Below are 56496 nucleotides of genomic sequence, written 5' to 3'. Positions count from 1 at the left end.
CGGAATACATGATCGCGGCGAGGATCACGGCATGGGTGAGCGCAGCGAGCCTGGTGCGTGCTCCGGATCTGACGTTGACGGCAGTGCGGGCGATGGCACCGGTGGCGGGGATACCGCCGAACAATGGCGCGGCGATGTTCGCCAGCCCTTGCCCGAACAGTTCACGGTCGGGATTGTGCCGCGCGCCGACGCCCATCGAGTCCGCCGCGGTCGCGGACAGCAACGATTCCAGGGCAGCCAGCGCAGCGACGGCGAACGCCGGTGCCAACAACGCCGTCACGTCACCGAGGTGGAAGAAGCTCAGGCTCGGAGCGGACAACGACGACGGAATCGTGCCGATCCGGGCGATGTCGAGATCGAACAGTTGGGTGACCACCGTTGCTCCCGCGACCGCAACCAGAGAGAACGGTACTTTCGGAGCCAGGCGGCCACCGACGAGCATGACGATCGCGACCGTGACGGCCACGGTGGGCGTCAGAATGCTCGCGTGCGAGACGAACGAGCGCACCGCGTCGAACGCGGACTGCCACACCTTGTCACCCTCGGCGTCGGTGATACCCAGGGCCGACGGAACCTGTTGCAGCGCAATGACGACGGCGATGCCGGCGGTGAACCCTTCGATGACGGGTGCCGGCATGTACCGGACGGCTCGACCGACTCCGGCGACGGCGAGCGCGAGCAGGATCACCCCGGCCATCAGGCCGACGGCGAGCACTCCGGTCGGCCCGTATTCGGCGACGATCGGCACGAGCACCACCGTCATGGCACCGGTCGGACCGGACACCTGGAACCGCGATCCGCCGAATACCGCGGCCACGACTCCCGCGATGATCGCCGTGGTCAATCCGGCCGCCGCACCCAGGCCGGTACTGACGCCGAAGCCGAGCGCCAGAGGCAACGCGACCAGGGCCACGATCAGGCCGGCCAGCAGATCCGCACCGGGCGCGCGGAGGGCGGGTTTCCACTCGCTCCACCTGGGCAGGAGCGCGGTCACAGCCCTCACGGCGTCGGTCTTGCGGGCGGGTTTCGTCGGTTCGGACATGTGACGCTTTCTGAGAACTCATCGATCCTGATCGAGCTACTTGCTAAGTTTAGCAAGTAATGAATCAGGTGAACAGCGACGTGAGCCAGACCATCCCGAACCGTCGAGTCAGGCGCGCGCTCCGGACTCGCCTTCGAGCTGCTCGGCCTGGTTGGCCACCACTCCCGTGAGTATTTCCCGCGCAACGACCAACAGGTCGGCCACCTTCGGCGACGTCAATGTGTAGGACACCGACAGGCCTTCCCGGGTGCCTTCGATGAGACCGGCGCGCCGCAGGATGGACAACTGCTGAGACAGATTGGCCGGCTCGATGCCGATTTCCGGCAGCATCTCGGACACGGCGTGCTCGCGCTCGCTCAGCAACTCCAGCACCCGAATACGGGCGGGATGCGCCAACGTCTTGAAGAAGTCGGCTTTCATTCTGTAGAGCGGCCGGCTCGAATCCGTGGCCATGAAGTCCTCCCGTGGCACCCACCACCGCGCAGCAGGCTACTTGCGAACACTAGCAATCAAAGGACGGAACGGGACGACCTCCCTGCACGTCCCGAAACTCGGCTACCTTCACTCCCATGCGCGGAGACCCGGAAGAATCGACCGACTTCAGGCTCACCGTGGCCACAGCGGCCCTCGACCTGTTCTCCGTCAAGGGATACGAGTCGACGACGGTGGACGACATCGCCGGTGCCGCCGGAATCTCGCGTCGGACGTTCTTTCGTCAGTTCCGCGCCAAGGAAGACGTCGTCTTCGCCGATCACGAAATACTGCTCGAGCAGGCAGGCGCCTTCCTCGAATCGAACGAGGGCGATCCCTGGCAGGCGGTGTGCGATGCCGCGCAGCAGGTGTACGAGCGATTCTCCGAGTGGATCGAGATGTCGCGCCTGCGCTATCAGGTGGTGCACCGCAACCCTGCGCTGCGCGATCGGGAGATCGTCACCGTGTTTCGCTACGACCGACTCTTCGTCGAATATCTGCAGCGCGTTCTGCCCGATCACCCTCACCTGGAGATTCTGCAGTTCTCGGCTTCGGTGACTGCGACGCACAACTACATCCTTCGTCGAATGATTCGCGACGGCCTGCCGACATCCGTCGAGGATCTGCGTTCGGCACTGGCGCAGGTCCGCGCGCAGTTCTTCGGTGAGATCGTCGTTGCGTCGTTCCCCCGGGGCACGTCCGTCGCCAAAGTCGTCGATGCGTTGGCCGATCACACAACCGCCTGATGTGTCCGGACCGAGTGGCACTGAGTGCCGGATGCCGAAGACCCGGTCTTGAATCGGTCCGAATCCGGACGTACACTGGGGCAATCCTTGGCACTGAGTGCCCCCTGTGGGCAGTGCCACCCCCGACACACCGAGGAGCGTGGCCGACATGGCCGGAAATCCCGACTTCGATCTGTATCAATCGCCCGAAGAGCACGACGAACTGCGCGCGGCCATTCGGGCTCTCTCGGAGAAGGAGATCGCTCCGTACGCCAAAGAGGTCGACGAGGACTCCCGTTTCCCCGAGGAGGCGCTCAAAGCGCTGAATGCCTCGGGCTTCAACGCCATCCACGTTCCCGAGGAGTACGACGGCCAGGGTGCCGATTCCGTCGCTGCCTGCATCGTCATCGAAGAGGTTGCACGCGTGTGCGGGTCGTCCTCGCTGATCCCCGCGGTCAACAAGCTCGGCACGATGGGCCTGATCCTCAAGGGCTCCGAGGAGCTCAAGAAGCAGGTTCTGCCGTCTCTCGCCGGTGGCGCGATGGCGTCGTACGCCCTGTCCGAGCGCGAAGCAGGATCCGACGCGGCGAGCATGCGCACCCGCGCCAAGGCCGATGGCGACGACTGGATCCTCAACGGCTCCAAGTGTTGGATCACCAACGGCGGCAAGTCCGAGTGGTACACCGTCATGGCCGTGACCGATCCCGACAAGGGCGCCAACGGCATCTCCTCGTTCATCGTGCACAAGGACGACGAGGGATTTGTCGTCGGCCCCAAGGAGAAGAAGCTCGGCATCAAGGGCTCACCCACCGCCGAGCTCTACTTCGAGAACTGCAAGATCCCCGGCGATCGCATCATCGGCGACCCGGGCACCGGTTTCAAGACCGCGCTGGAAACACTCGACCACACGCGCCCCACCATCGGCGCGCAGGCTGTCGGCCTGGCACAGGGCGCACTCGACGCAGCCATCGCATACACCAAGGACCGTAAGCAGTTCGGCACCGCGATCTCGAGCTTCCAGGCCGTGCAGTTCATGCTCGCCGACATGGCGATGAAGGTCGAAGCGGCTCGACTGATGGTCTACAGCTCCGCAGCCCGCGCCGAGCGCGGCGAGAAGAACCTCGGGTTCATCTCGGCAGCAGCGAAGTGCTTCGCCTCGGACGTGGCCATGGAGGTCACCACCGACGCGGTGCAGCTCTTCGGCGGTGCCGGCTACACCACCGACTTCCCGGTCGAGCGCATGATGCGCGACGCCAAGATCACCCAGATCTACGAGGGCACCAACCAGATTCAGCGTGTCGTCATGTCGCGGGCGCTGCTCAAATGAGCGACATCAACCTCGTAGGCGTCATCGGCGGCGGCACCATGGGAGCAGGCATCGCCGAGATGTGTGCTCGCTCCGGCAGTTCGGTGCTGATCCTCGAAACCAGTCAGGCCACAGCCGATGCTGCAGAGGCACGCCTCGACAAGTCGTTCGCCCGCGCCGTCAAGTCCGGCCGCATCGAAGCCGACGCGGCCGAGAAGGCCCGAGCAGCAATCACGTTGACGCTCGACATCGACGATTTCGCAGACCGCGATCTCGTGGTGGAGGCAGCACCGGAGATCGAATCGCTCAAGCTCGATCTGTTCGGAAAGCTCGATTCCATCGTCAAGCCCGACGGAATCCTGGCCACCAACACGTCGTCGATCCCCGTCATCAAGATGGCCAACGCGACGAAGCGTCCCGACAAGGTCGTCGGAGTGCACTTCTTCAACCCGGTGCCGGTGCTGCCGTTGGTCGAGATCGTCGTCAGCCTTCTCACCAGCGAAGAGACCGTTGCAGCGGTGACGGATTACGCCGGAAACACGCTGGGCAAGAAGACGATTCGCGCCGGGGATCGCGCCGGATTCATCGTCAACGCCTTGCTCATCCCGTACATGGTCTCGGCCATCCGCATGCTCGAGTCCGGCTTCGCCAGCGCTGAGGACATCGACGAGGGCATGGTCAACGGCTGCGCACACCCCATGGGCCCGTTGCGTCTGACCGACACCGTCGGCCTCGACGTCACCCTCGCGGTCGCCGAGTCCCTCTACGCGGAGTTCCGCGAACCGCACTACGCTCCGCCGCCACTGCTGCAGCGCATGGTGGACGCCGGAATGCTGGGCCGCAAAACCGGTAAGGGTTTCTACTCGTATTCGTAGCAGTCCCCCCCCGAGTCTGCGTGAATGGTCCATTCACCCCCGTCAGGGCCGGTGAATGGACCATTCACGTCTTCGAAAGGCGCACACTGGAGTCGTTCCACAACACTGGGAGGCTTCATGAACATCGATCTCGACGGCCGAACTGCATTGATCTCCGGCTCCAGTCAGGGCATCGGATTGGCCATCGCCACCGAATTGGCCCGCGCCGGTGCGCGCGTCGTACTCAACGGTCGGAGCGCATCCGCGCTGGATTCGGCCGAGGAACAACTGCTCACCGAAGTACCCGGCGCACGAGTGATCGTCGTGGCAGCCGATCTCGCGACGGCCGAAGGGGTCGAGACGCTGCTCGCCACGGTCCCGGTGGTCGATATTCTGGTGAACAATCTCGGAATCTTCGGAGCCAAAGCCGCCCTCGACATCGACGACGACGAATGGCGACGCTATTTCGAGGTGAACGTGCTCTCGGCAATCCGGCTGATCCGCACCTATCTGCCGGCGATGACCGAAGCGGGCTGGGGCCGAATCCAGAATATCTGCAGCGATTCCGCAGTCGTGATTCCCGAAGAGATGATCCACTACGGAATGACGAAGACAGCCCTACTCGCGGTGACCCGCGGGTTCGCGAAAGCCGCTGCAGGAACTGGCGTTACGGTCAATTCCGTGATTGTCGGACCTACCCACACCGAGGGCGTCGAGAAATTCGTGGCCGAGCTCGTCGGCGACGAACTGCCCTGGGACGAAGCTCAAGCCAAGTTCATGAAGGAGAACCGTCCGCAATCGTTGATCGGCCGGCTGATCGAGCCGAAGGAGATCGGCAACATGATCGTCTATCTGAGCTCCGAGCAAGCCTCTGCGACCACCGGTGGCGCTCTACGCGTCGACGGCGGCTACGTCGACTCGATACTGCCCTGAGTTGCTGTAAGGCCGGTCCGGTCGGTCACAGTTTGTGGCCGACCGGATCGGGGCATGCGTGAAATACACGGAATCAAGCAAAGGTTCTTCACGCATTTCACCGTATTCGGAGTCGATTCCACAGTGAGCGATCAGTACACCTTCACCAACCCCGTCACGCAGTACCGTCAGGACGGCTTCCCGGAGCAGCACCAGGATCCGCCCGGTCTGGCCGCAGATCTTCAGCCTCTCGCCGACCACGGCGAGAACAGCTATCGCGGTTCCGGTCGCCTGACCGGCCGCAAAGCGCTCGTCACCGGTGCCGACTCCGGAATCGGTCGCGCAGCAGCCATTGCCATCGCCCGCGAGGGTGCCGACGTGGTGCTCAACTACCTGCCGTCGGAAGAAAAAGACGCTCAGGAAGTTGCTCAGCTGGTACGCGACGCCGGACGCACCGCAGTCCTGGCACCGGCAGATATCACCGACGAGCAGGCCGCGCGCGGTATCGTGCGCACTGCCGTCGACGAACTCGGTGGCCTCGACCTGCTGATCAACGTTGCCGGTAAACAGCAGTTCGTCGAAGACCTGGCCGACCTGACGTCCGAGCAATTCGATCAGACGTTCAAAACCAACGTCTACGCATTGTTCTGGATCATCCAGGAAGCGGTGCCGCACATGCCCGCCGGTTCCACCATCGTGAACACCAGCTCGATCCAGGCATACACACCGTCACCCGGACTGGTGGATTACGCGACCACGAAGATGGCCATCAACACCATCAGCAAGGCCCTCGCCCAGCAGTTGGCACCCAAGGGTATTCGCGTCAATGTGGTTGCGCCGGGACCGTTCTGGACACCGCTGCAGGCAGCCGGCGGTCAGCCGACCTCGGCACTGCCGGAATTCGGCAAGGAAACACCGCTCGGACGCGCCGGGCAGCCTGCCGAGATCGCCGGTGCGTACGTCTATCTGTCGTCGGCCGAATCGGGTTACGTCAGCGGCGACACACTGAACGTCAACGGCGGAATGCCGACGCCGTAGTCCGTATCCGTTCGGCGTGAATGGACCATTGACACCCGTCTGGGCCTGTGAATGGTCCATTCACGCGTTCAGGAGAGGTCAGTCCTTCGGCCCACCAGCGGCGTAGACGACCTGACCCGAGATGAAGCCTGCACCCTCGCTGACGAAGAACGACGCCAGGTGCGCGATGTCGTCGGGGTGTCCGACGCGATTGACCGGAATCTGCGACGCCGCAGCAGCTTTGAAGTCCTCGAACGGCATGCCGACACGTTCTGCGGTGGCCGCCGTCATCTCCGTCTCGATGAACCCGGGGGCGATGGCGTTGGCGGTGACACCGAACTTGCCGAGTTCGATGGCAAGGGTCTTGGTGAAGCCCTGCATTCCGGCCTTGGCGGCGGAGTAGTTGGCCTGGCCACGGTTGCCGAGGGCGGACGTGCTCGACAGGTTGACGATGCGACCCCACTTGGCGTCGATCATGTGCTTCTGGACCGCGCGGGTCATCAGGAACGATCCGCGCAGGTGCACGCCGAGAACGGAATCCCAGTCCTGCACGGTCATCTTGAACAGCAGGTTGTCGCGAGTGATGCCTGCGTTGTTGATCAGTACGGTCGGCGCACCGAACTCGCCGGCGATGCGATCGACCGCGGTCTGGACGGATTCCTCGTCGGCGACGTTGGCACCGATGGCCACTGCCTGCCCACCTGCGGCCTGAATCGCACCGACGGTATCGCTGCACGCGGCCTCGTCGAGGTCGACCACCGCAACTCCGAAACCGTCCTTGGCCAGCCGCTTCGCTACCGCAGCGCCGATACCACGCGCACTACCGGTGACAATGGCCGTCTTGATCTGATCGCTCACGAATATCTCCTGACACAACGCCGAATCGAATTACCTGTCATCTGTTTCTACCAACCCCGGCGGCTCAGTCAGTACGCAGCCACCGCTCCGTCGAGCGCCTTCTGCATTCCCTCTGCCACTACTCGGGTGATGTCGATCGGCTTCTCGGGCAGTTCGGTGATGGGTGAGTCGATGTAGACGCTCGCCTGCTTCACCTTCGGCGTACCGGGGCCGTAGCTCAGACCGATGCAGACCAGCACCGGTTCGACCCCGAGCTTGCGCGCCCGCATCGCAATGTGGCCGATCCCGCTGCCGACGTGCTGCACCGTCGTCGGGTCTTCGAGATTGCAGGTGCCCTCGGGGAACACTGCGAGGTCGTCGCCCCGCTTCATTCGCTCGGCACTGACGTCCATCATGCGGCTGCCTGCTGCGCTGACGGCTCGCATGCCGTGATTCTTGCCGCGAAAGACAGGGATACCGCCCATCATGTCGATTCGCCTGCGCTGCTTGGGTTCCTGGAACAACTCGTCCTTGGCCAGCACCCGGGTGCGACCGATGACCGGACGCAGCGGCGACGCCCATGCCGCCGCTGCGAGCGTGTACGGATCGTTCTCGGTCAGATGATTGACCGCGATGAGCAGACGCGTGTTGTCGTAGACAAGACGACGCAGCTCCTCACGGGCACCGTCGGGGTACGACACCCGCGGGCGGAAGCGTCGGGCGAGGGCGGCATACGCCAGCCTCGCGACCTGACGATTCTGCTGATGACGCAGATAGAAGTCGTACACGGTCACATCGTTTTCGAGAATTACCGCAGGCCGATCCATGAGCCGAGCCTAATGGTTCGAGCTGCGCCGTCGGGGCCGAGCCCTCATTCGTATCGCCTACCCGATGATCGCCTTGTATTCGGTGAAGATCGGCGCGTACTCGGGGCCGCAGTTCGCGATCGACCAGTCGGTGAGCAGGGTGAGGTTCTCGAACACCCCATCCATCGCGCTGAAGTCGCCTGCCGCACCCTTGGCGTCGGCCTCTTCCATGGCTCGTAGCCACGCCAATGGCTCCGGTGGAGCGACGGCTTGCAGCTCCGACTGGGTCACCGGGGCCTTCGCAGCGAGATCGTCGGCAATGGATTCGGCTACTTCGACACCACCGGCCTCGGCTTCCCGCAGGTTGGCCAGACCCTGCGCCACCTGTGTGGCGTACAGCGTGCAGAAATCCGACCCACCCGAATCCTCTTCGACCGACTCCACGGATTCCACCGATTCTGCGGCCGACGGCTCAGCCGGAGTGGACGGGTTCTCTCCAGTGGACGAACACCCCGCGACAGCGAGGAGAATTACCGCACATCCCAAAGTCGATCGACTGTTCATCGGCGTTGCACTCCTCGTGAACCCTGTCCGGACGACCGCCAGTCTGCGCCTGTGGGCTCGGTTGTGCAGCGCTGTGAGCACCGCGAACGGTTCGAGCCGGCCTCACACCCGCGAGGAACCCATTGCCCGGATCCCGACGGCAAGTCCGACCGCCGCAGTGGCCGCGGCTGCGACGACACCTGCCATCACCGTCGAACTCGCGAAGTCGCCGGCGAACAGTGCACGCTCGGCGTCGACGAGATATCCGAGGGGGTTGATGTTCACCAGGAACTGCATCCACCCCGGGGCGGCCGTCAGCGGCAGCATCGTGCCGGAGAGGATGAGCAGCGGGAACATCAAGGTCTGCTGGATGGACCAGAACACCCAATCCTGTCCGCGCACAGCCAAAGCCAATGAGTAGGACAGTGCGCCGAGCCCGACGCCGAACACACCGAGCAGCACGATCCCCACGACCGCACCGATCGGATTCACGGACAGGCCGAGCGGCAACGCCACCAGGACGATCAGGACGGCCTGTGCGGCCAGCGGCACCATCTCCTTGAACGCGCGCCCGACGAGCAGCGCCGATCGCGGCAACGGGGTCACCAACATTCGTTCGTGCGAACCCTGCTGCAACTCGGCCAACAGATTCGAACCCGTCATGGACGTTCCGAAGATGGTGATCATGGCGAGCACGCCGGGAACGAACCAGTCCCACACACTTCCGTCCCCCAGACCGGGAACATCGGTGAGCAGTGGGCCGAACAGTGCGAGGAGAATGAGCGGTTGGACGAGACTGAAGATGACGGTGAACGGATCGCGGACCATCGGCCGCAGTTCGCGGCCCATCACCAAGGCGCTTCCCGAGAGTACGTTCATCGGAGTTCTCCCGCGGTTTCGAGGGAAGACGTGCCCGCCGCGGCGCTCTCACGAAGACTGCGCCCGGTGAGGCCGAGGAACACATCGTCGAGGGTAGGTCGCGTCATGTCCGCCGTGTGCACCGTGATTCCATGAGACTCGCTGAGCCGCAGTAGATCCGGGAGAACCACCTCGGCGCGCTCGACCCTGATGTTCACACGCGAGCCCGCCACCGTCACGTCCTTGATTCCGCCCACACCGTCGAGCAGCGGGACCAACGCCGCGGCGTCGGACACGGTGAGGACGATGAGATCGCCTGCCAGTTCCGACTTGAGTGCGCTGGCGGTGTCATCGGCGATGACGGTGCCGCGATCGACGACGATCACCCGCTCGGCCATGGAATCGGCCTCGTCGAGATAGTGGGTGGTGAGCACGATGGTGGTGCCCATCTCTCGCCTGAGCCGGAGAATGTGGTCCCACAGGTTCGCTCGGCTCTGCGGATCCATTCCGGTGGTCGGCTCGTCGAGAAACAACAGGGGCGGACGGTGCACCAGACCCAGTGCGATGTCGAGCCGTCGACGCTGCCCACCCGAGAGAGTCGAGACCGTACGGGCAGCGAGCTCGCCGAGCTCGAGTGCCTCGATCAATTCGTCTGCACGACTGCGTGATCGCTGACGCGTCATGCCGTAGCACCGGCCCTGCACGACGAGCTCGTCACGGACGCGTTGATTGTGTCCCGCACCGTTTCCCTGCCCCACGTAGCCCAGGCTCCGCCGGACTCGATCCCGGTCCTTGCCCACGTCGAACCCGGCGATGCGGGCCGAGCCCGACGTCGGTGTCAGCAGGGTGGTCAGCATCCGCAGAGTGGTCGACTTGCCTGCCCCGTTCGGACCGAGCAGAGCCACCAACTCTCCCTCACCGATCGCCAGGTCGATGCCGCGTACCGCATTCACGGTCTTCTTGCCTTGCCGGAAAGTCTTGGTCAATCCCGATGTTTCGATCATCTGTGACGCCCCTCGTCGTAGCGGTGAATCCCTACGACGGAGACGTTAGAAACGATCGCGGTCAGCTTCGGTCCGCGTTGCCGAGGCGGCGAACAATCAGCCGAAGACGGGGAACTTTCGCTTACTGGCGAGGGCGTCCATCCCGGACTGGATGCTCGCGCGCACCTCGTCGTATTTGGCGGCGACGTACGCCTCGTCCTCGCACCGGGCCGGATCGTGATCCAGTTCGACGGGCGGCATGAATCGAGTACGAATCTTGGCGGGCAAGGGAATCTGTGGCAGCGCGGCGGGCGCGATGATCCACGGAAGCGAGATCGCGATCGGGAACACCTTCAACCGTGCAATCTTGTCCAGCTTCAACGCTTTCGACAGCTTGTCACCGCGAATGAGTACCGGCATCGCGTCGGCGCCACCCACCGTCGCCACCGGCACGATGGGAACGCCCATCCGAATGGCGAGCTTGATGAAGCCGGTTCGACCGCCGAGAGTGGCCTCGTCTCGCTTGCTCCAGGGCCGCAACGAATCGACCTCACCGCCAGGCCACACGATGACGTCCCGCCCCTCGGCCAGTGCCGTCGACATCGAGTCCGGTGCCGCGGGCAGCACACCCATGGATCGAAAGACCTTGCCGATCAACGGGAACGCCATGAGTGCGTCGTGCGCGGTGCCGTGCAGAATCCGCTTCTCGCCGAAGTGTCGCCACCATTGGGCACCGACGGTCCACGCGTCCCACACGAACGGCGCACCCGAGTGCACGCCCACGACCAGCACCGGCGACTCGGGGATGGTCTCCCACCCGTCTATCTCCATTCGGAAGTAGCGGTCCATCACACCGTTCCACAGCCGCTGCTGCCGGTCCATCGCCACGGTGTTCTGATCGTCGAGGTCCCAGCCACCTGCGCGTTCGGCGACAACGGCTCCGAGACCACCGGACGCCTTCGCCCGACGCTCCTTCATCTTCAGTCGCGCTGCCGCGGCGTACCGCTGCGCTTGCTCGCGCAGCTGCTCCTTCGTCGGTTCTTCGGAGCCGTCCCCGCCCAATACGTGATCCCCATCACTCATACCCGAACGGTACTCCACTCGCCCGAAGCCGACTCACAACCAGCGCTCGTAACCCCGCGCGACGTCCCGTCTGTCCGTTATGGTCAAAATTCGAGCCGAGCGAACGAGGTACACCGATGGATCCGATCGAACCGGCATACGGAACGACAGCACTGCTGCTGATCGCCGCCGCAGCCGTTGCAATTCTGTTGTTCCTCATCATGAAGGTGAAGCTGCATGCCTTCGTCTCCCTGGTCCTGGTCAGCGCGGTCACCGCCGTCGCGGCTGGAATCCCACTGGCAGACGTGCCGTCGGCCCTGCTCTCGGGCTTCAGTTCCACACTCGGATCGGTCGCCCTACTCGTCGCGTTGGGCGTGATGGTCGGCAGACTGCTCGAAATCACCGGTGGTGCACAGGTATTGGCCGATACCCTGATCAACCGATTCGGTGCCAAGCGTGCACCGCTCGCCCTCGGTGTGGCCGCACTCATCTTCGGCTTTCCCATCTTCTTCGACGCCGGCCTCGTCGTCTTCCTGCCGATCATCTTCACCGTCGCCAAGCGATTCGGTGGATCGGTGCTGCTGTACGCCCTCCCGACGGCAGGCGCATTCGCCGCGATGCACGCGATCGTTCCCCCGCACCCCGGACCTGTCGCCGCCACCGAACTTCTCGGCGGCGATATCGGATCGGTACTGCTGGTCGGCGTTCCCGTCGCCGTCGTCTCCTGGTTCGTCGGCTCGTACCTCGTAGGCACGCAGCTCGGTAAGCGGTTCCACACCTTGCCCGCCGACCTCTTCGCCGACGGCGCAGCCAACTCCGAAGAACACGACAAAGAGATGGCCGGCCTCCGCGACCCTGCGCCGAAGTTCGGTGCGGTGCTGTTCATCCTGCTGACGCCGCTCGTACTGATCTCCCTCAACACCGTGGTCAACACTCTGACCACCTCGGGAGTGCTGACCGGAGACGAGACCTGGGCAGCAGCGCTGACACTCATCGGTCAGACGCCCATCGCGCTGCTCATCACCTTGCTGCTGGCTCTGTTCATTCTCGCGCCGGGACGCTTCCCCGTCGCCGACGGTGCCAAGTACATGGATCAGGCCCTCGGACCCATCTGTTCGATCATCCTGATCACCGGTGCCGGCGGCATGTTCGGTGGAGTGCTGCGGGCCAGCGGCATCGGGCAGTCGCTCACCTCCTCGCTGTCCGGCCTCGGACTGCCGATCCTGCTGCAGGCCTTCCTGATCGCCACCGCCCTTCGCGTCGCGCAGGGTTCGGCCACCGTGGCCCTGACCACCACCGCCGGGCTGATCTCGGTCCAGGTCGCCGAGCTCGATCTGAGCAATTTCAAGATCGCGCTGTTGGTGTTCGCACTGGCCGCCGGAGCCACCGTGCTCTCCCACGTCAACGACTCCGGCTTCTGGCTCGTCAGCCGCTTCTTCGGCATGGACGAGAAGACGACACTGAAAACCTGGACCGTCATGGAAACGACACTGGGACTGGCGATATTCGCCCTCGCGTCGCTGCTGTGGGTGGTGTTCTAGCGGGGTGGACTGTCTCGATTGATGAGTCCGAGCAGGATCGACGGGGCGAGCCGTGACCCGATGATGGACACTCGGCCCAGTCCGATGGCGATCTCGTCGCAGCCACGGTCGAGTCCGGCCATCGTCGCGTCGAGGAACTTCTCCAACGGCATCGCCATCGGCGGCGCGCTCTTCATACTGCGGTGCAACGGTGTGTCGACTACCGGCGGGACGAGTTCGACGACCTGAACGGTGGTTCGGCGCAGTTGATGCCGGAGACTGACGGTGAACGAATGTACGGCTGCTTTGGTCGCGGAATACACGGGAGCGCCGGCGAGTGGAACGAAGCCGAGACCGGAGCCGACGTGCACCACCCGTGCGCGAGGTGCCAGGCGCAGGAGGGGCAGCGCTGCCGAGGTGACGTCCACGAGTCCTGTGAAATTGGTGGCAATCTCGTCTGCGATGTCGGCAATCGCCGGCCGCTCCTGTGCCGAGAAGTCCAGTGGGCGTTGAACTCCGGCGTTGTTGATCAGGGTCGTCAGATGCGGAATCGATGCCGCAATGTCGGCCATCGCGCGGCGTACGGATTCCGGGTCGCTGACGTCCATGACGATCGGTGTCATGCCGGGGTGTTTCGTGGCCATCGCGCTCAGGCTCTCGAGGTCGCGACCGGTGATGACGACGTGGGCACCACGCGCGTGAAACCGGCTGGCGAGTCCGGCACCGATGCCCGACGTCGCGCCCGTGATCAGAACGACGTCGTCGTCGACGGACCTCAGGTGTGGGCTTCCACGTCCGATCATGAGAGCGACCCGGCAACGATCTGCCAGGCCAGAGCGGATTTCGCGGCGAGGCTCAGCACGAGGTAGACGAACTCGCCGAACGCGTAGTCCTTCCACGGCCCGATTCTTCGGTACTGCAGCCATTGGTTGGCCGCGAAGCTCATGAAGAAGACGAACAACGAGAAGAAGATTCCGTAGACGAACCCGGGAACCTCCGAAGCACCGACGAGGTTCACGATGATCGCTACCCAAGGTGCAGCACCGGCGACACAGCCGAACCAGAACGCGGTCAGGTCCGGTCGCTGTCCGGGTGGGTTGAAGCGCTCTTGGAGCCAACCGAACAGGATCATGGCGACGTTGGCACCCACGATCGCGATGAGCGCACTGATCTGCGTGATGCCGGCGTACAGGGCGATGAGGACCACCATGATCGTGGCGCTGACGCTGTACTCGAGCCATCGGAACGGGTTGACACCGCGAGAGAGGTTGCGTTCGTATGATGTTCGCAGCGGGGCCCCGGTGATGAAGTGATCCACTGCCGCCAGTGCGAGGAAGACTGCGACGGCGATGCCGATGGGAACCGCGAACGCTTCCTGCGCCTGCGGGACCACCGTTCCCGGCGGTCCTGCCGGGTACGCGGTGGTCACATCGATGGCGAAGTCGGATGCGATGACGAGCACGGCGATGGCCTGAACAGCATGCAGCGCGGACAGCGAGAGGTTCCAGATGCGTAGTCGCCTCAGCCTGTCCGGCGAGAGTGTGTGCTCGGTGGCCATGGCCGGGTGCGGTGTACGTGCCATGACCGATAGCCTTACAGGTTGTAAGGCTGCTGACAAGGACCGGGCAGGAGGACGCTGTGACGACGAACGAAGAGCTGTCCGCGCGCGAACGGATCATGCTCGCGGCGATCCAGTTGGCCGACGAGCAGGGGACCGGCCGCATGACGATGTCCGCGGTAGCCGCGCGCGCGAAGGTGTCGCGGCCGACGCTGTACAGCTACTTTCCCGACGTGTCTCGGATTCTGGAGGCCTGGGTCGAGCAGGAAGTGGTGCGCGTCGAGGCGCAGCTTCAGGACATACTGGACCAGGGTGCAGGGTCGGATCCGATGACGGTGCTGGGTGACTACATCGACCTGCAGTTGATCTATTTCGTCGAATCTCCGACGAGGGCCCTGCTCACGACGGCCGCACTGGGGTCGCCGCCGCAGTCCGTCGCCAGGCACATCGAACGGTTCCGCGCAGACGTACACGGGCTGCTGACGGTTCTGAGCAGGCAAGGACGTCTTCGGGCCGATGTGGACGTCGAGATGCTGGCCGGTCTTGTCATCGCGGGGATCACTTCGATGACACGTCACGTGCTGGAGGAACAGGTATCGCCGACCGAGGCGCGACGCCAATTGCTGGACATACTCTTTCGAGGATCGCTTCGCTCGTGACAGTCGTCGACCCCGGCTGCTATCGTCCGTCGCGCTTGGGTTGCCATCGAGCTGCGCGCTCGCCGATCGATGCGAGCCGAGCAGTCTCGTGCACACGAGCGGCTCGGGTCTCGGGCCGCTTGGCGGTCACGATCCACTCCAGAATCCCTCGACGCGCGGACGGCGGAAACTGGTTCCAATTGTCCTCCGCATCAACGTACTCGGCGAATGCAGCCGCAAGGTCGTCGGGAACGATCAGCTCCTCGACCTCGTCGAGTACGGTCCATGCTCCATTGGCGACGGCAGCCTCGACGGCGCGCTCCCCCGCCGGAAGCATCAGGCCCGCTTCACGAAGGGCCTCGATGCGGATCTTGTTCGGACGGGACCATGCACTCGCGGGTTTCCGGGGCGAGAAATACAACATGGTGCGCTCGTCGTCGAGCTTGCGCGGTCGGCTGTCGACCCACCCCACGGCGAGTGCTTCCGACACTGCGTCGTCGTAGCTGATCGCCGGTCTCCCGGTGGCCTTCTTCCACGACACCAGCCACGCGGATTCCGCAGTTCCGTGATGTGCGATCAGCCATGTCCGCCACTGGGCTCGTGTCTCGGCATGCACTCTCGGTGCGTCGTCCATGACGGCCATGCGTACCCCTTCGTTCGTCGGCACCAGTACAGCGCTCGTCTCACTCGTCGGCTTCGAACACGCATCCCCCGGGTGGAAGCTCCAGGACGATGACGTCGTGGTCCTCTCCGGTGACGATCGCGGTGAAGATGACCTCCGCGCCGTCCATCGACACCCACCAATTCATGTTGGCACCGCGCAGACGCGGCACCTGCCGATACACCGCTCGGGCGTCCTCGACCACGGCCTGCGGATGCAGCCTCCGAGCGGTCTCGATGACGGTACGACGGACATGGTCGAGATCGATCAGGTCGTCGTCATCCGACAGTTGCGACGGACGAAAGTCGATGAGTGCGAATGGCATTCGGATGACGGGGAGCGTCGCCGCATGTGCCATCGATCCGTCGGAAAACTCGGGGTCACGCCACTCGAGCACACCGTCCGCGAACGTGGGAGTCAGATCGTCGAGCGCTGATCCGGCCTCGACGCTGCGGTGGACCGCTGCGATGTATTCGGTCAGGGAGTCGAACCACGGTGCGCCCCCGTCCGCCGCCTGGGCCGAGAACATCCGTATGCAGCCGCGCCGTCGACCCGGGCGTGTGTCGGTGTAGGTCAGTCCGAAGAGGCCCTCGGCGAACGGGACATAGGCGGGGAGAAACATTTCGGCCGTCTCACCTGCATCCTGAGCGCGGACGACGGCCGGCCAATCATCGCCCAAGTAATCGATGCGGTGCCGGTTCGCGAGATTGTTCCTGTGCTGACGGACAACCTCGTCGAGCGAGAGAAGATTCGCGTCCGGCAACACCGAACCGATTGGGCCGTAGTCCTCACCCTGCGGAACGTGCTGCCCGTCGTGCAGTCCGTAGAACTCGCGCAGTTCCTCGGTCCACGGCGTTGTCGCACGTTCCGCAGACTCTCGCTCGCCCGCGGTCCGCGGCGGCCGAATCGACGCAGCAGTGATGGGCGCACGTTCACGAAGCGTCGCCATGTACGCGGTCCATACCGCGGTGAGGTTCACGACTCGAACCTAATGGGTCTCGATCGGCGAGGGGGTTCGATACGGGTCTCCTTTCCGCGGAGATCACTCGATATGCTGCAGTCTCAGGCGACATTTCCTTCAGCGGTGTATCGACGGTGCGAGGCAATCGTGAGTGACAGCATTCGATTCGACGGAGTGCTCGAGCCGATGACGTGGGGCAAGAACACGTACACGATCATCCGTGTTCCGACTCGATTGGTCGAGGCAGCGGAGCGGTGGCCGACTCGCCGGATCGACGGTTCGATCGACGGGCTGAGTCTCAATCTCGGTCTCAACAAAGCAGATTCGAATGTGATGCCCGGGTCGTTCGTCTACATCGGTGCAGGCCTTCAGCGCCGATTGGGCGTCCACCCCGGTGATCTGGTGTCGTGTGAATTCGAACCGGCCGACCCCGATCTGGTACCTGTCCCGCAGGATGTCGCGGAGGCAATGGAGACGGCGCACTGCACATCCGTGTGGGAGCGGAAGCGGCCGAGCGAGCGTCGTCAGTTGTTGATGCCCATCGACAACGCTGCGCGAGAGCAGACCCGCGCAGACCGCGTAGCGCGACTGGTCGGGATGTTGACGGAAAATCCATGACCGGACAGTCGAGGTGCCCAGGCCGCCCGCCGTCACTGCACCGGAACGAGAATTCTCCACGCCCCCAACGCCAATGAGCCGACGGTCACGAGCAGGAACAGGCCGACCCAGACGATGCCGGGAAGGAAGGTCAGCCGGGCCAGTTGATCGGCGTCGGAGTCCCGAGCCCGTCCTGCGCTGCGGGATTTCTGTAGTTCGAGAACGGGGCGCGGACCGGCGATCAGCAGGAAGAACGTGATGAAGTACGCCGCGGCGACCTGTTGCTCTCCGGTGCCCCACCAGGACACCACGAACAACAGTCCACCAACGGTGACGAGGGACAGCAGTCCGTAGATGTTGCGAATCATCAACAGCATCAACGCAATCGAGATGATGCCGATCCACAACACCGCCGACGCTCGCTGTGTGCCCAGCACCAGAGCGGCACCGAGGCCGAGAAGCGACGGCCCGACGTAGCCGGCGAACGTCATCGCGATGACGCCGAGGCCGGTGGGCTTGCCCTTGGAGATGGCGACGCCGGAGGTATCGGAGTGCAGTCGCAGCCCCATCAGCTGTCGGCCGGTGATCAGCGCGACGAACAGATGCGCGCCCTCGTGCGCGATGGTCACGACGTTGCGTGCGATCCGCCACGTCTGCGGCAACACGACGATGACGAGTGCAGCCAGGGCAGCGGCTTGGACGATCCACACCGGTGGATCAGGACTCACCGCGGAAATGCGGTCCCAGAATTCGTTCACACCACACCCTATGTGAGCGGTGAGGAGTGGAGCCTGCAGGAACGACCAGCCACACTTCGGAGCAGGCTACGAAGTTCCGCTCACATCGGTCACGTCAGGACGCGCGCGACTCGGCCTTCGCACGTTCGCGGGCGAGGGAGCGGTCGCGCATCTCCTCGAACTTGGTGGCCTGCCGCTCGAGGTCTTCGAGGAACGCGGCGAGTTCTTCGCGCTTGTTCTCACCGCGTGCGGTGAAGTCGTTGCGCTCGAACACGCTCCACTTGCGCAATACCGGCCAGACGACGTCCTCGAGGTGCTGACGCAGGTCGTAGATGCCGTGCTTGGCCATCAGCACACCGTTGCGGCGGAAGTTCGGCATCCCCGCGCCCGGCATGACGAAGTTCATCACGATGTCCGAGACAGCCTGCAACGTCTGGTCGGGTGCGATGTCCATCGCCGCGCCGGTGATGTTGCGGTAGAAGATCATGTGCAGGTTCTCGTCGGCGGCGATGCGCTGGAGCATGCGGTCGGCGATCGGATCGTCGCAGACCTTGCCGGTGTTGCGGTGCGAGACGCGCGTCGCGAGTTCCTGGAAGGTCACGTACGCGACCGAGTGCAGCAGACCGACCCCCGCACCGGCGGGCGAGACGTACCCGTTGGTCATGTGGATCATCCGGGCCTCTTCGAGAGCGACGGGATCGACGCCGCGGGTGACGACGAGGTAGTCGCGCATGACGATGCCGTGCCGGTTCTCCTCGGCGGTCCAGCGACCGACCCAGGTTCCCCAGGCACCGTCCTGGGAGAAGTTCTCGGCGATCTCACGGTGGTAGGACGGCAGGTTGTCCTCGGTGAGCAGGTTGGTGATCATCGCGGCCTGTGCGACGTCGGAGAGCTTGGACTGCTCCGGGTCGTAGTCCTGGCCGCCGAGTGCGGCGAAGTTGCGACCTTCGTCCCACGGAACGTAGTCGTGAGGGTGCCACTCCCGCGCCATCGAAATGTGACGGTTCACATTGTCCTCGGCAGTGGGCACCAACTCTTGCAGAAGCTCGAGCTGTGTCAGATCCCTGGCCATCGAGATGCCTCCTCGCGTTGACGTCAGCTCGCAAGCCTAGGGCGATACGTGCGTGACGTGTGGAGCCTTGCCCGGATTCTGTTAGAGGTAGCAATCGGCGTCCGTACGGAATGGTGCGACGTCACAGCTCAGCGAGCAGCGAGAGTGGAACCCGAGGACGCGAGCGTCGCCGGACGGAAGACCCAGCCACGGAGAGCGAGGAACCGGGCGGCTCCGAAGATGCCGCCCACAGCGATGACGACCAGAACCTGGACGTATGTCGGCGCTGCCGGGAACAGGATGTGCACTGCGGCCAGTGAGGCGGTACTCAGACCCAGCCCGATCAGGGCGAGTCCCCCGGCTTCCCACTGCGTCTGGAACCAGCCCACACGACCGGCCGCATGAAAGGTGTGACGGCGGTGCAGCTCGTTGGCAAGGACGGTACTTGCGGCCACACCTGCAAGGTTGGCAGTGAACGATCCGAGAGAAGCGAGGGCGACGAACAACAGGGCGTACACACCGTTACTCGACACCCCGACGATCACGAAGCGTGTGAACTGAGCGAGCACCGACTCCCCGAGCATCCGCGACCTGATGCGAGGCGCACAGCCCGCCGACCCGGACGAAGCCGGGACTTTCAGGGAAGTGCTCACGAGGACTCCAGTTGTAGAACCGGAAGCGTCGGTCGGCGCTTCGACTCGATACAACTCCGCCCGCGAACGAATCGGTCTCGGACGTGACGGAAGTCTCAGGCCTTGGTGGAACTTTCTTCCCGAGCGCGCTTCTTGCGGTCCAGGTCGATGTTGAGACTGTCGGGCTTGATCGATGCGACGAACAACACCGCGACGAGCACGACCACTACGACGATGGTGATGACGACCACCGCGATGCCGAAAATTGCCAAGATACCGTTCATGTCCTGCCTCCCGTGTCAGGCAATACGGTACTTGTCGTAGACAGTCCGGTCGACGTGCACCCCCAGCTCACCGCTCAGCTCACCAGGCGCGCCACAGCGCGCATCGGCAACGACAGCCAGGTAGGCCGGTTGCGAGCCTCGTACAGAACTTCGTACACGGCCTTGTCCAACTCGTATGCGCGCAACAGGTCGGCCTCCTCGCGGGGATCGTGCCCGGCCACCGAGGCGTATCCGTCGAAGAAAGCCGCAATGCTGCGGGCCGCCCACTTCTCGGCCCGCTCTCGCGCCGTCCGGTCCTCGGGCAGATCGACCAGCAGGTGGTTGGCCGCATAGTCGAACGAGCGCAACATTCCGGCCACGTCACGCAGAGCGCTGTCCATCTGCCTGCGCTCGGCCAAGGTCTTTGCCGGCTCACCCTCGAAATCGATGAGCAACCACCGTTCCGGAGTGCCCAGCACCTGACCCAGATGCAGGTCACCGTGGATGCGCTGCACCGTGGTGCTGTTCGACGCCTCCGCTCGCGAGATCAGAGCGGTCGCCGCCGGGATGTACTGCGCGATCTCCGGCACCACCCGTGCCACTCCCGAGATGCGGGCGAGGATCTCCTCGACGGCGGTCGATTCCACCGACCGTTCGGCGGTACCCAGCACCGCCGCCAGGTCGTGGTGTACCTGCGCCACGGCCGCTCCGATTCGATGTGCGTCCGGGGCGAAATCGGCGGGCAGGTCTTCGATCGGCGTCTGCGGGGAATCGAAGACCTCTTGCACGCTGGCCAGTGCCGCGGTCCAGCCCTCGGCGGAGTTCGCGGCGAAATCCTGAGCCATGCCGAGGGTCGTGGGTTCACCGCCGACTTCGGCTTCGAGCCAGCCACGAAGCGGCGCGACGTTGACGCTCCCCGCCTCCGCCAGCGCGCGATGCAGTTCCACATCGGGGCTGATCCCCGGCGGCACCTGACGAAACAGCTTGAGCAACAGTAGATCACCGAGAATCACCGAGGTGTTGGACTGCTCCGCCCCCAGAACCCGACCGCGTAGACCGCTCGGCACACTCGAACCGTCGACGATCTTGAATTCGATGCTGCCCGTGGCCTTTCCGGTGGCCAGAGCATCTCCGTACAGGCCGATGATCTCGGGGTCGCGCAAACCGTCGAACACGGCCACGTCGCCCGCCACGGGCAGTGCCCACGGCCGGAGGTCGTCGGTCAGTTCGGTCCGGAACCCGAGGGGCACCTGGTAGGTCTGCGTGACGGCCGCGCCGTCCTGCGTCAGCTGCACCTCCACCAGCAGATGCTCGGCCGCGAAATGTGGCTCGTCCCGGAGCACGTCGCGCGCGACGATCCGCACCGCACTGACCGTCGAACCCTTTGCGCCGAACCACCGTTGACCTGGCAACCACGTCGCCAGAGCATCCTCGAGCTGGGGTTCGACCGTGCGTGCCACACTCGAGCTGGAACCGACCATGAGAATGTCTCGCCGCCTTCTTCGGAGTTTGCGGAGCTTGTGACCGTACGCAGCGAAACCTACCCACTCCCGGCGACGCCCACACACCGACTGCAAAGACACCCGAACGTTATGCAGGTCGTACGCCGGTGCACAGACATGCTCGTAGAGTGGTCACATGTCCGCTCCACTGACCGCCCACATCGACGTACACCGCGCCGGTGATCGATCGAAAACCCGTGTGTCCTGGCTGGACTCGAAACATTCGTTCTCCTTCGGCCAGCACTACGACCCCGACAACACCCATCACGGACTGTTGCTGGTCAACAACGACGACATCGTCACTGCCGGTCAAGGTTTCGAGACACATCCGCATCGCGACACGGAGATCGTCACCTGGGTGATGCAGGGTTCACTGGTGCATCAGGATTCCATCGGACACTCCGGAATCATCCATCCCGGCCTCGCGCAACGGATGACGGCGGGCAAGGGCATCCTGCACTCCGAGAAGAACGATTCCTGGAGCATCGACGGCAACAAGCACACCGAGCCCGTTCGCTTCGTGCAGATGTGGGTGCTTCCGGACAGTCCCGGTGCCACTCCCGGATACGAACAGCTCGAGATCGGCGACGAATTGCTGCGTGGAGGGCTGGTCACCGTCGCGTCGGGGATGGACAAGCATCGAGGTCAGGCTGCGATCGGGATTTCCCAGAAGTCGGCTGCGCTGCACGCGGCAAGGTTGTTGCCCGGAACCTCGGTGACGGTGCCCGACGCCCCGTTCGTGCACCTGTTCGTCGCGCGCGGCACCGTCACGCTCGAAGCTGTGGGCGATCTCTGGGAGGGCGACGCAGTCCGCATGAGTTCGACTGGCGGACAACGCATCACCGCTACCGAGCCGGCCGAGGTGCTGATCTGGGAGATGCATTCACGTCTCGGTGGTTGACCTATACGTTCGATGACAAGTTGATCACGGGAGCACGCGGGTCCTGTGCGCACAGGAGACACCCGCATACACTCCCAGCGTTCACGATCGCCGATTTCGGAGGTACTCAACGTGTCGAATCAGAATCCGCCGCCCGGAAACTATCCCCCTCCCGGAAACTATCCTTCACCCGGTGAGTACCCCCAGCAGGGCGGGTATCAACAACAGCCGACAGCGCCGAAGAACACCGTCGGCACGGTGGCTCTGGTCCTGGCGATTCTGGGCGTGTTGTTCTCCTGGACCATCGTGGGCGGAATCCTTCTCGGCCTGATCGCCATCGTTCTCGGCTTCGTCGGACGGTCCAGGTACAAGAAACGGACCGCCACCAACGGCACCGTGTCACTCGTCGCGATCATTCTCGGTTTCGTGGCCGCAGCACTGTCGATCGTCCTCGTCGTCGTCGGCGTCGGCTTGTTCAACGCAGTCGGTGGACAAGACTTCACCGACTGCATCAGCAACGCAGGCAGCGATACTGCAGCGCAACAGCAATGTGCCGACGAGTTCCAGCAGAACGTCGAGAACCAGTACGACGACTCGACACCGAACTGAGTCGCGGCCGAGACACTTACGTCTCGGTGCCTGACGGAGTCCGGTCGCCTCGGGGCGTCGAACCCGCCACGATCACCTGATTGCCACCCTGCTGCTTGGCTTCGTACATCGCCGCGTCGGCTCGTCGCAGCAGCAGCGTGGTGAGTTCGACGATGTCGAAGCCGATGTCCTCGGCAATCGGGTACGTGCAATGTGCGACGCCTATGCTCACCGTCAGCGGTGCGGGGTCCTCCGCGGAATGCGCGGCACACCGATACGTCTCGGCCAGTGCGAGGGCCTCGTTCTCGGCCGATTTGGTCACCACCGCGAACTCCTCACCGCCCACCCGCGCGACCAGCACACCGTCCGTCGTCAGCCGACGTGCGATCAGCTGCAGGGCCGCGTCCCCCTGGTGGTGACCGAATCTGTCGTTGATCGACTTGAATCGGTCCACGTCGACGACCATCACCGACACATCGGTCGCACCGAGGAAATACACCGGCAGTGCCTCGTCGAGCCCTCGTCGGTTGCGTACCTGAGTGAGCGGATCGAAGTTGGCCGCCTGCGCTTGGACCTGCAGTTTGAGGAGCAGGTACTGAAAGAACGTCGGGCCCATGAACGTGATGGGCACGAGCACGACGAGTTGGGCGATGGCCAGACCCTGATCGGCGTCGGGCGACGACAGGATCAGCACGAAGAACAGTGTCACGGCCGCTCCGGCCCACAGTAGATGCAGTGCCATGACTTTCGGGCTGTGGAAGAGCTGGACGTAGACGCTGTTGGCTGCGAGCATCGCGAGGGCCAGGAAGACGGTCTGAGGCGATCCGTAGGACAACAGAATCAGCGTTACCCCGATGTCCGAGTACGCGGCGAACATCAGGGACACCCGCTTCGACGGCCACGGAGCCTTCAGCCAGGCGACACCGACCAGCAGCGTCGACACGATCGCAACGACGAAGACCGTCCTACCGATCGCAGAGGTCGGCGGGGCATCGGTGAGGAACAGCAACGCGGCTGCGCCGAGTCCGTACAAGAACGTGCTCAGAGAAGCAGCGAGGCGATACGGTGCGAGCGCACCGTGCAGCTCGAGGTAGCTCACCACCGACTCGTAGCTGTGCGGCTGGTTCCACCACGTGCGCAGGAATGTCGATTGCACGTAACCTCCATGCGCGTTCGGCTCAGAGATCACGGAACCGACAGGACGCCACCAAGTCGGACCGGGCCGGACAAATCGGCCACCGCCGATGCTATCCGACCGCCGTCACCCTCGGATGCCTCTTCGTCGGAACGCTGTGAAACCTCCCATACCGACGACGATGGCGACCACGACGAGCCAGCCGATGGGCGCGAGCGCGAATGCTGCTCCCGGCAACCGCGGAACGTGAGTGAAGGGCGAGAGGTCGAGCCACGGCTGCGGCAGGCCCACCACCGACCCGACCTGGCCGAGGGCGACGAAGCCGCCGAGAACGGCCCACAGGACGGTCGCGAATCGAGGGACAGCGCCGAACAGGGCCACGCCGATGGCCGTCACCACCCACACGGCAGGCAACTGACCCAATGCGCCGAGCAGGACCGATGGCAGTTCTCCTGCAATATCGCCGGTGGCCGACCCGTACGTCAGGCCGATGGTGACGCCCACGACCAGAAGCAGCCACGCCGGGCCGAGGACTGCGAAGAGTAGATGACCTGCCAGCCACCGCAGGCGCGAGACACCGGTGGCCAGCACGATCTCGGCGAGGCCCGCCTCTTCCTCGCTGTGCAGCCGCAGTAGGGCCGAGACCGAGTAGGCCGCAACCACCACACCGACGATGCTCAGTACAGCGGCGATGAACGATTGTTCGATGGTGCTGCCACCGAACTCCTCCAGCGCATCCGTGATGGCGTTGCTGCTGCCGAGTTGCCCACCGATGCCGTGCGCAGACGAACCGATGGTGATGCCCAACAAGGCGATGCCGACGGTCCAGCCGAGAGTCGCCCCACGAGTGAGCCGCCAGGCGAGCGCAACCGGCCCGGCCAGTGACGGTGCGGCCTCGTTGCGGCCGCGGCGTTCGGCCACCAGTCCACCACCGAGATCGCGACGCTCGGCGGCGGCGAACGCGGCGGTGAGAAGCACCCCCGCGGTGGCCAGTGATATCAGCATCGGCCACCACCTCTCCTCGGCGAACGGTCGAACCTGCGCCGACCAACCGATCGGCGAGAACCACGACAGGGTGCCCGAGCCTGCGTCGCCGATCGCCCTCGCGGCGAACGCCACGGCCAGCACACCGAGGGCGTAACCGCGGGCCGCCCGCGCCCCCGACGCCACCTGTGCCGCCACCGCCCCACAGCCGACGAAGACGAGGCCGACCACCGCGACCGACGCCCCGTACGCGAGGCTCCCGGCCACCGGGAGGCCGAACGCCGCCAGCGAGATCGCCGACAATGCGCCCGTCGCCGCCACCCCGATGCCCGCCAACGCGATCGCCGCGGCCAACCCGGCGTAGCGCCCCACCGCCGTCGAGCCGATCAGCTCGGTCCGACCCGCATCCTCCTCACCTCGGGTGTGCCGGACCACGGTGAGGATCGCCGCCAGCGGAACCAGCGCCAGTACCGCACCCGAGCGCCACGACACCAGAGCCCCCAGATCGCTGCCGAAGATGGGGCCGACGAGCGCGGCCTGCGCGGGCGTCGACAGGGTGCCGAGGTAGAAGGCCTGGCGATCAGCCGCCGTCGGATACAGACCCTCGAAGCTGACCGCATACAGCAGCGGCAGCGCCCCGAGCAGAACGATCCACACCGATGCCACCAGACGATCGCGGCGCAGATACAACCGCAGCAACGCGCCCGTCCCGGTCAGGGCATTCATGCGTAGTACCTCAGGAACAGTTCCTCGAGCGTCGGAGCGGAACTGACCAGGCTGCGGACCCCGGCGTCGGCCAGTACGTGCATCGTCGCCGCAAGGGCGTCGTTCTCCACCGTGCAGGTGACGGAGGATCCCGCGACTCGGACTTCGGACACCCCCTCGAGTGCGGCGAGACCGTCGGGCATGCGTTCGAGATCGGCGGTGACCGTCGTGCGAGACAGGTGGCGCATCGAGGCCAGCGTCCCGGTGTCGACCGTCCGCCCCTCTCTGACGATGGTCACCGAACTGCACAGCGCATCCACCTCGGACAGGATGTGCGACGACAACAGCACCGTGACTCCGCGTCGGGCAGCATCTTTCACGCAGTCGCCGAAGTGCTGCTCCATCAGCGGATCGAGTCCCGAGGTGGGTTCGTCGAGGATCAGCAACTCGACGTCGGAGGCCAGAGCCGAGATCAGCGCAACCTTCTGCCGATTGCCCTTGGAGTAGGTCCGAGTGCGCTTGCCGGGGTCGAGGGAGAACCGCTCGAGCAATTCCGCGCGGCGGGCGGTGTCGATTCCGCCGCGCATCCGGCCGAGCAGATCGATCACTTCACCGCCGGTCAGCGACGGCCACAGAGTCACGTCACCCGGGACGTAGGCCAGGCGTCGATGCAGCGCCACAGGATCGGCCCACGGGTCGCCGCCGAGCAAGCGCACCTGTCCCGACGTCGCGCGGACGAGACCGAGCAGCACCCGAATCGTCGTGGATTTACCGGCCCCGTTGGGGCCGAGGAACCCGTGCACCTCACCGGTCGGTACGTGCAGGTCCAGTCCGTCGAGCGCCCGGACCGACCCGAACGTCTTCACCAGCCCGTTCACGGAGATCGCCTCGGTCATGACGTGGCCTCCAGATAGGTGTGCAAAGCCTGGGAGTCGGTGAACAATCCGTCGGTGTAGAGCTCGAGCGCAGGAAGGGTGATCTCGTCACCGAGCGCGCTCAGGGCCTCGCGGAAATCGACGTCGGGGCCGGCCATCTGCACGTACAACAGCAGTCCGCCGACGTTCTGTCGCGTCAGGAACCGGGCCCGGGCCGCGGGGTCTCGACTGGGGGTGAACCGGCCGTCGCGGACGCCGTCCTCGATGTAGCGGACGGCGTCGTCGACCATGTGCTCGAACAACTCTCGCGCCAACGTTCCGCCTGCGGCGAAGCTCCGCACGATGTAGGCGACGAGCGGCGCGTACTCGTCGATCCGGGCGAGCTGTTCCATCATTCCGGCGGGGGCGGACGATGCTGCCTTCGACTCGCGGATCACCCGCAGGACGTGCTCGTCGCACGCAGTGCGCAGGCCGTCCTTGGACCCGAAGTGGTGATTGAGCAGCCCCGGCGAGACACCTGCCGCCGTGGCGATGGACCGCACGCCTGCGGTGAAACCCTGGGATCCGAAAACGCCGATCGCGGTGTCGCGGATTCGAGCCCTGGTCGTGAGATCCTCTGATGCTGTACGCATGTACAGCACATTAAACACCCGTTCAATCAAGCACAAGAGTGTAAAGATGGACGGATGACTTCAGTAGTGAACTCGGGCATCGATCTCGGCTACCAGGACGAGAACACACGCGCGCAGGACGACCTGTTCGTGCACGTCAACGGCAAATGGCTCGAGGAGTACGCCATCCCGGCCGACCGCGCCGTCGACGGCGCATTCCGCACCTTGTACGACCGCGCCGAGGTCGACGTCCAGACCATCATCGAAGAGTCGGCCGATGCGAACCCGCCTGCGGGCAGTGACGCACAGAAGATCGGCGACCTGTTCTCGAGCTTCATGGATGCCGATCGCGCGGAGCAACTCGGCGTCACCCCGATCGCCGACGAGCTCACCGCCATCTCCGACGCAACCGACCTCGTCACCCTCGCAGGCGTTCTCGGCTCCCTGCAACGCACCGGCGTCGGCGGTGCCATCGGCCACTACGTCGACACCGACGCCAAGCAGTCCGATCGCTACCTCGTGCACTTCAGCCAGTCCGGAATCGGCCTGCCCGACGAGTCGTACTACCGCCAGGACGAGTACGCCGAGATCCGCGCGAGCTACCTCGAGCACATCTCGAAGATGTTCGCGCTCAGCGGCATCGAGTACGACGCACAGACGGTCTTCGACCTCGAGCAGAAGATCGCCGCAGGCCACTGGGACGTCGTCGCCAGGCGTGACGCCGAGAAGAGCTACAACCTCGTCGACTACGACACGTTGGTCAAGAGCGGCGCCGGATTCAACTGGGCTGCATGGATTTCCGGGCTCGGCGCAACCACCGAGCAGTTCGCCGAGATCGTGGTTCGGCAGCCTCCGTTCCTGAGCACGTTCGTCTCGCTGTGGAATTCCGAGGACATCGAAGCGTGGAAGGCGTGGCTGGCCTGGCGCGTCGTGCATTCACGGGCACCGTTTCTGACGAGTGAGATCGTCGACGAGAACTTCGCGTTCTACGGAACGACGCTGACCGGCACCGAAGAGAACCGCGAGCGCTGGAAGCGTGGCGTCTCCCTGGTGCAGGACGTGCTCGGCGAGGCCGTCGGCAAGCTCTACGTCGAACGCCACTTCCCGGCCGACTCCAAGGCGCGGATGCAGGTGCTGGTCGACAATCTCACCGAGGCCTACCGCCGTAACATCTCCGAGCTCGAATGGATGAGCCCGGAGACTCGGCAGAAGGCGTTGGACAAGCTGGGCAAGTTCACCCCCAAGATCGGCTACCCCGACCGGTGGCGCGACTACTCGGGCGTCGAGATCGTCGCCGACGACCTGCTCGGCAACTACCGCCGCGGCTACACCGCGGACTACCAGCGCGACCTCGACAAGCTCGGCGGCCCGGTAGACCGTGACGAGTGGTTCATGACGCCGCAGACCGTCAACGCCTACTACAACCCCGGCATGAACGAGATCGTCTTTCCCGCAGCCATTCTGCAGCCACCGTTCTTCGACCCCGAGGCAGACGACGCGGCCAACTACGGCGGTATCGGAGCCGTCATCGGCCACGAGATCGGTCACGGATTCGACGACCAGGGTGCCAAGTACGACGGTGACGGCAACATGGTCGACTGGTGGACCGACAGCGACCGCACCGAATTCGGCAAGCGCACCACGGCACTGATCGAGCAGTACAACGAGTTCGAGCCCAAGGCACTGCCCGGCCACAAGGTCAACGGCGAGTTCACCATCGGCGAGAACATCGGTGACCTCGGTGGACTCTCGATCGCGGTCGCCGCCTACGAGATCTCGCTCGAAGGCAAAGAAGCCCCGGTGCTCGACGGCCTGAGCGGGCTGCAGCGCGTGTTCTTCGGGTGGTCACAGGTGTGGCGTACGAAGGCGCGCGATGCCGAGGCGATCCGTCGACTCGCCGTCGATCCGCACTCGCCGCCGGAGTTCCGCTGCAACGGCGTCGTACGAAATCTCGACAGTTTTCACGAAGCCTTCGACGTACAGCCAGGAGATGCGCTGTACTTGGACCCGGGGAAGCGCGTCAGGATCTGGTAGTTCCGCGTAGGGCAATGGGGAGGGAATTCAAGGATGAGGGAATACGTACGCTGGCTTGCTGCTCACGGGGTCATTCGGTTCGCGGCCAAACGAGCAGCGGCCGCAGGCGATCCGCAGGCGATGCTGGTGGCCGATCCGGCGACGCGGGCCAATCCGACGCCGGTCTACGAGAAGCTGCGCGCCACCGCACCGCTGGTGAAGACTCGGATCTCGAACATCACCGTGCATCACCGGGTGGCGTTCGACCTGCTGCGCTCGGACGACTTCCGCGTCACTCAGCTCGGTGCGACCCTTCCCGGTCCGATGCGGTGGGTCGAGGAGCACACCAGATCCGGCGCACTGCACCCGATCCTGCCGCCCTCACTGCTCTCGGTCGAACCGCCTGACCACACCAGGTACCGCAAGCTGGTGTCCTCGGTCTTCACTGCCCGCGCGGTGAAGAAGATGCGCGATCAGGTGCAGGAAACGGCGGATGCTCTGCTCGACGAGCTGTCCGACGGCTCTCCGGTCGTCGACATCGTCGATCGCTATTGCGCGCGATTGCCGGTCGCGGTCATCGGGCGCATCCTCGGCGTTCCCGAGGAGGAGAATCAACGAGTCCTCGAGTTCGGCGAGATGGCCGCACCCAGCCTCGACATCGGATTGTCGTGGTCCCAGTTCAAGCAGGTCGAGCGTGGGCTGATCGGGTTCGACGCCTGGCTCTCGGAGCACATCGCGGAGCTACGCCGCAATCCCGGTGACGATCTGATGAGCCAGCTGATCGCCGCGAAGGACGAGGGCATCGGCCTCAACGACGAGGAGCTCAGGGCCACCGCAGGTTTGGTGTTGGCCGCAGGGTTCGAGACGACGGTCAATCTGCTCGGCAGCGGCATCCGACTGTTGCTCGACCATCCCGATCAACTGGCTGTGCTGCAGCAGGATCCGTCGCACTGGCCCACCGCAGTCGACGAGATGCTGCGGATGGAGTCTCCCGTGCAGCTCACGGCCCGCATGGCCAAGCACGACGTGGAGGTCGAGGGGGTGACGGTGCACGAGGGCAAGCTCGTCGTGCTGGTGCTGGCAGGCGCCAATCGGGATCCGCTGGTGTTCGAGGACCCCAATCGCTTCGACGTGACCCGCGCCAATGCCGGTAAGCACCTGTCGTTCTCGGGAGGGCGTCACTACTGCCTCGGTGCTGCACTCGCCAAGGCCGAATCGGAAGTGGGCCTCAAGACCTTGTTCGATCGGTTCCCTCACCTGCGGACGGCAGGCGAGGGAACCCGTCGCAACACCCGAGTCCTACACGGGTGGGCCACTCTCCCGGTGGATCTCGGCGAGCCGGCTACGACAACCGCAGGCCGGTAACGGAGTCGAAGAAGAACAGCTCGTCGAGCCGGGGCACCAGTCGAATCGTTTCGGCCAGTGCGATCGACAGCTTGCGATCGACTCGGACCGAGATTCGTCCGGATGTGGTGGTCCACCCGCCGGTCGTACTGGGTGCGGAAGCGTAGACGAACGATTCCGCGCCCAGTTCCTCGATCAGCTCGACGGTCAGTTGCAGGCCACTGCCGTCGCCCACCAGGTCCCACGATTCCGGTCGCACGCCGACAACGACGCGCTCGCCCGCCGCGGACGGGACGGGAATGCGCAACTCGCCGAGTACGGCCGCACCGTCGCGCACGGGGGCGTCGACGAGGTTCATGCCGGGTGATCCGATGAATCCCGCGACGAACGTGTTGACGGGATTGCCGTACAACTCCCGCGGAGCTGCGATCTGCTGCAATTTGCCGTCGAGCAGTACCGCGACGCGGTCACCCATGGTCATGGCCTCGACCTGATCGTGGGTGACGTACACCGTGGTGGTGCCCAATCGTCGCTGTAGACCGGCGATCTGGGCTCTGGTCGACACCCGCAACTTGGCGTCGAGGTTGGACAGCGGTTCGTCCATGCAGAACACCTTGGGCTGACGCACGATGGCGCGCCCCATGGCCACTCGCTGGCGCTGGCCGCCGGAGAGCTTGCCGGGTTTACGACCGAGCAGCGGCTCGAGCTCGAGCATCTTCGCCGCGTCGAGTACTCGTGCTGCGGTGTCGGACTTGCTCATTCCGGCATTGCGCAGCGCGAAGCCCATGTTGTCGCCGACGGTCATGTTGGGGTACAGCGCGTAGTTCTGGAACACCATCGCGACGTCCCTGGCCCGCGGTGCCAGCGAGGTGACGTCCACTCCGCCGATGTCGATGTGACCGCTTTCGACGGACTCGAGACCGGCGAGCATCCGCAGACTCGTCGACTTCCCACAGCCCGAAGGTCCGACGAGAACGATGAATTCACCGTCCGCGATGTCGAGTTCGAGGTTGTCGACAGCGAGCGAATCGGCACCCGGGTACCGGTGCGAGACACCGGCGTAGTGAACGGCGGCCATTACTTCGGCAGCTTCGGGGTGATCTGGCGGTCGATGATCTGCTGCAGTTGATCCGAAATGGACGCGAATGTCGTTGCGACATCGGCATTCTGCAGCGCGATCTGCTCGAGTCCACTACCGATGATCTTGTCCCCGCCGGGAACGAACACGCGGGCGTAATCCTGCGAGCGAGTCAGCGCCAGTTGGTCGACGGCCGTCTTCGCGTTGGGGTTCGCTTCGAGGAATGCAATCTCCGACGGGTCCTGCTGCGCGGACTTGCGGACCGGCATGTAGCCGGTGTTCTGGGAGAAGTAGGCGGTGTTGGCACCGTTGGTGACGAAGTCGATGAACTTGAGTGCGTTCACCTTTCGCTCGTCCGAGATCTTCGCCGGGATGGCGAGGCCGGCACCACCGGTGGGGCAGCCGGGGGTGCCGTCGGTAGCCGGCAGGAAGGCAGTACCGAACTCGAACGCGGCTCCGGCCTTGATGGTGGACAGGTCGCCGGTGGAGGCGATGGTGGACGCGAGGATGCCAGCGGCGAAGTCGTTGGCGATGTCGTTGGACACCGCTGCGTACTTCTTCGTGTGAATCATGTCCTGCAGGAACTTGCCTGCCGCAATGGTATTGGGGTCGTCGAACTTCAGCTCGAACTGGTCGGAGTACGACCCGCCGAACGTCCAGATCGGTCCCTCGAACGTCCATCCGAGGTAGTCGACGGCATTACCCCAGCCGTGGGCGAGCTTGCCGTCTCCGACGACGGCCTGGATGCGCGGGCCCCATTCGTCGAATTCCTGCCAGGTGGCCGGTCCGCGATCGGGCAGTCCGGCCTGCTGCCAGACGGCCTTGTTGTAGTAGAACAGCGGCGTCGAGCGCGCGTACGGCAATGCCCAGTGGCTGCCGTTCCAGTTGTAGTCGGCCAGCAGCGAATCCACGTAATCGGACTGGTCGACGCCTGCTGCGGAGAAGTGCTTGTCCAGTGGCTCGATCGCCCCGGTGAGCGCGTAGTTGAACCACCAGACGTCCGAGAGCACGACCACGTCGGGCACGTCGTTGCCGGAGAGCGCCGCGTTGAACTTCTGCGACACCTCCTCGTAGTTCTTGCCGCCGTCGATGAGATTGACCGTCAGGCCGGGGTTCTCGGCCTGGAAGCGCGAGATCAGTTCCTTCTCGAATTCCTGGGACTTGCCCGGGTGGTTCGACCAGAAGTTGATGGTGTTCGCATCGCCTTCGACAGCCTCGCCGCCCGACCCGCCCGATCCGGGGCCGCTGCACGCCGCGAGGGCTGCGGCAGCCGCAGCTGCGCCGGTGAGCGTGAGGAAGCCACGCCGATTGATGATGTGTGCCATGGTGTTCGACTCCTGATAGTGAGGTGAATCAGCCCTTGACCGCACCGGAGGTGAGGCCCTTGATCATGTGGCGTTGCAGGACGAGAAAGACGAGAAGGATCGGCAGAATGGTCAGCACCGTCGCGGCCATCACCGCGCCCCAGTTGGTGTAGCCCTCGCTGTTCTGGAGCAGCGTCAACCCGACCGGAAGCGGTGCGACCGACGAGTCGTCGGACATCAGGAACGGCCAGAGGTATTCGTTCCATTCGGTGACGATCGTGATGATGGCGAAGGCCACCATGGTCGGGCCCGACAGCGGCAGGATCACCCGGAACATCAGCCGTACCGGTCCGGCTCCGTCCATACGCGCGGCTTCGATGATCTCCGGCGGCAGCGACAGGAAGTGGTTGCGCATCAGGAAGGTACCGAAGGCGACGCCTGCCAGCGGAATGATGATGCCCTGGAACGAATTCCGCCAGCCCAACTCGGAGATGAGCGAGTAGTTGGAGATGACGGTGATCTGGTTGGGCACCATCAGCGCGGCGATGATGACGAGAAAGACGATGTTCTTGCCAGGGAAGCGCAGGAACACCAGACCGTAGGCGCTGAGGACCCCGAGAACGAACTTGATGGACGACACGGCCGTGGTGATGATGATGGAGTTGCGCAGATAGGTGAAGAACGGCACCTCCGTCGTCGCCTCGTCGTAGTTCTGCGGATGAAACACGCTGGGCCACCACGTGACCGGCTGCACGTAGATGTCCGGTCGATCCTTGAACGAGGTGATCAGGATCCAGAACAGTGGCAGCCCGATCATCAGCAGGACGGCGACCATGGCTGCGTAGCCGAGGATGTTCGCGCTTCGGCGGGTGCGCTGCGGGTCGCGACCACGCGAAACCTTTTCCGGCACTGCTGCATCGGGCTTGCTCACCAAGGTCATCGCTGATCGTCCCGATCCATGATTCGTACCTGCACGAGGGTGACGATCAACAGCACGAGGAACAGGATCGTCGCGACGGTGGCGCCGTAGCCGGCCCGGAAGTTGCGGAACGTCTCCTCGTAGACCTGGTAGACCATCGTTGTGGTGCCGGTGCCCAGCGGGCCGCCGCGCGTCATGACGTTGATGATGTCGAAGACCTGGAGCGAATTGAGCAGCACCGTGATCGACAGGAAGAACGTCGTCGGACGTAGTTGCGGCAGAAGCACTTTACGGAAGGTGGTCCAGCGACTCGCCTGATCGATCTCGGCCGCCTCCATCAGCTCCTTACGCACGCCCTGCAGGGCCGCGAGGTAGATGACGAAGGTGTAGCCCAGGTTCTTCCACAGGTACGTCACGGTGATCATGACCATCGCCCACGTGGGGTCCTGGTAGAAGTCCGGAACCGTGCCGAGACCGAAGCGTCGCATCAGGTCCTGGACCAGCCCGAAGTTGGGGTCGAAGACGAACTGGAACGCGATGCCGATCGCCGCGCCGGAGATGACGTACGGGGCGAAGACGGCGGAGCGAACGAAGTTGCGGCCCCTGAGCTTTCGATCGAGCAGCAGCGCGAGCACCAGGCCGAGAACCAGTGAGCCCACCACTGCGGCGACCGTGAACACGACGGTGTTGCCGACGATCTGCCAGGTGTCCTCGCGGGAGGCCCACTCGCGGTAGTTGTCGAAGCCGACAAACGTGGAGGTGGGCGAGGACAGGTTCCAGTCGAAGAACGAGAACTGGAAGTTTTCGACCAGCGGCCGATAGGTGAACACGCCCAGCAGAACCAGGTTGGGGCCCACCAGAATCAGGAAGAGCGCGTAATCGGTCCACGGCCGCGAGAAGAAACGCTTCTCGCGTGCCCTGGGCAGCACTCGTTCGGTTGTTGCACTCACCGCGAGGACTGTGCTCAGCCTCGGCTAACGAACGGTGAACTGAGCGTCAACGTCTCCCGTCGCGCAAACCAACCTATGTGAAGCCGCTCTAGCGGTTCCAGTCTCCGAGTCCGTCGGATCCGCTGAGGGTGCCGCCGTCGGTGTTGACGACGATGACGGGGTCGCCCTTCTGAGCGTTCTCGAAGAACCACTTGCCGTCTTCGGTGCTGACGTTGAGGCAGCCGTGCGAGGCGTTGGAGTAGCCCTGCTGTGCTTCCGACCACGGAGCCGCGTGCACGAAGATGCCGCTGTAGGAGATGCGCGTCGCGTATTCGACGTACGTGCGGTAGCCCTCCTCGGAGTCCACGGGGACGCCGTAGGTGGACGAGTCCATGTACATGTCGCGGAACCGCTCCCCGACGATGTACGTGCCGTTGGGGGTTTCGTGTCCGACCTTGCCCATCGAGGTGGGCATGGTCCTGACGACCTCACCGTTGCGGGTGACGGTGATCTGCTTGGTGTTGTCGTCGGCCGTGGTGATGATCGAGTCGCCGGTGGAGAATTCGGCTTTCGCTCCGCCCGCCTCGACGGTCACCTGGGTGTGCGCCGGGTAGAACTCGTTCGGCAGCCACCGGACCTGGGTGTCGTTGATCCAGTAGAAGTGGCCGTCGACGGACGGGTTCGTGGTGACGCGGATGGCCCTCAGTGCGGCATCACGATCGCCGATCGCCTCGTCGAAGCGGATGGCGATGGGCTGCGCAACTCCGACGACCTCGCCGCCGGACGGGCTGATGCTGGGATCGGCGAAGTTCGCCGGTGCGAGCTGCGGGACGAGCTGTTGCGGAGCGGGTGCAGCCGGATCCGAGGACCCCGGCAGGCCGGGAATGGAGATGTCGGGCCCGCCCGGCCACAGCGGAGCGGCCTGCGCCGAACCGAATGCGGCGGATGCAGCAAGGGCTGTACCTGCAAGGATCGCGCCGATACGGGCGAATCTGCGTGTGCGAACCGGTGATGCCATGTAATCCGACCATCCTTCGTGCTGCGTCGCGATGCCCACCGACAGAGCTGTGCGTGAGCAAAGCCCATTAACACATACCGCCCCGACATTTGCTAATCGGATATTTCCGAAACGGACGAAAGAAACCGCGAGTACGAGTATCTTCCCGCAACCGGTCCCGAGCGCTGTCACTGCAGGTCGGTCCACATGTGTCGGCTGCCGGGGAATGGGTATGTGCGACGGGAGCACATCCCGTCCAGACACCGGCGGTTTCCGAAACGGACTCTTCCGACGTCCGGTGTCCGAAAAGGGTGGACCGTGATCTCCGATGCTTTCCCCCGTACCCCAGTCAGCCACATCGTCGTCGTCGTACCGGCGCACAACGAGCAGGATCTGCTCGACGCCTGCCTGACCGCCCTGGCGCGAGCGCAGCGCCGCGTCATGGACGCGGCCTCGGTGTCCGTCTCGACGATCGTCGTGCTCGATGCGTGCACCGACGACTCCGCGCGCATCGCGGCACGTCACCCGTCCGTGTCGGCGATCGAGGTGATGCATCGCAACGTCGGAGCGGCCAGAGCCGCCGGATTCTCGGGCGGCTCCCGAGACGGCGGTCGACTCGACGCCACCTGGTTCGCCACCACCGATGCCGACACCCGGGTGGGTGAGGACTGGCTGCTCGGCCATCTACGGCATGCCGCCGAGGGCGCTCGAGCAGTGGCAGGAACGGTGGCAGTCGATTTCGAGGGCCACGTCGAGGACAACCTCGGGTTGCGATCCTCGTACGACGCGCACTATCGACACGAGTTCGGCCATCCCCACGTGCACGGTGCCAACCTCGGTGTCCGAGCGGCGGAGTACCTCGCCGTCGGCGGGTTCGCACCACTGGCCACCGGTGAGGACCACGATCTGGTCCGACGACTCGAGCTCGGCGGCATCGAGTGCCGTCGGGTGTGCGACATTCCGGTCACGACATCGGGTCGACTGCGCGGTAGAGCGCCCGACGGCATGGCCGGATTCCTACGTGCTCTGGAGGCCACCGCATGAGCGAAACCGATTTTCTCGAGTCCACCGGCCGCGCAGACATCGACACCGGACTGCGCAACGCGTTCTTGGCCTTCGAGGCGGACGGTCGTCTCGACCTGGCGCTGCCCGGCTCGGGATACACCGATCTGCGCTGGCAGTCGCTCGCCGCCCTGAGCCGACACAACACGGTGCTGGGCCGGTGGTCCGAAGCGCATACCGACGCGATCGCCATCCTGCACGAACTCGACGGTCCGACGCCGCAGCGCGGACAGATCTGGGGAGTGTGGGCTGCGGAACCGCCCGCGCCGATTCTCGAAGCAGTGCTGGAGGACTCGGGCTGGGTTCTCACCGGAACGAAGCCGTGGTGCTCGGGTGCGTCACTGTGCACCCATGCCCTCGTCACCGCGCGCGTGGAGGGCAGTCCGCGGCTGTTCGCCGCCGATCTGACGCATCCGGGCGCAACTCCGGTACCGAACACGTGGCATGCGGTGGGGATGAGCGAGAGCGATTCCGGCTCGGTTGCATTCGACAGCGTCCCGGCCGTTGCGGTCGGTGGACCGACCGACTACCTGACTCGGCCGGGCTTCTGGCACGGGGCCATCGGAGTGTCTGCAGCCTGGTTCGGGAGCGCGTGCGCGGTGGCGGACACGCTGCATGCCGCCGTCCGCGACAGGCCGGACCCGCACCGCGCCGCGCATCTCGGTGCCATCGCAGCGGCACTCGGTGCGGCCTCGAGCGTGCTGACCACCGCTGCCGCCGAGGTGGACGCGGATCCGTTCGACCGCTCCGGTCGAGCCCGAACCCGAGCCCGCATCGTGCGGGCAGTGGTCGAGGACGCGGCGACTCAGTGCATCGACCGCGTCGGTCGCGCTCTCGGTGCCGGCCCGCTGTGCAGCGATGCCGAGCACGCGCGACGCGTCGCAGATCTCACGGTCTATCTGAGGCAGAGCCACGCCGAACGCGATCTCGAAGCGCTCGGGCACGACATCGCCGAGGAGGACAATCCATGGTAGAGAACGCATTCGACGCCGAAGTCGATGTCGGCACTGCCGAATCGGACTGGATGTCGGCCGATTGGTCCATCCCCGGTCTGCAGTGGAAGGACGTCGTCACCATGGTCGTCGTCGCTCCGCACCCGGACGACGAGGTACTCGGCGTCGGTGGCCTGCTGTCGTTGGCGGCCGCGGCAGGTGTCGACGTGAGGGTGGTCGCGGTGACCGACGGCGACGGCTCCCATCCCGGTTCCCCCACCGTCACGGCGGAAGATCTGCGTGCGCGTCGCCCCGTCGAATCCGAGCGTGCCTTGGCCGAGTTGGGTATCGACCACTCTCCGACGCGGCTGCAGATCGCCGACGGGGCCGTCGAGCATCACGAGGGCGCGGTGGCCGATGCACTGATACCGCTGCTCGACGCCGCTCCGGGCACCTGGTGCCTGGCTCCGTGGCGCGGAGACGGACATCCCGACCACGAAGCCACTGCGCGTGCCTGTCTCACCGCAGCGAACGCCGTCGGGATCCACGTGGTGGAGTACCCGATCTGGATGTGGCACTGGGCAACTCCGAATCATCCTGCTGTGCCTTGGACGCGTGGACGCCGCATCGACCTTCCCGAGCACACCCTCGCCGCCAAGCGAGCGTCGATCGAGCAGTTCGATTCCCAGATCCATCCACTGTCCGATCACCCTGCGGACCGAGCGGTGTTGCCGCCCCACATCTTGGCCCGCTATCGGCGACCGTTCGAAGTGGTGTTCGCGTGAGCATGGATTCTCGGACGAGCCACGGTTCTCCAACCAGCCTCGGTGCCGACTACTTCCGCAATGTCTATGCGGCCGAGGACGATCCGTTCATGCTTGACAGCAAGTGGTACGAGCGGCGTAAATATGCTCTGACCCTGGCGTCGCTACCGAAGCCGCATTATCGGCGCGCGCTCGAACCCGGCTGCTCCATCGGGGTGCTCACCGAACAGTTGGCGACCCGGTGCGATCACGTGGTGTCCACCGACGTGGTGGACAGCGCCCTCGATTCCGCACGCAGGCGCGTCGGTGATACTGCTGCAGTCGAATTCGCGCTGTGGTCACTGTCCGACGACTGGTCGACCCTGCCCACACCCGAGGCGATGTTCGATCTCATCGTCATCAGCGAAGTCGGGTACTACCTCGACGCCGACGACCTGACGGCGGCGGCCACCCGCGTCGTCGAGCACCTGGAGGCCGGCGGCACCCTGGTGGCGGCGCACTGGCGTCACGACGTGGACGACTACCCGATCTCGGGTGACCGCGTACACGAGATCATCGCCGCCACAACAGGATTGGCGCTACTCAGTCGCTACCTGGACGAGGACGTCAGGATCGAGGTCTTCGTCGCGTCGGACGGCCCGGCCGTGTCGGTAGCGAGTACCGACGGCCTCGATGTGCGCTGACTGCGCCCGACCGCTGGAGACGGGGCTCAGTCGGTCGATTTCGCAGCGTCGATTACCAGCTGTTCGGCGAGATCGGCGAGTTTGACGTTGGTGTCCTGAGACAGCTTGGCCAGCAATGCGAATGCCGCTTGCGAATTCAGGTTGTAGCGCTCCATCAACATGCCCTTGGCCTGACCGATCAGATCTCGGCTCGTCAACGCGGCTCGGATCTGCTGTTCCTCGCGTGCGGTGGAGAACGCGATGGCCGCGTGCGCAGCGAACAGTGAGCCGATCGACTCGGCCTCGGCACTGAACGCGTCGGTACGGGTGGAGTGCAGGTTCAGTGCGCCGAAGTTGACTCCCTCGACGTAGAGCTGGAAGCAGATCATGCTCTTGACTCCGAGAGCGGACGCCGCGTCGGCGAACAGTGGCCAGCGGGTGTCGCTGTCCATGTCGTCGATCCTGATGGTCGTCTGTTCGATCGCCGATTCGAGGCACGGTCCCTCGCCCAGCTGTTCCTGGATCTTGTCGCAGTGGCCTGCGGGCTCTCCCGACAGCGCCGCGCTGTGTACGAACTTGCCCTGCAGCACGGTGGTGATGGACGCGAACTCTGCAGACGGCACATTGGCCACCGCCGACTCGGTGATGACGGCCAGAACACGCTCGGGATCGGAATGCTGACGCCGCAGCTTCTCCGCGACCTCGGCCAACCGTCGGCTCAGCTCGTAATCGGTGACCGGCGGGCGAGTGCCCGTCGAATCCACTGTCTGCTCGCTGATGGTCGCCACCTCGTCCTGCTACTGCACTGGTCCCGCTACTGCACAGGGCGTACCCCGCATCGGCGGCATGCCGACAACACAGGATACGCCCCGGGCCACGAAGCTCAAGAACAGTTAGCAGAGCATCAGAGTGTGCTGGGTGCGATCAGCGAGTGCACGTACCCGATTTTCTTCACGACGGTCGGCGGCAGCACGAACGGGTAGAGATCCTGGTGGCCCATCGATCGGTTGATCTGGTTCAGCGCCCACGACAACGGCAGCCACCACTCGATGATCTGATCGAAGCCGACGTCACCCGGCAGCGGGCTCTCCAGCGTCGAACCGGCCGGTGCCATGCCGAACGCAGCGGCCGTATCGAGGGTGTCGCGAATGTGGAGGTAGTGCGCGAATGTCTCGGCCCAGTCCTCGGCGGGGTGCATGGTGGCGTAGGACGAGACGTAGTCGTCCTCCCAGTTGGCCGGTGCACCCTCGCTGTAGTGGCGATCGAGCGCGGCCTGGTAATCGGAATCCGGGTCTCCGAAGAGCTCCTCGAACGCCGCGCGATTCTCGCCGTTTCCGACCAGCACCATCTGGTAGTAGTGGCCGATCTCGTGCCGGAAGTGTCCGACGAGTGTGCGGTACGGCTCGGACATCGCCACGCGCAACTGCTCGCGGTGCACGTCGTCGCCCTCGGCGAGGTCGAGAGTGATCAGGCCGTTGTCGTGGCCGGTCATCACCTGCTGATCGGCACTCGAGAGCAGATCGAAGACCAGGCCCGTGGCGTTGTCCTCGTCGCGACCCACGATCGGCAGGCCGAGTTCGGTGAGTTCGAGGACGACGCGGCGCTTGTTGGTCTCCGCGTCCGCGTACGCGGCCATCGCGTCGACGTCGTCGTCGGCGGGGCGAGTGCGGGTGAGCCGGCAGGACACGCAGAGTTCGTCGGCGTCTGCGGTGTCGACGAGCCAGTTGCAGCGGGCAGTGTTGAGGTTGGCGCACATCTTCCACGTGGCGCCGTCCACCTCTGCCTCGGCAACACCGTCGTCGGCCTTGTCGGGGAGCACCAGCAGGGCTCTGCTCGGCAGATGGAAGCCGAGTGCGCTCGAGCAGCTCAGACACAGTGAGTTCTCGAACGACAGCTTCTGTCCGCATTTGCGGCAGATGAAATCACGCATGGATGTTCCTTCGTGGCAGGGGTGAGTCGGACTTGTATTCCCGATTCTCGACGGACTAATGCCGATTACCGAATATGTCGTGCACATCTCTCCCATCACAACACCGGGCAGCTGGCCCGACAACCACACTCACCTGCGTGGAAGCAAAGCGCCGACCGTCGCGTTGGTACAGACTGCTTCACAACACTCTCGGAAGGACACAGGCCGTACGATGGCAGATCAGATCACGCCGACGAGTCGGCCCACGGCACGGTTCGTCGAACGGATCTCCCGGGCTCGCGGGGAGAAGAACAGCGAGACCCTGGCGGCGGGCTTTCTGCTCGCGGCGACGCTGATCGCCCTGATATGGGCCAACTCACCCTTCGGCGAGACCTATCAGTCGTTCTGGCACACAGAGCTGTCGATCACCGTCGGCCGGCACGGCATCTCCCTCGACCTCGCCCACTGGGTCAACGACGGGCTCATGGCGCTGTTCTTCTTCGTCGTCGGCCTCGAGGTCAAGCGCGAGTTCGCGATGGGCGAGCTCACCGATCGATCACGTGCCGCGATACCTATCGTCGCTGCCGTTGCCGGCCTGGCCGCGCCTGCGTTGCTGTTCCTCGCCTTCAATCCGTCCGGGCCCGCGGCTCAGGCGTGGGGCGTCGTCATCTCCACCGACACCGCATTCCTGCTCGGGGCGCTCGCCGTCCTCGGGCCGAAGAAGGCTGCGCGGCTCCGCATCTTCCTGCTCACCCTCGCTGTTGCGGACGATGTGGGCGCACTGGCGATCATCGCGTTCTTCTACACCGACGACCTCGATGTGGTGCCACTGATTCTGGCGTTCGTCGGGCTCGGATTGATCTTCCTGCTGCGCCGGCTCGAGGTGTGGCGCGGCGTGGGGTACTTCGTCGTCGCACTGTTCACCTGGACCGCGATGTACGAGTCCGGAGTCCACCCCACTCTTGCGGGAGTGATGATCGCGCTGATCCTTCCGGTCTACCCGCCGAGACGCACCGAGGTGGAACGTGCGTCGGACCTGACGCGCGCGTTCCGGCAATCGCCCAATCCCGAATACGCCCGCGCGGCTCGCCTCGGACTCGATCGAGCAGTCTCGGTCAACGAACGTCTCATGCGGCTCTATCAGCCGTACACGGCGTTCATCATCGTGCCGATCTTTGCGCTCGCCAACGCCGGAGTGGTGCTGAGCTCGGAGACACTGAAAGCTGCATCGACCTCGACGCTCACCTGGGGCATCATCGCCGGTCTCGTCCTCGGTAAGCTCGTCGGAATCACCGCTGCCTCCGCCGTTTTCGCAAAACTGCGACCGTCGTCCCTGGCTCCCGGACTGACACTGTCGCACATCGCCGGTGGTGCGGCCATGTCCGGAATCGGGTTCACGATCTCGCTGTTCATCATCGACCTCGCACTGGACGACGAACTGCTGGCCGACGAGGCACGCGTCGGCGTGTTGGCGGCCTCGGTCATCGCGGCGGCGCTCGGCTGGATCCTGTTCCGCATCGACGCGAAGATCCACCCGCCGAAAGCCGAAGCGTCGCTCCGCATCCTGCGTCCGGTCAGCGCCAAACGCGATCACATCCGCGGTCCGGTCGACGCACCACTGACCATCGTGGAGTACGCGGACTTCGAGTGCCCGTTCTGCAGCAAGGCAACCGGCAGCGTCGCCGAGGTACGCAAGCATTTCGGCGACGACCTGCGCTACGTCTACCGACACCTACCGCTCGACGACTATCACCCGCACGCCCGCTACGCCGCATACGCCAGCGAGGCCGCCGCAGCGCAGGGCAAGTTCTGGGAGATGGCCGACATGTTGTTCCGCAACAGTGATGCTCTCGAACCCGACGACATCGACGGCTACGCACGCGAACTCGGCCTCGACATGGACAAGTTCGAGGACGACATCCGCACCGGTGATCACGTCGTTCGCGTCGAGGACGACGAACTCGACGCCTCGTCCTCGGACGTGGACGGCACCCCGACGTTCTACCTGGGACGCGGCGACAAGAACCTGACCCGCCACATCGGACCGTACGATGCGGCAACGTTGATCCGGGAACTCGAATCCATGTGAGGGTGGGCCGGGTTGCACGGAACACGGCCGTATCGACCGAATCCCGTCGATACGGCTCCGTAGTGTGCACCCTTGCCCGGCGACTCGAAGTAGACCGAACGGTATGCTGCGGTGAGGCGTATGGCAACCGAGACGGAAGGGATCGACCGTGGACGCAGAATCCGCGCGCGCGGTAACGGGAGCGATCGCGCTGACACTGTTCGTGTTGTCGCTGACGGTATACGTGACCGCACTGGTGACCAAAGACCCGGACCAAGAACCCAATTCGCTGATCGGCATCAAAACGCGGGCAACCAAGTCCAGCAAGGAAGCCTGGGTCGCCGGCCATAGAGCCGCATATCCCTACATGATGGCGGGCGCCATCCATTGCCTCGCATCAGCGGTGTCGATCGCAGGTCTACTGGTCCTGGGCTTCGTCCCCGCCATGGCCATGCTGACGCTCTCGGTGGCCTTGGCACTCGGTGGAGCCGTCATCCTGACCATGAGTGGAATAAAGGCCGATCGCGAAGCGAAAAGACATGCGCGCGTGGGGTGATGGATATTCCGTGCAGGCAGTCGCGAAAGAGAGATCGCAACTCCGTCAGCTCTCGGTGCGATTACCCTCTGCATCCCAGTGCTCGGCAACCTTTTTCGACGGCTGCACGCGCGGCGGTTCGCCGGGCATCTTGGGGTAATCCGGCGGAAAGTTCAGCTCCCCGCCTGGCAGTGTTTCCCACAGGTGCAGAAGGGGTTCGAGGGAGTAGGCCTGCTCGTCCATATCGGCCCACGGGTCTCCGTCCGACACGTAGTCCGGCACCGTGACGAGGTTGTAGTCACGTGGATCGGTGACCTCGGCCAACTGCGACCACGTCATCGGGGTGCTCACCGTCGCGCCCGGTCGAGCGCGCAGACTCCAGGCGCTGGCGATGGTTCGGTCTCGGTTGTTCTGGTTGTAGTCGATGAAGATGCGTTCTCCGCGTTCCTCTTTCCACCAGTTGGTGGTCACCCCGTCGTCGCGCCGTTCGAGTTCTCGGCCCAGACCGATGGCCGCGTGGCGCACCTGCTCGAAGGTGTACTGCGGCTCGATGCGGACGTAGATGTGGATACCCCGATTGCCGCTGGTCTTCGGGTAGCCGCGTAAGCCCAACTCCTCCAACAGCTCTCGGGTCACGTCGGCGACGCGCAGGGCGTCGGCGAACGTGGTCCCGGGCTGCGGATCGAGGTCGAGCCGCAGCTCGTCGGGATGGTCGACGTCCGGTCGACGCACCGGCCACGGATGAAACGTCAGCGTGCCCATCTGCGCCGCCCACACCAGCGCAGCCGGTTCCGAGGGACACAACTCCTCGGCAGTGCGCTTGCTCGGGAACGCGATCTTCACCGTCTCGATCCACTCGGGCGCACCCTTGGGCAACCGCTTCTGGTAGAAGCCGTCGCCCTCCTTGTCCTGGGGGCCGAGCGCCAATCGCATACCCTCGCGATAGCCGTCGGGCCAACGCTCCATTGCGGTGGGGCGGTCACCGATGGCCCGCATCAGCGGCTCACCGACGGCCGCGAAGTACTCGCACACCTGCAACTTGGTGATCTCCGAAGTGCGTTCGGTGGCCTGAAAGATCACGCGATCGGGGCTCGACACGCGTACGTCGCGTTCGCCGGCCTGCACGAACGCCGGTGGCGTTTTCGCGGCCATGGCTATCGTCCTCCGGCAATGACGTCGGCGACGTCGTAGCGCACCGGAACCTCGAGTTGGTCGTAGGCACACGAGCGTGGATCGCGATCGGGTCGCCACCGCAGGAAGCGCGCCACGTGCCGCAGCCGTGCCCCTTCCATCTGGTCGTAGGCCACCTCGATGACCCGCTCGATGCGCACCGGAATCCAGTTGCGGTCGGTCGACGAATTCCAGCGGGTGGCTTCACCGTCGTACGTGACGTCGTCGCCGAGTCGCAGCGGTTCGAGCTCTTCGAGCAATTCCAACCGGCGTTTGTCGGTGAACGCCGACGCACCGCCGATCATCCGCAGGTCGTCACCGTCGTACAGACCGAGCAGCAAAGAACCGATACCGTTGCCGGACTTGTGGATTCGATAGCCGATCAACACGCAGTCGGCAGTGCGCGCATGCTTGATCTTGATCATCTCGCGCTTGTTGGGCAGATAGAGCCCGTCGAGCTTCTTGGCCACCACACCGTCCAGCCCGGCACCCTCGAAACGCTCGAACCAGTCCTCGGCCACTGATGCATCCTCGGTCGCCGAGGTGACGAAGCAACTCTTCGGGTGCGGGCCGACCACGTCGAGCAGTCTCGCTCGCCGCGTCGCGAACGGCTCACTCGTCAGGTCCTCGTCGCCGACGGCCAACAGGTCGAAACCGATGAACTGCGCCGGAGTCTTCTCCGCGAGCATCGTCACCCGACTCGCCGCGGGATGAATTCGTTCGGACAGCGACTCCCAGTCCAGGCGAGTGGAACCGTCCTTCTCGCGGGGTACGACGATCTCACCGTCGACGACGATCTTCTCGGGCAGCTCGGCCTTGATCGCCTCCACCAACTCCGGGAAGTACCGGGCCAGGTCCTTGCCGCCGCGTGACCCCAGCACCACCTCGTCTCCGTCGCGGAAGACGATGGCGCGAAACCCGTCCCATTTCGGCTCGTACGACCACACGGCCGGCCCGTCCTCGGGCTGCGCGGGCACCACTTTCGCGGCTTTGGCGAGCATCGGTGCGACCGGCACGGCAAGAGGAAGATCCACGCAGTTCATCCTGCCTCATGCAGCCGACGAGCGAGTCCGATATTTTCTACACGAGCACGGTCGATGAACACGGCACGCTCGAACCTACGAGGGCAGGACTCACCATGGCGTCATCCAACCGTTCGGTCCGCGCTCTCGTTCTCGCGCTGTCGTCGTGCGCGGCCCTGATACTCGGCGGGTGCGCCTCGGAGGTGTCCGGTACCGCCGTCGCCATCTCCGGTGCCACCATCGCGCCCACCACGACCACCAACCCTCCCACCACCACTCCGACCCCCGAGATGGACGACGGCGGCAGTGTCGACATCGACGTGGAGATCGGCGAGTGCGTCAACCTGGGCGGCACCGTCGACGAGGCGGCCATCGCCAACGCGACCTGCGGATCCCCGCAATCCAACTACGTCGTCTTCGCCAAGACACCGACATCGGCCGAGTGCCCCGAGGACGCCGATCAGTACTACTACGAGACCTACTTCGACATCGAACAGGGAGCCCTGTGCCTCGACATCGACTGGCAGGTCGGCGGGTGCATGGACCTGGTCGGTGAGTTCGCCCAGCGGATCGACTGCGCCACCCCCGGTGCCGACACCCGCCGCGTCGTGACCATCCTGCAGGGCACCTCGTCCGTCGACGACTGCCCCGACCCGGCGCTGTACGGATTCGAGAAGGACTCACGCAACTTCGTCGTCTGCGTCGAACGGTTGTGACCGCCACCGACATCTCGGTCTCGAGCGCTCGGGGGCGGTGGATCGTCGCAGCCACGGTGCTCGGTTCGGCTCTGGCGATGCTCGACGCCACCGTGGTCAACATCGCGTTACCTGCGATCGGTCGCGATCTCGGTGCGGGCGTCACCGGTCTGCAGTGGACACTCAGCGGTTACACCCTGACGTTGGCGTCGCTGATTCTGCTGGGCGGGTCCCTCGGTGACCGGCTGGGGCGCAGGCGGGTGTTCGTCTGGGGCACCGTCTGGTTCGCGGCCGCGTCGGTGCTGTGCGGGCTCGCCCCCAGTATCGAGGTGCTGATCGCGGCGCGACTACTTCAGGGGGTCGGCGCGGCCCTGCTGACGCCGGGTTCTCTCGCGCTGATATCTGCCTCCATCAAGGCCGAGGATCGAGGAGCTGCAATCGGTCTGTGGTCGGGACTGGGCGGCGTGGCGTCGGCGATCGGCCCGCTGCTCGGGGGCTGGTTGGTCGACGCAGTCGGCTGGCGTTCGGTGTTCCTGATCAACATTCCGCTCGCCGTCATCGTGATCTGGGTGACCGCGAAACACGTTCCGGAGAGCCGAGATCCGCACGCATCCGGCCGACTGGACATGCCGGGCGCGGTCACCGTCGCAGCGGCGCTGGGTCTGCTCACGTACGGTCTGATCGAGTCACACACTCTGGCCCTCGCTCTGGGTGTCGTCGCGGCCGGGGTGTTCGTGGTGATCGAGCGTCGCTCGCGCGATCCACTGGTACCGCCGTCGCTGTTCGCCTCACGCGTGTTCCTGGCGGCCAACCTCGTCACCTTCGCCGTGTACGCGGCGCTGGGCGGAGTGTTCTTTCTTCTGGTGTTGCAGTTGCAGTTCGCCGTGGGCTACTCACCGATCGCGGCCGGGGTCGCCACGCTGCCGATCACCGCTCTCATGCTCGTCCTGTCCGCCCGCGCGGGGAGAATCGCCGGACGCATCGGACCTCGTGTTCCGATGACCGTCGGGCCTCTGCTCTCGGCGCTGGGACTGTTGCTGATGTTGCGCATCGGGCCCGGATCCACCTATGCCACAGACGTTCTGCCCGCGGTTGTCGTCTTCGGGCTCGGACTGTCCGCTCTGGTGGCCCCGCTGACCGGAGCGGTTCTGGGTGCGGTGTCCACCGATCGCGCCGGAATCGCGTCGGGCGTCAACAATGCCGTGGCCCGCACCAGTCAATTGCTCGCCGTGGCGGCATTGCCTGCGCTGGCCGGTATCGGAGGCTCCGATTACGCTGCACCGGAGGTGTTCTCGGACGGCTTCCACACCGCGATGCTGATGTGCGCCGGTCTGCTGGTGATCGGTGCCGGCATCGCGGCGGCTCTGATCCGCGGTACCGGCGAGGACGCGTCGAACTGCCCGCCACACTGCGACATCGGCTCACCACCACCTGCCTCGCGTCGGAGCGCGTGACTCACCGCACGATCAGCACCGAGCAGTCGGCGTGGTGGACGAGGTTCTGACTGACCGATCCCAGAATCGTTCCGAGGAAGGCACCCCGGCCTCGGCACCCGACCACGAGCATAGACGCCGACGCGGACATCGCACGCAGGCCTCGCGTCGGGCTCGACTGCGCGCTCACAGTGCTCAGCGCAACATCCGGGTACTTCTCGCGCATGGTCTCCACATGCGTTTCGAGCCAATGCTTTTCGTGTTCGCGAATGCTCACCCAATCGACGTTCTCGAATCCTGTTCCCAGACCTGCCTGAACGGCGAATCCCCAGTAGTTCACCGCGACCACCGGCGTTCCGAGGGTGTGAGCGATCTCGAGAGCAGCACCGAGCGCCCGATCCGACTGCTCACTTCCGTCGACCCCGACCACGATCGGACGCCCGACGTCGGCGCTGTCGCCTGCGTCGCGCATGAGCAGCACCGGGCACGGTGCATGCGTCACGACTCGGAGAGTGTTGCTGCCGAGAGTCAGGTCTCGCAGCGCGCTCGACTTCCTCGATCCAAGCACCACCAGCTCCGCGTCGGCCTTCGACACGTACGAGGCGATGGTTCCATCGGCGGTGAACGTCTCGACGGACACCGCCGGTGCTACGTCGTGAATCGCTGCCTCGGCGCGGGCGAGATGCTTGCGCCCGATCGCACGCAGATCCCTTTCCAGCGCACCGCCGTCGACGAACGCCGCCGATCCGTACCAATCCCCCTCGGGGACTGCATGAATCAAGCGCACGGGTGCGCGCACCTTCGCCGCATAGGCGGCCGCCCACCGCGCTGCGGCGTCGGCCTCGCTCGAGCCGTCGATACCTACCAGGATGGGACGCACGCGGTCGGTGGAATTACTCATGATTCTTCCTCGTCTCGTCGTCGACCGTCGATGCAGTCGAATAGAATCGAACGTAGATCTGCAGTCGCCCCAACATTCAGAGCACTTGGTCCATCATCGAGGTGGCCGAGGTCCCTCATGCCGAATCTCCCTTCGTCCGACCACGTTCGGTCTCGAACTTCAGCCAGTCGCGGTCCCACTGGCGCATCCGCGCTCGCCGGTCGAAGTACCGCGTCGCCTCGAGAGAGGTGGCGACAACGACCGTGCCCACCACCCAGAAGCCGACGGCTGCAGCGATTCCCAACAGCACGTTCGACGTCGCGGACGACGGTTCCGCAACTCGCCTGCCCTCGGCATCGACTCTCGTCGGAACGGTGCCGCCCCGTTCGGTGCCGTCCGGTACGCGAATCTCGTCACTGTGTAGCTGACCCGGCGGCCATTCCCAAGCGACAGTCGCGTAGTGATCGATGACGTCGACGGTGCCACTCGGTTGCGACCGCAGCGTGGGCTCAGTCGTCACCACGGCATCGATCTGTTGAGTGGTAGCGCTCGTTCGGACCGACTCGGCATCGAGATCGGCGTAGGTGAGCGATCCGACCAGCGCGGCGAAGGGAACGAGTCCCAGAATCACCGCCATCGCGCAGGCGAAGGCGAGAGCCGCGGTTCGATCACGTCCCCGCATCAGGGGATTGGTACTCCACGGTGCCAGGCGCCACCAGCGAGCGAAGTCGTATCCGAACACCGCAACCGCCCACTCTCCCTGATCGTGTGTCTGCCCAAATTTTCCGCCGCACACGGGCCCTGCACCAGGGCACAATGTCACGATCACAGCAGGTCACGATCACAGCAGGTCACGATCACAGCAGGTCACGATCCACACCCGAGGTCCGCTGGGCGACCTATGTCCTCGAACCCGGTGACCTAGGTCCGGTGTGGGTGGGCAGCGGTTCTCGTAACGTGTGCCGACGACGGATCCCATCCGACTCGACGACAGCATCGGCGATGCACCACATCGACGTTCGTCGGACCACTCTTCGCCCGGAGGACACCGATGGCCGATCTCGATCAGCGAACGCACCCCACGACGACTACCGGCCCCGATCACGGCTCCGGATGCGTGACCGTCCACGAAACCCACTCCGCCTACGTGATGCTGCTCGGTTCCGTCGCGTACAAGATGAAGAAGGCCGTGCAGAACGACTTCCTGGACTTCTCCACCGTCGACTCACGTTGGCGCGCACTCGATCGCGAATACACGCTCAATGCCCGGTTCGCGCCGGATGTGTATCTGGGTATCGCCGAACTGACCGACCCCGAGGGCGCGCCGCCGGAGCCGTTGTTGAAGATGCGCAGGCTCCCCGAGTCACGAAAGCTGTCCGCGCTGGCACGAAGTGGGGCCGATGTCACCGAGGAACTGGTCGCGATCGCGCGGATCGTGGCCCGAGTGCACAAATTCAGCGCACACGAAAACACGATCGATCGTGCAGGAACCCGTGAGGCTCTCCGTGGGCGATGGGCCGCGAACATCCGCGAACTGCGTGCGCTCCCGCGCCCCATAATCGACCCCGCGGTGATCGACGAGATCGACGAGCGATCGGCCCGCTACCTTGCAGGCAGAGGCTCCCTGTTCGACCTCCGAGTGGCGCAGGAACGCACGGTCGACGGCCACGGCGATCTGCTCGCAGACGACATCTTCTGCATGCCCGACGGACCGCGCATCCTGGATTGCCTCGATTTCGACGACGACCTTCGATACCTGGACGGTCTCGACGACATATGTTGCTTGGCAATGGACCTCGAGTACCTCGGCAGACTCGACGCAGCGCGGTTCGTCGTCGACACCTACCTCGAGGCTGCCTGCGACGCACCACCCAGGTCGCTGGTGGACCACTACATCGCCTACCGAGCCACGGTTCGCGCCAAGGTCGCATGCATTCGCGCTCTCCAGGGCTGCGCGACGTCGACTGCAGATGCCGTCGCGCATGCCCGACTGGCACTGATGCACCTCGAAGCGGCGACGGTGACGACGACTCTTGTCGGAGGGCTTCCCGGAACCGGAAAGTCCACGGTGGCAGCCGAGTACGCTGCTCGAACAGGGGCCCTGGTTCTGTCCAGCGATGTGGTGCGCAAGGAGCTGGCCGGTCTCGATCCGTCCGAGCCACGGCATTCGGGGGTGGGCGAAGGGCTGTACAGCGCGAGCGTCACCGACCATACCTACGCGGAATTGCTCCGTCGCGCACGGGGACTCGTGGCAGCGGGCCGTTCGGTCGTCATCGACGCGACGTGGACCGACCCCAGTATGCGAGAGCGCGCACGCTTGCTGTCCACCCTCGCGCATTCGACCTCGATCGAGATCGAATGCGTCGTGCCGGCCTCGACGTCGTTGCAGCGCATCGCCACTCGCCGTTCGTCGGTGTCCGACGCCACCAGGCAGGTCTACGAGGCGATGACGCGCAGCCGGGCCCCGTGGCCGACGGCACAGAAGGTGTCGTGCGCGGGGACCGTGTCCGAATCGGTGGAGGCTGCACTGGCCGTTCGCTCCGCGGCAGTGCGGCGTTCGGGTGACAGTCGCCGGTGACGAGGCCGGGAGCGGTCAGCGGAACAGGGCAGACACCGCTTCGAGATCGGCGTCGGATCGGTGACCGCTCGAGTCCAGTTCGACGTAGAAGCTCTCGTAGCCACGCGGGTCGGCACCGCGGTCACCGGTACTGCGACGCTCGAACACTCGTGCATCCGGCCACAGGTCCGACACGGCCGTTGCGAGAACATGCCCGTCCGGAGAGACTCCACCGATCGGTCCGTACTCCGCGATCATCACCGCATGGACCACGCCCCCGATCGCGGCTGTGGTCACCGGGAAGACTCTCGGTCCCGTGGCCGTCGGTATGTCGACGGTGATGGACTCGGACCCCAGCACCACCGCCCCCGGCGCCTCGGCTGCGTCGTCGTCGGTCGTCGTTGTGGTCCTCCGCGGTACGTCGTTCGATTTCGGATGGCTACTGCGGTCGGGGCATGTCAGTTCGACGCCCGAGACCGACGTCGGAGCCACTTCGACCAGCCGGTGCATCGGCGGTTCCTCCGAATGCGGCCGCGGCAGAGCCTGTTCGAGGACATCTCGTCGCACGTCCAGGACGGGACGCGCGATACCGTGGACGACAACGGTGGACACTGTTGCGCGAGAGGGATTCTCGTCGTCGAATTCCAGCACGACCGACGAGTCGAGAATGCTACGCCCCAACTGCGACCGCCCCTCGGCGTAGAAGTACACCCGACTCCCGATCCAGATGCAGGGCACGACGTCGACGGTGGGGCCGAAGTGATCGTGGCCGATCAACCGAGCCCGTGTTGCGCTGTGTGCGAGCCGGTTCGCGGTGCTCGCGTCGAGTATGCGACGGCGTTCCTCGTGGTGGCGCGAACGATTCGGCACCGTCCGGTTGGTCATCGGTCCCTGCAGATCATCACCGGGCAGTGGGCATGCCGGGTGAGGTTGTTGCTGGTCGATCCGAACAGGGCACTGGCGACGATTCCTCGCCCGTGACTGCCGACCACCACGATGCCTGCCCGTTTGGACTGCTCTATCAGCAGGTGAGCCGGGTTGCCTTGCTGTACGACATGTTCCACGGTGACGTCCGGATATTTCTCGCTCCACCCGGCAAGGCACTCGGACAGCAACAGCTGCTGTTCACGCTCGATCTCGCTGTCGTCGGGTGATCCGGGGAGGGACAGAGCGGCACCCTGGGACAACGAGCTCCAGGCATGTGCGGCGATCATCGGCACGTCGAACCTCGAAGCCAGATCGAAGGCCTGCTCGACCGCCGCTTCACTCGTCGCGCTGCCGTCGATACCGACGAGGATCGGCGCGTCGGCGGCGTCGATTCCCTCGCGCCACACGATCACCGGGCACCACGCCGTCGTCGATGTCCTCTGTGCTGTGCTCCCGAACAACGCCGACACGATCGGCCCCGAACCGGGGTTGCCGACGACGAGCATGCGCGCGGTGCGCGAGAGTTCGACCATCATGGAGCACGCTGGCATCTCGTCCACGGACGTGGTCACGGCGCTGTGCGGATGCCGGGCCAGCACCGAGGTGGCAACGTCGGTGACGATGCGTTCTGCGGCGCGACGCTGCTCGTCCCAGATGTCGAGGGGAACGACCGATGCGGACTCGCCGAGGTAGAACGCGGGATGCTGCACCGCCCCGGCGATGTGCAGCGGGGCCTTCAGTCGCTCGGCCAGGGTTGCCGCCCAGAGTGCAGCGGAGATGCTGGTCGGCGAACCATCGACGCCCACAACGATTTTCTGATGATGTGCCAGAACCATGGCCATCTCCTGTCCTCGGTCTGGGCGGACCACACGGCCGGGCCCGTCGACGGTCATCCGTTCTCGGATACTCGTGTCCCATTGGACAGCTCGACAGCGAGCGCACCACAGAGCATTTGGTCCCCAGTTTCCGGTCCGTGATACCCGGTCACAGCGGCGTGGTTCTGCGCGAACCCCGAGCCGCACTGCGAGCGGCCACCGACAGCACCGACGACACCGTTCGCCGCGGGGTCGGAGCGAGAGGCGAGCCGATCATCGGCGCACCGATCCGAACGAGCACCTGCGGCACACCCCGGCCGGGGGCCAAGGACTCGACCAGGCGGCGACTGCCAGATTGCTCGGTCATATGTGTGAGAGGGCAAGTAGCGAGTCCATCGGCGGTTGCGGCCAGCAGGAAGGCGGACATGGCCCGCCCGCACTGCAACCAGTCCAGGCGATCGTCGGACGCAGTACCGAGAAGCACCACCGTGGACTCGTCGGTCACCGGCTCTCGTGTTTCCGTTCCACCGACTCGGTGCGGCTCGGGAAAGTCACGGCCCACCTGCACCCTCGATGCCTCTGCGCGATCGGTGAGGGCCTCGGGCGGAATTCCTCCCGATCGGAACGAGTGTCCGGCCCACCACCTGATCTCGGCCTGATACGACGCGTCGTACTTTCGAATGCTTGCGCTCAGCCGCGATGCCGTGGCCAGCGTTTCCTTGGATTCGGCCGACAGGAACGTCGTCCGGATGTCGTCGGCTCCGTCGACCCGCCCCAAGTACCGCGTCGGAATGCGGTTGTCCGGCACCGGACCGAACGCCCGACGATCCGAATGGCGTCGATTGATGGCCGCCAACAGGTCGAACTCGTGCGATCGAGGGTGCGCGTCGTGGGTCAATCGAATACGCGCGAGATGGTCCGGCGCACCGGCCGTCGGCATCGTCTCGACGTCGGCCGTCCACCGAAAAGCCGCGGCTGCGGTACACAGATGGTCCAGCGCTGCCCCACAGCTGAGCACCATCTGCCGCTCGGTCGGGTCGATCGCCCCCAGCAGTCGCGTCCGATCGGTGAACAGGTCGAGTCCGTGTTCGGAGAGAACCCACCTCCACGGCTGACTGTTGTGCACCGACGGAGCGCGACACGCGAGCTCCACCAACATCTCCACCACGGCAGAATCCGGCTGATCGTTCATCATCTCTCCTCGACCTTCCACCGCGAGGCGATGGCTGCCCACCACTGTCGACCCACGCGGGCAGTGCACGACAGGGCCATTGGTCACTGCGGGAGGGGAACTTGCGGTGAAGAAATCCGACCGAGGACTCACCTCGACCACCACTCCTCGTGATGCGCCGAACCCACGGGTTTAGGGTTGACGGTGAATGCGACCTCAGGAGCGGAACCTCCAGGACGCGACCGAGGATCCATATTCGCCGACCGCTCAGGAGTGTCATGACGACCCCGCAGAATCCCCAAGAAGGCATCGACGTCAAGCCGCGCAGTCGCGACGTCACCGACGGACTGGAGAAGACCGCTGCCCGCGGCATGCTCCGCGCCGTCGGAATGGGCGACGAAGACTGGGGCAAATCCCAGATCGGCGTCGCGTCCTCGTGGAACGAGATCACCCCGTGCAACCTCTCGCTCGAACGTCTGGCGAAGGCCGTCAAGAAGGGCGTCCACGCCGCCGGCGGCTACCCGCTGGAATTCGGCACCATTTCGGTGTCCGACGGCATCTCGATGGGTCACGAGGGCATGCACTTCTCGTTGGTCTCACGTGAGGTGATCGCCGACAGCGTCGAAACCGTCATCAGCGCAGAACGTCTCGACGGTTCCGTCCTGCTCGCCGGTTGCGACAAGTCGCTGCCCGGAATGCTCATGGCCGCAGCACGTCTGGACCTGGCCAGCGTCTTCCTCTACGCCGGCTCCACCTTGCCCGGATTCGCGACCCTGTCCGACGGCAGCGAGCACCAGGTGACGATCATCGACGCCTTCGAGGCCGTCGGTGCCTGTTCGCGCGGATTGATGTCACGCGCCGACGTCGACACCATCGAACGCGCCATCTGCCCCGGCGAAGGTGCCTGCGGCGGAATGTACACCGCGAACACGATGGCCAGCGCAGCCGAAGCGATGGGAATGTCGCTGCCCGGCAGCGCATCTCCCCCCGCTCCCGATCGCCGACGCGACGGATTCGCACATGCCAGCGGCGAGGCCGTCGTCGACCTCTTGCGACGCGGCATCCGCACCAGCGACATCCTCACCAAGGAAGCATTCGAGAACGCCATCGCCGTCGTCATGGCCTTCGGCGGCTCGACCAACGCGGTGCTGCACCTGCTCGCCATCGCACACGAGGCGCAGGTGGATCTGACCCTCGCCGACTTCACCCGCGTCGGCGCGAAGGTTCCGCACCTGGCCGATGTCAAGCCCTTCGGCAAGCACGTGATGACCGACGTCGACGCGATCGGCGGAGTTCCGGTGGTCATGAAGGCTCTGCTCGACGCCGGCCTGATGCACGGCGACTGCATGACGGTCACCGGAAAGACCGTGGCGGAGAACCTCGCTCACATCGCACCCCCGGATCCCGACGGCAAGGTGCTGCGCGCACTCGACAAGCCGATCCACCCGACGGGCGGCATCACCATCCTCGAAGGCTCACTCGCCCCCGGTGGGGCCGTGGTCAAGTCCGCGGGCTTCGACTCCGACGTCTTCGTCGGCACCGCACGCGTTTTCGAGCGTGAACGCGCGGCCATGGACGCCCTCGAAGACGGCACCATCGCAGCGGGCGACGTCGTGGTCATCCGCTACGAGGGACCCAAGGGCGGACCGGGGATGCGCGAGATGCTCGCGATCACCGGAGCCATCAAGGGTGCGGGACTCGGCAAGGACGTCCTGCTGCTCACCGACGGCCGATTCTCCGGCGGCACCACCGGCCTCTGCGTCGGACACGTGGCACCCGAAGCAGTCGACGGCGGCCCCATCGCCTTCGTCCGCGACGGTGACCAGATCCGACTCGACGTCGGCAAGGGCACCCTCGACCTACTCGTCGACGCAGCCGAACTGGACTCCCGCGCACAGGGCTGGGCACCACTGCCGCCGCGCTACACCCGAGGAGTGCTGGCCAAATACTCCAAGCTGGTCGGATCGGCGTCGAACGGCGCGGTACTGATCTAGCC

Annotated in this window: 57 protein-coding genes (1 of these 57 only partly in view); 22 read left to right on the top strand and 35 right to left on the bottom strand. The window is 64.9% G+C overall.

Annotated elements, in window-relative coordinates; genetic code table 11:
- Both CH302_RS17735 and CH302_RS17730 read right to left on the bottom strand, forming a co-directional pair.
- Positions 1 to 1042 carry the 5' portion of a SulP family inorganic anion transporter gene (locus tag CH302_RS17735; RefSeq protein WP_037196077.1) on the bottom strand. Its footprint begins 656 nt before the window's first position, so 1042 of the gene's 1698 nt are visible here — the first part of the coding sequence; its start codon is at positions 1040 to 1042; the stop codon falls past the left edge of the window.
- Positions 1043 to 1150: 108 nt separating this feature from the next.
- On the bottom strand, positions 1151 to 1495 hold the full coding sequence (locus tag CH302_RS17730; RefSeq protein WP_037196249.1) for an ArsR/SmtB family transcription factor: 345 nt from the start codon (positions 1493 to 1495) through the stop codon (positions 1151 to 1153).
- 116 nt (positions 1496 to 1611) lie between these two features.
- Here CH302_RS17730 and CH302_RS17725 point away from each other — a divergent pair, with 116 nt between their 5' ends.
- The 5 genes from CH302_RS17725 (at position 1612) to CH302_RS17705 (ending at position 6348) form a co-directional block, all read left to right on the top strand.
- Positions 1612 to 2259 carry a TetR family transcriptional regulator gene (locus tag CH302_RS17725; protein ID WP_037196079.1) on the top strand — a complete coding sequence of 216 codons (648 nt, stop codon included), beginning with the start codon at positions 1612 to 1614 and terminating at the stop codon, positions 2257 to 2259.
- 148 nt (positions 2260 to 2407) lie between these two features.
- Positions 2408 to 3565 carry an acyl-CoA dehydrogenase gene (locus CH302_RS17720; RefSeq protein WP_037196251.1) on the top strand — a complete coding sequence of 386 codons (1158 nt, stop codon included), beginning with the start codon at positions 2408 to 2410 and terminating at the stop codon, positions 3563 to 3565.
- 5 nt (positions 3566 to 3570) lie between these two features.
- Complete coding sequence (locus CH302_RS17715) at positions 3571 to 4419, top strand: 3-hydroxybutyryl-CoA dehydrogenase (RefSeq protein WP_303396309.1); 849 nt, start codon at positions 3571 to 3573, stop codon at positions 4417 to 4419.
- Between the two features lie 117 nt (positions 4420 to 4536).
- Positions 4537 to 5331, top strand: coding sequence for an SDR family NAD(P)-dependent oxidoreductase (locus CH302_RS17710; protein ID WP_037196083.1), 795 nt, complete (start codon positions 4537 to 4539; stop codon positions 5329 to 5331).
- Positions 5332 to 5385: 54 nt separating this feature from the next.
- Entirely contained in the window at positions 5386 to 6348 is a 963-nt protein-coding gene (locus tag CH302_RS17705; protein WP_230596527.1) for an SDR family oxidoreductase, read from the top strand.
- Between the two features lie 78 nt (positions 6349 to 6426).
- Here the strand turns inward: CH302_RS17705 and CH302_RS17700 are convergent, their stop codons facing one another.
- From CH302_RS17700 to CH302_RS17675, 6 genes are all read right to left on the bottom strand, one after another.
- A complete protein-coding gene (locus CH302_RS17700) occupies positions 6427 to 7185 on the bottom strand; it encodes an SDR family oxidoreductase (protein WP_037196086.1) in 759 nt (252 codons plus the stop codon).
- A 68-nt stretch (positions 7186 to 7253) separates the two neighbouring features.
- Complete coding sequence (locus tag CH302_RS17695) at positions 7254 to 7991, bottom strand: lysophospholipid acyltransferase family protein (protein ID WP_037196088.1); 738 nt, start codon at positions 7989 to 7991, stop codon at positions 7254 to 7256.
- A gap of 57 nt (positions 7992 to 8048) precedes the next feature.
- Complete coding sequence (locus tag CH302_RS17690; protein WP_141216682.1) at positions 8049 to 8534, bottom strand: hypothetical protein; 486 nt, start codon at positions 8532 to 8534, stop codon at positions 8049 to 8051.
- A gap of 102 nt (positions 8535 to 8636) precedes the next feature.
- Complete coding sequence (locus CH302_RS17685; RefSeq protein ID WP_037196092.1) at positions 8637 to 9392, bottom strand: ABC transporter permease; 756 nt, start codon at positions 9390 to 9392, stop codon at positions 8637 to 8639.
- Entirely contained in the window at positions 9389 to 10375 is a 987-nt protein-coding gene (locus tag CH302_RS17680; protein ID WP_037196094.1) for an ATP-binding cassette domain-containing protein, read from the bottom strand. Before CH302_RS17680 ends, CH302_RS17685 begins: the two co-directional genes overlap by 4 nt.
- Positions 10376 to 10471: 96 nt before the next feature.
- Complete coding sequence (locus CH302_RS17675) at positions 10472 to 11437, bottom strand: lysophospholipid acyltransferase family protein (RefSeq protein ID WP_052048124.1); 966 nt, start codon at positions 11435 to 11437, stop codon at positions 10472 to 10474.
- Between the two features lie 116 nt (positions 11438 to 11553).
- Between CH302_RS17675 and CH302_RS17670 the strand changes: the two genes are divergently transcribed.
- Complete coding sequence (locus tag CH302_RS17670; RefSeq protein WP_037196098.1) at positions 11554 to 12957, top strand: GntP family permease; 1404 nt, start codon at positions 11554 to 11556, stop codon at positions 12955 to 12957.
- Here CH302_RS17670 and CH302_RS17665 read toward each other — a convergent pair.
- Positions 12954 to 13739, bottom strand: coding sequence for an SDR family oxidoreductase (locus CH302_RS17665; RefSeq protein WP_052048125.1), 786 nt, complete (start codon positions 13737 to 13739; stop codon positions 12954 to 12956). The two genes, CH302_RS17670 and CH302_RS17665, sit on opposite strands and share 4 nt — an antisense overlap.
- Positions 13736 to 14518, bottom strand: a complete 783-nt coding sequence (gene heR / locus CH302_RS17660; RefSeq protein ID WP_082323880.1) for a heliorhodopsin HeR — start codon at positions 14516 to 14518, stop codon at positions 13736 to 13738. The genes CH302_RS17665 and heR overlap by 4 nt, the downstream gene beginning before the upstream one ends.
- A 56-nt stretch (positions 14519 to 14574) precedes the next feature.
- Here heR and CH302_RS17655 point away from each other — a divergent pair, with 56 nt between their 5' ends.
- A complete protein-coding gene (locus CH302_RS17655; RefSeq protein ID WP_052048126.1) occupies positions 14575 to 15153 on the top strand; it encodes a TetR/AcrR family transcriptional regulator in 579 nt (192 codons plus the stop codon).
- 19 nt (positions 15154 to 15172) lie between these two features.
- On the opposite strand, the gene CH302_RS17650 is transcribed toward CH302_RS17655, so the two are convergent.
- Together CH302_RS17650 and CH302_RS17645 are read right to left on the bottom strand one after the other, a co-directional pair.
- On the bottom strand, positions 15173 to 15775 hold the full coding sequence (locus tag CH302_RS17650; RefSeq protein ID WP_037196259.1) for a YdeI/OmpD-associated family protein: 603 nt from the start codon (positions 15773 to 15775) through the stop codon (positions 15173 to 15175).
- Between the two features lie 40 nt (positions 15776 to 15815).
- A complete protein-coding gene (locus CH302_RS17645; RefSeq protein ID WP_037196115.1) occupies positions 15816 to 16772 on the bottom strand; it encodes a hypothetical protein in 957 nt (318 codons plus the stop codon).
- A gap of 129 nt (positions 16773 to 16901) precedes the next feature.
- On the opposite strand from CH302_RS17645, the gene CH302_RS17640 reads away from it, so the two are divergent.
- On the top strand, positions 16902 to 17372 hold the full coding sequence (locus CH302_RS17640) for a YdeI/OmpD-associated family protein (protein WP_176460727.1): 471 nt from the start codon (positions 16902 to 16904) through the stop codon (positions 17370 to 17372).
- Between the two features lie 32 nt (positions 17373 to 17404).
- On the opposite strand, the gene CH302_RS17635 is transcribed toward CH302_RS17640, so the two are convergent.
- From CH302_RS17635 to CH302_RS17620, 5 genes are all read right to left on the bottom strand, one after another.
- Entirely contained in the window at positions 17405 to 18109 is a 705-nt protein-coding gene (locus CH302_RS17635) for a M50 family metallopeptidase (protein ID WP_037196134.1), read from the bottom strand.
- 94 nt (positions 18110 to 18203) lie between these two features.
- Positions 18204 to 19160, bottom strand: a complete 957-nt coding sequence (locus tag CH302_RS17630) for an acyl-ACP desaturase (protein WP_037196136.1) — start codon at positions 19158 to 19160, stop codon at positions 18204 to 18206.
- A 128-nt stretch (positions 19161 to 19288) separates the two neighbouring features.
- A complete protein-coding gene (locus tag CH302_RS17625) occupies positions 19289 to 19723 on the bottom strand; it encodes a GtrA family protein (protein WP_371828466.1) in 435 nt (144 codons plus the stop codon).
- 164 nt (positions 19724 to 19887) lie between these two features.
- Positions 19888 to 20055 carry a hypothetical protein gene (locus CH302_RS30160; RefSeq protein ID WP_170945796.1) on the bottom strand — a complete coding sequence of 56 codons (168 nt, stop codon included), beginning with the start codon at positions 20053 to 20055 and terminating at the stop codon, positions 19888 to 19890.
- 74 nt (positions 20056 to 20129) lie between these two features.
- A complete protein-coding gene (locus CH302_RS17620; RefSeq protein ID WP_052048128.1) occupies positions 20130 to 21515 on the bottom strand; it encodes a maltokinase N-terminal cap-like domain-containing protein in 1386 nt (461 codons plus the stop codon).
- Positions 21516 to 21672: 157 nt separating this feature from the next.
- On the opposite strand from CH302_RS17620, the gene CH302_RS17615 reads away from it, so the two are divergent.
- Together CH302_RS17615 and CH302_RS17610 are read left to right on the top strand one after the other, a co-directional pair.
- Positions 21673 to 22437: a pirin family protein gene (locus CH302_RS17615; protein WP_037196137.1), complete on the top strand. Its 765-nt coding sequence runs from the start codon at positions 21673 to 21675 to the stop codon at positions 22435 to 22437.
- 111 nt (positions 22438 to 22548) lie between these two features.
- Positions 22549 to 23025, top strand: a complete 477-nt coding sequence (locus CH302_RS17610; protein WP_230596528.1) for a DUF4190 domain-containing protein — start codon at positions 22549 to 22551, stop codon at positions 23023 to 23025.
- A gap of 16 nt (positions 23026 to 23041) precedes the next feature.
- Here the strand turns inward: CH302_RS17610 and CH302_RS17605 are convergent, their stop codons facing one another.
- The 4 genes from CH302_RS17605 to CH302_RS17590 form a co-directional block, all read right to left on the bottom strand.
- On the bottom strand, positions 23042 to 24160 hold the full coding sequence (locus CH302_RS17605) for a GGDEF domain-containing protein (RefSeq protein WP_052048129.1): 1119 nt from the start codon (positions 24158 to 24160) through the stop codon (positions 23042 to 23044).
- A 105-nt stretch (positions 24161 to 24265) separates the two neighbouring features.
- Positions 24266 to 25849: an ABC transporter permease gene (locus tag CH302_RS17600; protein WP_230596529.1), complete on the bottom strand. Its 1584-nt coding sequence runs from the start codon at positions 25847 to 25849 to the stop codon at positions 24266 to 24268.
- A complete protein-coding gene (locus CH302_RS17595) occupies positions 25846 to 26724 on the bottom strand; it encodes an ABC transporter ATP-binding protein (RefSeq protein WP_037196139.1) in 879 nt (292 codons plus the stop codon). Before CH302_RS17595 ends, CH302_RS17600 begins: the two co-directional genes overlap by 4 nt.
- Positions 26721 to 27335 (bottom strand): TetR/AcrR family transcriptional regulator, encoded by a 615-nt coding sequence (locus CH302_RS17590; RefSeq protein ID WP_037196273.1) that lies wholly within the window; start codon positions 27333 to 27335, stop codon positions 26721 to 26723. Before CH302_RS17590 ends, CH302_RS17595 begins: the two co-directional genes overlap by 4 nt.
- A gap of 54 nt (positions 27336 to 27389) precedes the next feature.
- Between CH302_RS17590 and CH302_RS17585 the strand changes: the two genes are divergently transcribed.
- Together CH302_RS17585 and CH302_RS17580 are read left to right on the top strand one after the other, a co-directional pair.
- Complete coding sequence (locus CH302_RS17585; RefSeq protein ID WP_037196140.1) at positions 27390 to 29348, top strand: M13 family metallopeptidase; 1959 nt, start codon at positions 27390 to 27392, stop codon at positions 29346 to 29348.
- A 33-nt stretch (positions 29349 to 29381) separates the two neighbouring features.
- Positions 29382 to 30692 carry a cytochrome P450 gene (locus CH302_RS17580; protein WP_037196141.1) on the top strand — a complete coding sequence of 437 codons (1311 nt, stop codon included), beginning with the start codon at positions 29382 to 29384 and terminating at the stop codon, positions 30690 to 30692.
- Here CH302_RS17580 and CH302_RS17575 read toward each other — a convergent pair.
- From CH302_RS17575 to CH302_RS17555, 5 genes are all read right to left on the bottom strand, one after another.
- On the bottom strand, positions 30670 to 31749 hold the full coding sequence (locus CH302_RS17575) for an ABC transporter ATP-binding protein (protein ID WP_094649995.1): 1080 nt from the start codon (positions 31747 to 31749) through the stop codon (positions 30670 to 30672). The two genes, CH302_RS17580 and CH302_RS17575, sit on opposite strands and share 23 nt — an antisense overlap.
- Positions 31749 to 33074, bottom strand: a complete 1326-nt coding sequence (locus tag CH302_RS17570; protein ID WP_037196143.1) for an ABC transporter substrate-binding protein — start codon at positions 33072 to 33074, stop codon at positions 31749 to 31751. Before CH302_RS17570 ends, CH302_RS17575 begins: the two co-directional genes overlap by 1 nt.
- Positions 33075 to 33102: 28 nt before the next feature.
- On the bottom strand, positions 33103 to 33993 hold the full coding sequence (locus tag CH302_RS17565; protein WP_037196144.1) for a carbohydrate ABC transporter permease: 891 nt from the start codon (positions 33991 to 33993) through the stop codon (positions 33103 to 33105).
- Positions 33990 to 34922: a carbohydrate ABC transporter permease gene (locus tag CH302_RS17560; protein WP_170945798.1), complete on the bottom strand. Its 933-nt coding sequence runs from the start codon at positions 34920 to 34922 to the stop codon at positions 33990 to 33992. The genes CH302_RS17565 and CH302_RS17560 overlap by 4 nt, the downstream gene beginning before the upstream one ends.
- Positions 34923 to 35010: 88 nt before the next feature.
- Positions 35011 to 35919 carry a L,D-transpeptidase gene (locus tag CH302_RS17555; RefSeq protein ID WP_037196145.1) on the bottom strand — a complete coding sequence of 303 codons (909 nt, stop codon included), beginning with the start codon at positions 35917 to 35919 and terminating at the stop codon, positions 35011 to 35013.
- 297 nt (positions 35920 to 36216) lie between these two features.
- On the opposite strand from CH302_RS17555, the gene CH302_RS17550 reads away from it, so the two are divergent.
- The 4 genes from CH302_RS17550 to CH302_RS17535 are packed head-to-tail and all read left to right on the top strand — an operon-like array spanning position 36217 to position 39339.
- Positions 36217 to 36942 carry a glycosyltransferase gene (locus CH302_RS17550; RefSeq protein ID WP_037196148.1) on the top strand — a complete coding sequence of 242 codons (726 nt, stop codon included), beginning with the start codon at positions 36217 to 36219 and terminating at the stop codon, positions 36940 to 36942.
- A complete protein-coding gene (locus CH302_RS17545) occupies positions 36939 to 37934 on the top strand; it encodes an acyl-CoA dehydrogenase (RefSeq protein WP_230596530.1) in 996 nt (331 codons plus the stop codon). Before CH302_RS17550 ends, CH302_RS17545 begins: the two co-directional genes overlap by 4 nt.
- Positions 37928 to 38677 carry a PIG-L deacetylase family protein gene (locus CH302_RS17540; RefSeq protein WP_037196150.1) on the top strand — a complete coding sequence of 250 codons (750 nt, stop codon included), beginning with the start codon at positions 37928 to 37930 and terminating at the stop codon, positions 38675 to 38677. Before CH302_RS17545 ends, CH302_RS17540 begins: the two co-directional genes overlap by 7 nt.
- A gap of 2 nt (positions 38678 to 38679) precedes the next feature.
- A complete protein-coding gene (locus tag CH302_RS17535; RefSeq protein WP_037196152.1) occupies positions 38680 to 39339 on the top strand; it encodes a class I SAM-dependent DNA methyltransferase in 660 nt (219 codons plus the stop codon).
- Positions 39340 to 39365: 26 nt separating this feature from the next.
- Here CH302_RS17535 and CH302_RS17530 read toward each other — a convergent pair whose 3' ends face one another.
- Positions 39366 to 40106, bottom strand: a complete 741-nt coding sequence (locus tag CH302_RS17530; RefSeq protein ID WP_170945799.1) for a GAF and ANTAR domain-containing protein — start codon at positions 40104 to 40106, stop codon at positions 39366 to 39368.
- A 116-nt stretch (positions 40107 to 40222) separates the two neighbouring features.
- Positions 40223 to 41248, bottom strand: a complete 1026-nt coding sequence (locus tag CH302_RS17525; RefSeq protein WP_037196161.1) for a zinc-binding metallopeptidase family protein — start codon at positions 41246 to 41248, stop codon at positions 40223 to 40225.
- Between the two features lie 211 nt (positions 41249 to 41459).
- Between CH302_RS17525 and nhaA the strand changes: the two genes are divergently transcribed.
- Together nhaA and CH302_RS17515 are read left to right on the top strand one after the other, a co-directional pair.
- Positions 41460 to 43316, top strand: coding sequence for a Na+/H+ antiporter NhaA (gene nhaA, locus CH302_RS17520; protein ID WP_094649994.1), 1857 nt, complete (start codon positions 41460 to 41462; stop codon positions 43314 to 43316).
- 148 nt (positions 43317 to 43464) lie between these two features.
- Positions 43465 to 43851 (top strand): SdpI family protein, encoded by a 387-nt coding sequence (locus CH302_RS17515; protein WP_037196171.1) that lies wholly within the window; start codon positions 43465 to 43467, stop codon positions 43849 to 43851.
- A gap of 45 nt (positions 43852 to 43896) precedes the next feature.
- Here the strand turns inward: CH302_RS17515 and CH302_RS17510 are convergent, their stop codons facing one another.
- Entirely contained in the window at positions 43897 to 44982 is a 1086-nt protein-coding gene (locus CH302_RS17510) for a DNA polymerase domain-containing protein (RefSeq protein WP_037196173.1), read from the bottom strand.
- A 2-nt stretch (positions 44983 to 44984) separates the two neighbouring features.
- Positions 44985 to 46034, bottom strand: coding sequence for an ATP-dependent DNA ligase (locus CH302_RS17505; RefSeq protein WP_037196280.1), 1050 nt, complete (start codon positions 46032 to 46034; stop codon positions 44985 to 44987).
- A 104-nt stretch (positions 46035 to 46138) separates the two neighbouring features.
- Between CH302_RS17505 and lppU the strand changes: the two genes are divergently transcribed.
- Together lppU and CH302_RS17495 are read left to right on the top strand one after the other, a co-directional pair.
- Complete coding sequence (gene lppU, locus CH302_RS17500) at positions 46139 to 46738, top strand: LppU family putative lipoprotein (protein ID WP_037196282.1); 600 nt, start codon at positions 46139 to 46141, stop codon at positions 46736 to 46738.
- Complete coding sequence (locus tag CH302_RS17495) at positions 46735 to 48171, top strand: MFS transporter (RefSeq protein WP_037196175.1); 1437 nt, start codon at positions 46735 to 46737, stop codon at positions 48169 to 48171. The genes lppU and CH302_RS17495 overlap by 4 nt, the downstream gene beginning before the upstream one ends.
- Before the next feature lies 1 nt (position 48172).
- On the opposite strand, the gene CH302_RS17490 is transcribed toward CH302_RS17495, so the two are convergent.
- Positions 48173 to 49051, bottom strand: coding sequence for a universal stress protein (locus tag CH302_RS17490; RefSeq protein WP_037196177.1), 879 nt, complete (start codon positions 49049 to 49051; stop codon positions 48173 to 48175).
- Positions 49052 to 49166: 115 nt separating this feature from the next.
- Complete coding sequence (locus CH302_RS17485) at positions 49167 to 49772, bottom strand: Rv1733c family protein (protein ID WP_037196179.1); 606 nt, start codon at positions 49770 to 49772, stop codon at positions 49167 to 49169.
- Between the two features lie 309 nt (positions 49773 to 50081).
- Between CH302_RS17485 and CH302_RS17480 the strand changes: the two genes are divergently transcribed.
- Positions 50082 to 51608 (top strand): bifunctional aminoglycoside phosphotransferase/ATP-binding protein, encoded by a 1527-nt coding sequence (locus CH302_RS17480; protein ID WP_082323883.1) that lies wholly within the window; start codon positions 50082 to 50084, stop codon positions 51606 to 51608.
- 15 nt (positions 51609 to 51623) lie between these two features.
- Here the strand turns inward: CH302_RS17480 and CH302_RS17475 are convergent, their stop codons facing one another.
- The 3 genes from CH302_RS17475 to CH302_RS17465 all read right to left on the bottom strand — a co-directional run bounded on the left by CH302_RS17475 (position 51624) and on the right by CH302_RS17465 (position 54521).
- Positions 51624 to 52472, bottom strand: coding sequence for a hypothetical protein (locus CH302_RS17475; protein ID WP_037196182.1), 849 nt, complete (start codon positions 52470 to 52472; stop codon positions 51624 to 51626).
- On the bottom strand, positions 52469 to 53350 hold the full coding sequence (locus CH302_RS17470; RefSeq protein WP_037196287.1) for a universal stress protein: 882 nt from the start codon (positions 53348 to 53350) through the stop codon (positions 52469 to 52471). Before CH302_RS17470 ends, CH302_RS17475 begins: the two co-directional genes overlap by 4 nt.
- A 148-nt stretch (positions 53351 to 53498) precedes the next feature.
- Positions 53499 to 54521 carry an Acg family FMN-binding oxidoreductase gene (locus tag CH302_RS17465; RefSeq protein ID WP_329955325.1) on the bottom strand — a complete coding sequence of 341 codons (1023 nt, stop codon included), beginning with the start codon at positions 54519 to 54521 and terminating at the stop codon, positions 53499 to 53501.
- Positions 54522 to 54778: 257 nt separating this feature from the next.
- Here CH302_RS17465 and ilvD point away from each other — a divergent pair, with 257 nt between their 5' ends.
- The gene (gene ilvD / locus CH302_RS17460; protein WP_037196185.1) at positions 54779 to 56494 is read left to right on the top strand and encodes a dihydroxy-acid dehydratase; all 1716 of its coding nucleotides are present in this window, start codon (positions 54779 to 54781) and stop codon (positions 56492 to 56494) included.
- Positions 56495 to 56496 lie beyond the last annotated feature (2 nt).

This window comes from Rhodococcus sp. 15-2388-1-1a (assembly GCF_002259145.1).
Classification (GTDB): Bacteria; Actinomycetota; Actinomycetes; order Mycobacteriales; family Mycobacteriaceae; genus Rhodococcoides.
Note: the sequence above shows the minus strand (reverse complement) of the source record. Positions and strands in the feature narration are given on the sequence as shown.

Excerpts from the sequence above, each read along its gene's own strand:
- CH302_RS17670 (WP_037196098.1), top strand. The coding sequence starts at position 11,554 with ATGGATCCGATCGAACCGGCATACGGAACGACAGCACTGCTGCTGATC.
- CH302_RS17695 (WP_037196088.1), bottom strand. The coding sequence starts at position 7,991 with ATGGATCGGCCTGCGGTAATTCTCGAAAACGATGTGACCGTGTACGAC.
- CH302_RS17525 (WP_037196161.1), bottom strand. The coding sequence starts at position 41,248 with ATGCGTGATTTCATCTGCCGCAAATGCGGACAGAAGCTGTCGTTCGAG.
- CH302_RS17620 (WP_052048128.1), bottom strand. The coding sequence starts at position 21,515 with ATGGTCGGTTCCAGCTCGAGTGTGGCACGCACGGTCGAACCCCAGCTC.
- CH302_RS17650 (WP_037196259.1), bottom strand. The coding sequence starts at position 15,775 with ATGGCCGTCATGGACGACGCACCGAGAGTGCATGCCGAGACACGAGCC.
- CH302_RS17710 (WP_037196083.1), top strand. The coding sequence starts at position 4,537 with ATGAACATCGATCTCGACGGCCGAACTGCATTGATCTCCGGCTCCAGT.
- CH302_RS17480 (WP_082323883.1), top strand. The coding sequence starts at position 50,082 with ATGGCCGATCTCGATCAGCGAACGCACCCCACGACGACTACCGGCCCC.
- lppU (WP_037196282.1), top strand. The coding sequence starts at position 46,139 with ATGGCGTCATCCAACCGTTCGGTCCGCGCTCTCGTTCTCGCGCTGTCG.
- CH302_RS17470 (WP_037196287.1), bottom strand. The coding sequence starts at position 53,350 with ATGGTTCTGGCACATCATCAGAAAATCGTTGTGGGCGTCGATGGTTCG.
- CH302_RS17675 (WP_052048124.1), bottom strand. The coding sequence starts at position 11,437 with ATGAGTGATGGGGATCACGTATTGGGCGGGGACGGCTCCGAAGAACCG.
- CH302_RS17475 (WP_037196182.1), bottom strand. The coding sequence starts at position 52,472 with ATGACCAACCGGACGGTGCCGAATCGTTCGCGCCACCACGAGGAACGC.
- CH302_RS17565 (WP_037196144.1), bottom strand. The coding sequence starts at position 33,993 with ATGACCTTGGTGAGCAAGCCCGATGCAGCAGTGCCGGAAAAGGTTTCG.
- CH302_RS17595 (WP_037196139.1), bottom strand. The coding sequence starts at position 26,724 with ATGACCGAGGCGATCTCCGTGAACGGGCTGGTGAAGACGTTCGGGTCG.
- CH302_RS30160 (WP_170945796.1), bottom strand. The coding sequence starts at position 20,055 with ATGAACGGTATCTTGGCAATTTTCGGCATCGCGGTGGTCGTCATCACC.
- CH302_RS17535 (WP_037196152.1), top strand. The coding sequence starts at position 38,680 with ATGGATTCTCGGACGAGCCACGGTTCTCCAACCAGCCTCGGTGCCGAC.
- heR (WP_082323880.1), bottom strand. The coding sequence starts at position 14,518 with ATGGCACGTACACCGCACCCGGCCATGGCCACCGAGCACACACTCTCG.
- CH302_RS17705 (WP_230596527.1), top strand. The coding sequence starts at position 5,386 with ATGCGTGAAATACACGGAATCAAGCAAAGGTTCTTCACGCATTTCACC.
- CH302_RS17510 (WP_037196173.1), bottom strand. The coding sequence starts at position 44,982 with ATGGCCGCGAAAACGCCACCGGCGTTCGTGCAGGCCGGCGAACGCGAC.
- CH302_RS17690 (WP_141216682.1), bottom strand. The coding sequence starts at position 8,534 with ATGAACAGTCGATCGACTTTGGGATGTGCGGTAATTCTCCTCGCTGTC.
- CH302_RS17575 (WP_094649995.1), bottom strand. The coding sequence starts at position 31,749 with ATGGCCGCCGTTCACTACGCCGGTGTCTCGCACCGGTACCCGGGTGCC.
- CH302_RS17720 (WP_037196251.1), top strand. The coding sequence starts at position 2,408 with ATGGCCGGAAATCCCGACTTCGATCTGTATCAATCGCCCGAAGAGCAC.
- CH302_RS17600 (WP_230596529.1), bottom strand. The coding sequence starts at position 25,849 with ATGAATGCCCTGACCGGGACGGGCGCGTTGCTGCGGTTGTATCTGCGC.
- CH302_RS17570 (WP_037196143.1), bottom strand. The coding sequence starts at position 33,074 with ATGGCACACATCATCAATCGGCGTGGCTTCCTCACGCTCACCGGCGCA.
- ilvD (WP_037196185.1), top strand. The coding sequence starts at position 54,779 with ATGACGACCCCGCAGAATCCCCAAGAAGGCATCGACGTCAAGCCGCGC.
- CH302_RS17585 (WP_037196140.1), top strand. The coding sequence starts at position 27,390 with ATGACTTCAGTAGTGAACTCGGGCATCGATCTCGGCTACCAGGACGAG.
- CH302_RS17680 (WP_037196094.1), bottom strand. The coding sequence starts at position 10,375 with ATGATCGAAACATCGGGATTGACCAAGACTTTCCGGCAAGGCAAGAAG.
- CH302_RS17685 (WP_037196092.1), bottom strand. The coding sequence starts at position 9,392 with ATGAACGTACTCTCGGGAAGCGCCTTGGTGATGGGCCGCGAACTGCGG.
- CH302_RS17665 (WP_052048125.1), bottom strand. The coding sequence starts at position 13,739 with ATGATCGGACGTGGAAGCCCACACCTGAGGTCCGTCGACGACGACGTC.
- CH302_RS17465 (WP_329955325.1), bottom strand. The coding sequence starts at position 54,521 with ATGAACGATCAGCCGGATTCTGCCGTGGTGGAGATGTTGGTGGAGCTC.
- CH302_RS17540 (WP_037196150.1), top strand. The coding sequence starts at position 37,928 with ATGGTAGAGAACGCATTCGACGCCGAAGTCGATGTCGGCACTGCCGAA.
- CH302_RS17730 (WP_037196249.1), bottom strand. The coding sequence starts at position 1,495 with ATGGCCACGGATTCGAGCCGGCCGCTCTACAGAATGAAAGCCGACTTC.
- CH302_RS17630 (WP_037196136.1), bottom strand. The coding sequence starts at position 19,160 with ATGGCCAGGGATCTGACACAGCTCGAGCTTCTGCAAGAGTTGGTGCCC.
- CH302_RS17555 (WP_037196145.1), bottom strand. The coding sequence starts at position 35,919 with ATGGCATCACCGGTTCGCACACGCAGATTCGCCCGTATCGGCGCGATC.
- CH302_RS17590 (WP_037196273.1), bottom strand. The coding sequence starts at position 27,335 with ATGCGTACAGCATCAGAGGATCTCACGACCAGGGCTCGAATCCGCGAC.
- CH302_RS17625 (WP_371828466.1), bottom strand. The coding sequence starts at position 19,723 with ATGCTCGGGGAGTCGGTGCTCGCTCAGTTCACACGCTTCGTGATCGTC.
- CH302_RS17580 (WP_037196141.1), top strand. The coding sequence starts at position 29,382 with ATGAGGGAATACGTACGCTGGCTTGCTGCTCACGGGGTCATTCGGTTC.
- CH302_RS17615 (WP_037196137.1), top strand. The coding sequence starts at position 21,673 with ATGTCCGCTCCACTGACCGCCCACATCGACGTACACCGCGCCGGTGAT.
- CH302_RS17545 (WP_230596530.1), top strand. The coding sequence starts at position 36,939 with ATGAGCGAAACCGATTTTCTCGAGTCCACCGGCCGCGCAGACATCGAC.
- CH302_RS17490 (WP_037196177.1), bottom strand. The coding sequence starts at position 49,051 with ATGAGTAATTCCACCGACCGCGTGCGTCCCATCCTGGTAGGTATCGAC.
- CH302_RS17725 (WP_037196079.1), top strand. The coding sequence starts at position 1,612 with ATGCGCGGAGACCCGGAAGAATCGACCGACTTCAGGCTCACCGTGGCC.
- nhaA (WP_094649994.1), top strand. The coding sequence starts at position 41,460 with ATGGCAGATCAGATCACGCCGACGAGTCGGCCCACGGCACGGTTCGTC.